At 47.5% G+C, this 55,910-nt stretch carries 62 protein-coding genes and 1 tRNA gene (1 of these 63 running past the window's edge); 27 read left to right on the forward strand and 36 right to left on the reverse strand.

Going from position 1 to position 55,910, the window contains the following annotated elements:
- The 6 genes from VNQ80_RS17740 to VNQ80_RS17765 all read left to right on the forward strand — a co-directional run.
- Window positions 1-1,304 (forward strand): phosphoenolpyruvate carboxylase (locus tag VNQ80_RS17740; RefSeq protein WP_325641156.1); only part of this gene is annotated, 1,304 nt, incomplete at its 5' end.
- A 76-nt stretch (window positions 1,305-1,380) separates the two neighbouring features.
- On the forward strand, window positions 1,381-1,932 hold the full coding sequence (locus tag VNQ80_RS17745) for a hypothetical protein (protein WP_325641158.1): 552 nt from the start codon (window positions 1,381-1,383) through the stop codon (window positions 1,930-1,932).
- A 16-nt stretch (window positions 1,933-1,948) separates the two neighbouring features.
- Window positions 1,949-2,980: a Gfo/Idh/MocA family oxidoreductase gene (locus VNQ80_RS17750; RefSeq protein WP_325641160.1), complete on the forward strand. Its 1,032-nt coding sequence runs from the start codon at window positions 1,949-1,951 to the stop codon at window positions 2,978-2,980.
- A 156-nt stretch (window positions 2,981-3,136) separates the two neighbouring features.
- Window positions 3,137-5,194: a polyphosphate kinase 1 gene (gene ppk1 / locus VNQ80_RS17755; RefSeq protein WP_325641162.1), complete on the forward strand. Its 2,058-nt coding sequence runs from the start codon at window positions 3,137-3,139 to the stop codon at window positions 5,192-5,194.
- A 5-nt stretch (window positions 5,195-5,199) separates the two neighbouring features.
- Entirely contained in the window at window positions 5,200-6,090 is an 891-nt protein-coding gene (locus tag VNQ80_RS17760; RefSeq protein WP_325641164.1) for an exopolyphosphatase, read from the forward strand.
- 67 nt (window positions 6,091-6,157) lie between these two features.
- Window positions 6,158-6,240, forward strand: a tRNA-Leu gene (locus tag VNQ80_RS17765).
- A 41-nt stretch (window positions 6,241-6,281) separates the two neighbouring features.
- Here the strand turns inward: VNQ80_RS17765 and VNQ80_RS17770 are convergent.
- A complete protein-coding gene (locus VNQ80_RS17770) occupies window positions 6,282-6,530 on the reverse strand; it encodes a hypothetical protein (protein ID WP_325641166.1) in 249 nt (82 codons plus the stop codon).
- Between the two features lie 85 nt (window positions 6,531-6,615).
- Between VNQ80_RS17770 and VNQ80_RS17775 the strand changes: the two genes are divergently transcribed.
- From VNQ80_RS17775 to VNQ80_RS17795, 5 genes are all read left to right on the forward strand, one after another.
- Entirely contained in the window at window positions 6,616-6,858 is a 243-nt protein-coding gene (locus VNQ80_RS17775; protein ID WP_325641168.1) for a hypothetical protein, read from the forward strand.
- Window positions 6,837-7,223 carry a type II toxin-antitoxin system VapC family toxin gene (locus tag VNQ80_RS17780; RefSeq protein WP_325641170.1) on the forward strand — a complete coding sequence of 129 codons (387 nt, stop codon included), beginning with the start codon at window positions 6,837-6,839 and terminating at the stop codon, window positions 7,221-7,223. Before VNQ80_RS17775 ends, VNQ80_RS17780 begins: the two co-directional genes overlap by 22 nt.
- Before the next feature lie 886 nt (window positions 7,224-8,109).
- Window positions 8,110-8,274, forward strand: coding sequence for a hypothetical protein (locus VNQ80_RS17785; RefSeq protein WP_325641172.1), 165 nt, complete (start codon window positions 8,110-8,112; stop codon window positions 8,272-8,274).
- A 60-nt stretch (window positions 8,275-8,334) separates the two neighbouring features.
- The gene (locus VNQ80_RS17790) at window positions 8,335-8,556 is read left to right on the forward strand and encodes a dodecin family protein (protein WP_325641174.1); all 222 of its coding nucleotides are present in this window, start codon (window positions 8,335-8,337) and stop codon (window positions 8,554-8,556) included.
- 18 nt (window positions 8,557-8,574) lie between these two features.
- Complete coding sequence (locus VNQ80_RS17795; RefSeq protein WP_325641176.1) at window positions 8,575-9,684, forward strand: L-dopachrome tautomerase-related protein; 1,110 nt, start codon at window positions 8,575-8,577, stop codon at window positions 9,682-9,684.
- A gap of 30 nt (window positions 9,685-9,714) precedes the next feature.
- Here the strand turns inward: VNQ80_RS17795 and VNQ80_RS17800 are convergent, their stop codons facing one another.
- Genes VNQ80_RS17800 through VNQ80_RS17810 form a run of 3 tightly spaced genes read right to left on the reverse strand, consistent with a single transcriptional unit; the run spans window position 9,715 to window position 12,863 of the window.
- Window positions 9,715-10,500 carry a hypothetical protein gene (locus tag VNQ80_RS17800; protein ID WP_325641178.1) on the reverse strand — a complete coding sequence of 262 codons (786 nt, stop codon included), beginning with the start codon at window positions 10,498-10,500 and terminating at the stop codon, window positions 9,715-9,717.
- A gap of 24 nt (window positions 10,501-10,524) precedes the next feature.
- Window positions 10,525-12,495, reverse strand: a complete 1,971-nt coding sequence (locus tag VNQ80_RS17805; RefSeq protein WP_325641180.1) for a M1 family metallopeptidase — start codon at window positions 12,493-12,495, stop codon at window positions 10,525-10,527.
- A 23-nt stretch (window positions 12,496-12,518) separates the two neighbouring features.
- Window positions 12,519-12,863 (reverse strand): ArsC family reductase, encoded by a 345-nt coding sequence (locus VNQ80_RS17810; RefSeq protein ID WP_325641182.1) that lies wholly within the window; start codon window positions 12,861-12,863, stop codon window positions 12,519-12,521.
- A 161-nt stretch (window positions 12,864-13,024) separates the two neighbouring features.
- Between VNQ80_RS17810 and VNQ80_RS17815 the strand changes: the two genes are divergently transcribed.
- Entirely contained in the window at window positions 13,025-14,842 is a 1,818-nt protein-coding gene (locus VNQ80_RS17815; protein WP_325641184.1) for a DNA polymerase III subunit gamma/tau, read from the forward strand.
- An 18-nt stretch (window positions 14,843-14,860) separates the two neighbouring features.
- On the opposite strand, the gene VNQ80_RS17820 is transcribed toward VNQ80_RS17815, so the two are convergent.
- The 15 genes from VNQ80_RS17820 to VNQ80_RS17885 form a co-directional block, all read right to left on the reverse strand.
- On the reverse strand, window positions 14,861-16,603 hold the full coding sequence (locus VNQ80_RS17820) for an ABC transporter ATP-binding protein (protein ID WP_325641185.1): 1,743 nt from the start codon (window positions 16,601-16,603) through the stop codon (window positions 14,861-14,863).
- Entirely contained in the window at window positions 16,600-17,343 is a 744-nt protein-coding gene (locus VNQ80_RS17825; RefSeq protein WP_325641186.1) for a TIGR00730 family Rossman fold protein, read from the reverse strand. Before VNQ80_RS17825 ends, VNQ80_RS17820 begins: the two co-directional genes overlap by 4 nt.
- Window positions 17,344-17,351: 8 nt before the next feature.
- Window positions 17,352-18,185, reverse strand: a complete 834-nt coding sequence (locus tag VNQ80_RS17830) for a restriction endonuclease (RefSeq protein ID WP_325641188.1) — start codon at window positions 18,183-18,185, stop codon at window positions 17,352-17,354.
- Between the two features lie 61 nt (window positions 18,186-18,246).
- Window positions 18,247-18,978 carry an HAD family hydrolase gene (locus VNQ80_RS17835; protein ID WP_325641191.1) on the reverse strand — a complete coding sequence of 244 codons (732 nt, stop codon included), beginning with the start codon at window positions 18,976-18,978 and terminating at the stop codon, window positions 18,247-18,249.
- 157 nt (window positions 18,979-19,135) lie between these two features.
- A complete protein-coding gene (locus tag VNQ80_RS17840; RefSeq protein WP_325641193.1) occupies window positions 19,136-20,254 on the reverse strand; it encodes an ABC transporter permease in 1,119 nt (372 codons plus the stop codon).
- Window positions 20,251-21,357, reverse strand: a complete 1,107-nt coding sequence (locus VNQ80_RS17845; RefSeq protein WP_325641195.1) for an ABC transporter permease — start codon at window positions 21,355-21,357, stop codon at window positions 20,251-20,253. Before VNQ80_RS17845 ends, VNQ80_RS17840 begins: the two co-directional genes overlap by 4 nt.
- 107 nt (window positions 21,358-21,464) lie before the next feature.
- Window positions 21,465-22,211: an ABC transporter ATP-binding protein gene (locus tag VNQ80_RS17850; RefSeq protein WP_325641197.1), complete on the reverse strand. Its 747-nt coding sequence runs from the start codon at window positions 22,209-22,211 to the stop codon at window positions 21,465-21,467.
- Window positions 22,208-23,122 (reverse strand): ABC transporter ATP-binding protein, encoded by a 915-nt coding sequence (locus VNQ80_RS17855; RefSeq protein ID WP_325641199.1) that lies wholly within the window; start codon window positions 23,120-23,122, stop codon window positions 22,208-22,210. The genes VNQ80_RS17850 and VNQ80_RS17855 overlap by 4 nt, the downstream gene beginning before the upstream one ends.
- A gap of 2 nt (window positions 23,123-23,124) precedes the next feature.
- Entirely contained in the window at window positions 23,125-24,015 is an 891-nt protein-coding gene (locus VNQ80_RS17860; RefSeq protein WP_325641201.1) for an HlyD family secretion protein, read from the reverse strand.
- A 39-nt stretch (window positions 24,016-24,054) separates the two neighbouring features.
- On the reverse strand, window positions 24,055-25,326 hold the full coding sequence (locus tag VNQ80_RS17865) for a TolC family protein (RefSeq protein ID WP_325641203.1): 1,272 nt from the start codon (window positions 25,324-25,326) through the stop codon (window positions 24,055-24,057).
- Between the two features lie 51 nt (window positions 25,327-25,377).
- A complete protein-coding gene (locus VNQ80_RS17870) occupies window positions 25,378-25,989 on the reverse strand; it encodes a TetR/AcrR family transcriptional regulator (RefSeq protein ID WP_325641205.1) in 612 nt (203 codons plus the stop codon).
- Window positions 25,990-26,103: 114 nt separating this feature from the next.
- Window positions 26,104-26,367, reverse strand: a complete 264-nt coding sequence (locus VNQ80_RS20985; protein ID WP_414693009.1) for a SemiSWEET transporter — start codon at window positions 26,365-26,367, stop codon at window positions 26,104-26,106.
- Between the two features lie 11 nt (window positions 26,368-26,378).
- Window positions 26,379-26,687: a hypothetical protein gene (locus VNQ80_RS17875; RefSeq protein WP_325641207.1), complete on the reverse strand. Its 309-nt coding sequence runs from the start codon at window positions 26,685-26,687 to the stop codon at window positions 26,379-26,381.
- A 118-nt stretch (window positions 26,688-26,805) separates the two neighbouring features.
- A complete protein-coding gene (locus VNQ80_RS17880) occupies window positions 26,806-28,236 on the reverse strand; it encodes a Gfo/Idh/MocA family oxidoreductase (RefSeq protein ID WP_325641209.1) in 1,431 nt (476 codons plus the stop codon).
- 680 nt (window positions 28,237-28,916) lie between these two features.
- Window positions 28,917-29,111: a DUF6496 domain-containing protein gene (locus VNQ80_RS17885; RefSeq protein ID WP_325641211.1), complete on the reverse strand. Its 195-nt coding sequence runs from the start codon at window positions 29,109-29,111 to the stop codon at window positions 28,917-28,919.
- Window positions 29,112-29,309: 198 nt separating this feature from the next.
- Between VNQ80_RS17885 and VNQ80_RS17890 the strand changes: the two genes are divergently transcribed.
- Window positions 29,310-29,693, forward strand: a complete 384-nt coding sequence (locus VNQ80_RS17890; RefSeq protein ID WP_325641213.1) for a YkvA family protein — start codon at window positions 29,310-29,312, stop codon at window positions 29,691-29,693.
- A 77-nt stretch (window positions 29,694-29,770) separates the two neighbouring features.
- Entirely contained in the window at window positions 29,771-30,598 is an 828-nt protein-coding gene (locus VNQ80_RS17895) for a hypothetical protein (RefSeq protein ID WP_325641215.1), read from the forward strand.
- A 204-nt stretch (window positions 30,599-30,802) separates the two neighbouring features.
- Here the strand turns inward: VNQ80_RS17895 and VNQ80_RS17900 are convergent, their stop codons facing one another.
- Both VNQ80_RS17900 and VNQ80_RS17905 read right to left on the reverse strand, forming a co-directional pair.
- Window positions 30,803-31,513, reverse strand: coding sequence for a hypothetical protein (locus VNQ80_RS17900; protein ID WP_325641217.1), 711 nt, complete (start codon window positions 31,511-31,513; stop codon window positions 30,803-30,805).
- A 159-nt stretch (window positions 31,514-31,672) separates the two neighbouring features.
- Entirely contained in the window at window positions 31,673-33,199 is a 1,527-nt protein-coding gene (locus VNQ80_RS17905) for a TlpA disulfide reductase family protein (protein ID WP_325641219.1), read from the reverse strand.
- Window positions 33,200-33,614: 415 nt separating this feature from the next.
- Here VNQ80_RS17905 and VNQ80_RS17910 point away from each other — a divergent pair, with 415 nt between their 5' ends.
- Genes VNQ80_RS17910 through VNQ80_RS17925 form a run of 4 tightly spaced genes read left to right on the forward strand, consistent with a single transcriptional unit; the run spans window position 33,615 to window position 38,180 of the window.
- Complete coding sequence (locus tag VNQ80_RS17910) at window positions 33,615-35,315, forward strand: hypothetical protein (protein ID WP_325641221.1); 1,701 nt, start codon at window positions 33,615-33,617, stop codon at window positions 35,313-35,315.
- Entirely contained in the window at window positions 35,291-36,142 is an 852-nt protein-coding gene (locus VNQ80_RS17915) for a hypothetical protein (protein WP_325641223.1), read from the forward strand. Before VNQ80_RS17910 ends, VNQ80_RS17915 begins: the two co-directional genes overlap by 25 nt.
- 2 nt (window positions 36,143-36,144) lie before the next feature.
- Window positions 36,145-36,855: a hypothetical protein gene (locus VNQ80_RS17920; RefSeq protein ID WP_325641225.1), complete on the forward strand. Its 711-nt coding sequence runs from the start codon at window positions 36,145-36,147 to the stop codon at window positions 36,853-36,855.
- Window positions 36,852-38,180 carry a hypothetical protein gene (locus tag VNQ80_RS17925; RefSeq protein WP_325641227.1) on the forward strand — a complete coding sequence of 443 codons (1,329 nt, stop codon included), beginning with the start codon at window positions 36,852-36,854 and terminating at the stop codon, window positions 38,178-38,180. Before VNQ80_RS17920 ends, VNQ80_RS17925 begins: the two co-directional genes overlap by 4 nt.
- A 279-nt stretch (window positions 38,181-38,459) precedes the next feature.
- Here VNQ80_RS17925 and VNQ80_RS17930 read toward each other — a convergent pair whose 3' ends face one another.
- The 3 genes from VNQ80_RS17930 to VNQ80_RS17940 all read right to left on the reverse strand — a co-directional run bounded on the left by VNQ80_RS17930 (window position 38,460) and on the right by VNQ80_RS17940 (window position 39,501).
- Window positions 38,460-38,780, reverse strand: coding sequence for a helix-turn-helix transcriptional regulator (locus VNQ80_RS17930; RefSeq protein WP_325641229.1), 321 nt, complete (start codon window positions 38,778-38,780; stop codon window positions 38,460-38,462).
- A gap of 88 nt (window positions 38,781-38,868) precedes the next feature.
- Window positions 38,869-39,024, reverse strand: a complete 156-nt coding sequence (locus tag VNQ80_RS17935; RefSeq protein ID WP_188507335.1) for a hypothetical protein — start codon at window positions 39,022-39,024, stop codon at window positions 38,869-38,871.
- 24 nt (window positions 39,025-39,048) lie between these two features.
- On the reverse strand, window positions 39,049-39,501 hold the full coding sequence (locus tag VNQ80_RS17940) for a DUF6934 family protein (protein ID WP_325641235.1): 453 nt from the start codon (window positions 39,499-39,501) through the stop codon (window positions 39,049-39,051).
- 309 nt (window positions 39,502-39,810) lie between these two features.
- Here VNQ80_RS17940 and VNQ80_RS17945 point away from each other — a divergent pair, with 309 nt between their 5' ends.
- A complete protein-coding gene (locus VNQ80_RS17945) occupies window positions 39,811-40,134 on the forward strand; it encodes an ImmA/IrrE family metallo-endopeptidase (RefSeq protein ID WP_325641237.1) in 324 nt (107 codons plus the stop codon).
- A 10-nt stretch (window positions 40,135-40,144) separates the two neighbouring features.
- Here the strand turns inward: VNQ80_RS17945 and VNQ80_RS17950 are convergent, their stop codons facing one another.
- On the reverse strand, window positions 40,145-40,306 hold the full coding sequence (locus tag VNQ80_RS17950; RefSeq protein ID WP_325641239.1) for a hypothetical protein: 162 nt from the start codon (window positions 40,304-40,306) through the stop codon (window positions 40,145-40,147).
- Entirely contained in the window at window positions 40,303-40,761 is a 459-nt protein-coding gene (locus VNQ80_RS17955) for a DUF6934 family protein (protein ID WP_325641241.1), read from the reverse strand. The genes VNQ80_RS17950 and VNQ80_RS17955 overlap by 4 nt, the downstream gene beginning before the upstream one ends.
- Before the next feature lie 294 nt (window positions 40,762-41,055).
- Between VNQ80_RS17955 and VNQ80_RS17960 the strand changes: the two genes are divergently transcribed.
- Window positions 41,056-41,268 carry a hypothetical protein gene (locus tag VNQ80_RS17960; protein WP_325641243.1) on the forward strand — a complete coding sequence of 71 codons (213 nt, stop codon included), beginning with the start codon at window positions 41,056-41,058 and terminating at the stop codon, window positions 41,266-41,268.
- Window positions 41,269-41,337: 69 nt separating this feature from the next.
- On the opposite strand, the gene VNQ80_RS17965 is transcribed toward VNQ80_RS17960, so the two are convergent.
- Genes VNQ80_RS17965 through VNQ80_RS17985 form a run of 5 tightly spaced genes read right to left on the reverse strand, consistent with a single transcriptional unit; the run spans window position 41,338 to window position 43,470 of the window.
- Window positions 41,338-41,640, reverse strand: coding sequence for a helix-turn-helix transcriptional regulator (locus tag VNQ80_RS17965; protein ID WP_325641245.1), 303 nt, complete (start codon window positions 41,638-41,640; stop codon window positions 41,338-41,340).
- A 37-nt stretch (window positions 41,641-41,677) separates the two neighbouring features.
- Window positions 41,678-42,316, reverse strand: coding sequence for a hypothetical protein (locus tag VNQ80_RS17970; RefSeq protein ID WP_325641247.1), 639 nt, complete (start codon window positions 42,314-42,316; stop codon window positions 41,678-41,680).
- A 21-nt stretch (window positions 42,317-42,337) separates the two neighbouring features.
- The gene (locus VNQ80_RS17975; protein ID WP_325641249.1) at window positions 42,338-42,679 is read right to left on the reverse strand and encodes a type II toxin-antitoxin system RelE/ParE family toxin; all 342 of its coding nucleotides are present in this window, start codon (window positions 42,677-42,679) and stop codon (window positions 42,338-42,340) included.
- Window positions 42,666-42,890, reverse strand: coding sequence for a hypothetical protein (locus VNQ80_RS17980; RefSeq protein ID WP_325641253.1), 225 nt, complete (start codon window positions 42,888-42,890; stop codon window positions 42,666-42,668). The genes VNQ80_RS17975 and VNQ80_RS17980 overlap by 14 nt, the downstream gene beginning before the upstream one ends.
- A gap of 40 nt (window positions 42,891-42,930) precedes the next feature.
- A complete protein-coding gene (locus VNQ80_RS17985; RefSeq protein WP_325641255.1) occupies window positions 42,931-43,470 on the reverse strand; it encodes a hypothetical protein in 540 nt (179 codons plus the stop codon).
- Window positions 43,471-44,065: 595 nt separating this feature from the next.
- On the opposite strand from VNQ80_RS17985, the gene VNQ80_RS17990 reads away from it, so the two are divergent.
- From VNQ80_RS17990 to VNQ80_RS18000, 3 genes are read left to right on the forward strand one after another with little or no spacing between them, the layout of a single operon-like run.
- Window positions 44,066-45,886 carry a carboxypeptidase-like regulatory domain-containing protein gene (locus tag VNQ80_RS17990; RefSeq protein WP_325641257.1) on the forward strand — a complete coding sequence of 607 codons (1,821 nt, stop codon included), beginning with the start codon at window positions 44,066-44,068 and terminating at the stop codon, window positions 45,884-45,886.
- Window positions 45,883-49,083, forward strand: a complete 3,201-nt coding sequence (locus VNQ80_RS17995; protein WP_325641259.1) for a SusC/RagA family TonB-linked outer membrane protein — start codon at window positions 45,883-45,885, stop codon at window positions 49,081-49,083. Before VNQ80_RS17990 ends, VNQ80_RS17995 begins: the two co-directional genes overlap by 4 nt.
- A gap of 10 nt (window positions 49,084-49,093) precedes the next feature.
- Window positions 49,094-50,473, forward strand: coding sequence for a RagB/SusD family nutrient uptake outer membrane protein (locus tag VNQ80_RS18000; protein WP_325641262.1), 1,380 nt, complete (start codon window positions 49,094-49,096; stop codon window positions 50,471-50,473).
- A 75-nt stretch (window positions 50,474-50,548) separates the two neighbouring features.
- Here VNQ80_RS18000 and VNQ80_RS18005 read toward each other — a convergent pair whose 3' ends face one another.
- From VNQ80_RS18005 to VNQ80_RS18020, 4 genes are all read right to left on the reverse strand, one after another.
- The gene (locus tag VNQ80_RS18005; RefSeq protein ID WP_325641264.1) at window positions 50,549-50,908 is read right to left on the reverse strand and encodes a hypothetical protein; all 360 of its coding nucleotides are present in this window, start codon (window positions 50,906-50,908) and stop codon (window positions 50,549-50,551) included.
- Between the two features lie 220 nt (window positions 50,909-51,128).
- Window positions 51,129-51,707, reverse strand: coding sequence for a MauE/DoxX family redox-associated membrane protein (locus VNQ80_RS18010; protein WP_325641266.1), 579 nt, complete (start codon window positions 51,705-51,707; stop codon window positions 51,129-51,131).
- Window positions 51,683-52,159 (reverse strand): hypothetical protein, encoded by a 477-nt coding sequence (locus tag VNQ80_RS18015; protein ID WP_325641268.1) that lies wholly within the window; start codon window positions 52,157-52,159, stop codon window positions 51,683-51,685. Before VNQ80_RS18015 ends, VNQ80_RS18010 begins: the two co-directional genes overlap by 25 nt.
- Window positions 52,160-52,235: 76 nt before the next feature.
- A complete protein-coding gene (locus VNQ80_RS18020) occupies window positions 52,236-53,261 on the reverse strand; it encodes a helix-turn-helix domain-containing protein (RefSeq protein WP_325641270.1) in 1,026 nt (341 codons plus the stop codon).
- 256 nt (window positions 53,262-53,517) lie between these two features.
- On the opposite strand from VNQ80_RS18020, the gene VNQ80_RS18025 reads away from it, so the two are divergent.
- The 3 genes from VNQ80_RS18025 to VNQ80_RS18035 all read left to right on the forward strand — a co-directional run bounded on the left by VNQ80_RS18025 (window position 53,518) and on the right by VNQ80_RS18035 (window position 55,112).
- Complete coding sequence (locus VNQ80_RS18025; protein ID WP_325641272.1) at window positions 53,518-54,552, forward strand: LytTR family DNA-binding domain-containing protein; 1,035 nt, start codon at window positions 53,518-53,520, stop codon at window positions 54,550-54,552.
- 82 nt (window positions 54,553-54,634) lie between these two features.
- Window positions 54,635-54,964, forward strand: a complete 330-nt coding sequence (locus tag VNQ80_RS18030; protein ID WP_325641274.1) for a DUF6970 domain-containing protein — start codon at window positions 54,635-54,637, stop codon at window positions 54,962-54,964.
- Window positions 54,945-55,112 carry a hypothetical protein gene (locus VNQ80_RS18035; RefSeq protein WP_325641276.1) on the forward strand — a complete coding sequence of 56 codons (168 nt, stop codon included), beginning with the start codon at window positions 54,945-54,947 and terminating at the stop codon, window positions 55,110-55,112. Before VNQ80_RS18030 ends, VNQ80_RS18035 begins: the two co-directional genes overlap by 20 nt.
- Here the strand turns inward: VNQ80_RS18035 and VNQ80_RS18040 are convergent.
- Window positions 55,109-55,261 carry a hypothetical protein gene (locus VNQ80_RS18040; RefSeq protein ID WP_325641278.1) on the reverse strand — a complete coding sequence of 51 codons (153 nt, stop codon included), beginning with the start codon at window positions 55,259-55,261 and terminating at the stop codon, window positions 55,109-55,111. The genes VNQ80_RS18035 and VNQ80_RS18040 overlap by 4 nt on opposite strands.
- Before the next feature lie 49 nt (window positions 55,262-55,310).
- Here VNQ80_RS18040 and VNQ80_RS18045 point away from each other — a divergent pair, with 49 nt between their 5' ends.
- A protein-coding gene (locus VNQ80_RS18045; protein WP_325641280.1) for a glycoside hydrolase family 43 protein crosses the window boundary here: on the forward strand, window positions 55,311-55,910 show its 5' portion. Its footprint extends 435 nt past the window's final position; only the first 600 of its 1,035 coding nucleotides appear in the window; its start codon is at window positions 55,311-55,313; the stop codon falls past the right edge of the window.

The following is a 55,910-nucleotide window of genomic DNA, read 5'->3' on the forward strand; positions in this document are numbered from 1 at the left end:
GGCTTATCGGCGATATCCAGCGGTCGGGTGGTGAGCGAGCCGCCCAACGGTTTATCATCAGCAATTGCCAACAGGCATCCGATATGTTGGAGTTGATGGAACTCTTTTTATGGAGTGGTTGGAAGCGCGAATCGCTGCATATCGATTTCGTCCCGTTGTTCGAAACGGTAGACGACCTAAAGCGTGCCGCTTCAGTAATGGAGACCTTATATACGCATACCCCTTATGCGGCCCACCTGAAGAGGCGGGGTAATAAGCAAACCATTATGTTGGGTTTTTCAGACAGCACGAAAGATGGTGGCTATCTCATGGCCAATTGGTCGATTTACAAAGCCAAAATTGAGCTTACGGCCATGGCGCGCAAATACGATGTCGATTTAGTGTTTTTTGACGGCCGGGGCGGCCCGCCAGCCCGGGGCGGCGGAAAGACGCAACGTTTCTACGCTTCCATGGGCAAAGAGATTGCCAATGACCATATCCAGCTTACCATACAGGGGCAGACCATCAGCAGCCAATATGGGTCATTGGAAACCGCACAATATAATATTGAGCAATTGCTGCATGCCGGGCTTACCTCGCATATCGAGCAGCGCAGTGGTGATACACTCTCTGACGAGAAGAAAAAGTTGATTGAGTATATGGCGCAGGTAAGTCACGACCAGTTCTTGGCGCTCCGTCACGACCCGCTGTTTCTCAAGTACCTTGAGCGGATGAGCCCACTTAAATTCTTGTCGCAAATCAATATCAGTAGCCGGCCGGTGAAACGCAACTCGGACAGAGAATTGCGTCTCGAGGACCTAAGAGCCATCAGTTTTGTGACTTCCTGGAGTCAATTAAAACAGAATATCCCTGGCTTTTATGGGGTAGGCACTGCGTTGGAGGAAGCCGAAAAGGCTGGTAAATGGGATCAGGTGAAAGAACTCTACGAAACATCGCGGATGTTCCAGACCATTATCGACAACTGCATGATGTCCATGTCCAAGTCTAATTTCGAATTGACGTCCTACATACAATACGATGAAGTTTTCGGGGATTTCTGGAAGAAAATGCGCGATGAATTCGAGCGTACCACAAGATACGTACTGAAACTCAGCGGCAGTAAAGTCTTGATGGAGAACTATCCAGTAGAGCGCGAATCCATCGCCATACGCGAGAAAATTGTATTGCCGCTGTTGATAATCCAACACTATGCCATACGGAAGTTACAAGCAGGCGGGCTGGACGATAAAGACAGCGAGGTGTTTTCGAAACTGATTACGCGTACCATATACGGCGTGGTCAACGCCGGAAGGAACTTGGCTTGATGGATGGATGCCTAAAATTTGTTGATGCCTATTGCAATTTTCGCTAAGTTTGTTGCATCGAAAACAATTTATACTGATGAACATAAAAAATAGCTTCTTAGTCGCTGCGTCATTATTAGTTTTGGGCTCTTGTACGAGACATGCCGGGGAGCCGGTACGCAGAGGCACCCTGTATAACAATGAAAGTCATGTAGACACCGAAGGGTATACCTTTTTTAAGCTGGTACACGAAAAAGGCTGGTTTGAGACGCAATTGGCCAAACATATGCAGTCCGGATCGGCGTCTGCAGAAGCCAAAGATTTAGCCCGGATGGTTGTTGAAACGTATGAACCGATTGTTACGGAATTGGAAGGTATTGCAGGCGATTTTTCTGTTGTGTTGTCTGATTCCGCTTTGCCAGGTTTCGCCGTGCCGCATCATTTCGATACCGATACGTTGGGTAACGTTAACAGTGCGGGCTACATTGCGCACGTTCAACACGAGCAGGCGGCTATGCTGGAACAATTCAAACGCTTAAGCCGCAATACGAACAAAGAACTCCAGCATTTCGCCGAGGAAAAAATGCCGGCTGTAAAAGCACTATTCACTGCTGCCGGCGGACAGGAGGAGCACGGGGCACATCATTGATATAATCGAACAAGTGATGCCGAAAAAAAGCATAGTCACGGGTATATTGTCGTATGGGATGTCAGGACGCGTATTCCATGCGCCTTTCATCGACCAAAAGACGCGGTTTGAACTACGTGCTGTTGTGGAACGGAACGAGAAGCGGGCACAGCAGCGTTATCCGAATATCATTAGTTACGATACTGTCAGTGATTTGTTGAATGATGATGCCATCGAGCTTGTTGTTATTAATACGCCAAACAATACGCATGTAGACTATGCCATACAGGCGTTGAATGCAGGCAAACACATTCTCGTCGAGAAACCGTTTGCACCCAGTAGCAAAGAGGCAAAGAAAATCTTCGACCTCGGAAGAAAGTTAGGCAAGCACGTGATGGTTTTTCAAAACCGGAGGTGGGATAGTGATTTCAAACTGCTCAAGCGCGTTGTAGAACGGCAATCGGTGGGCGAACCGATTGAGTTGCATGTCAGATTCGATCGTTACCGTCCGGAGAAGGGCCCAAAGATTTTTAAGGAACTGCCTATTCCCGCAAGTGGCGTATTGTATGATTTGGGGCCGCACCTCCTTGATCAGGTTATCTGTTTATTCGGGAAGCCCACGAAAAGCACGAAAATCTTAACGACCCACCGGCAGGAGTCTGAAGTAGATGACTTTGCTACACTGGTGCTTAGTTACCCCAAAGGATTAACGGTATTTATCCATGCGAGCCTGCTTGTAGCCAACCCGCTTCCGGCCTATGTGCTACACGGTACCAAAGGGTCGTTTCAAAAGGTAAGGGCCGATGTTCAGGAAGATCAGTTACAGGCCGGCATTTCGCCCAAAGATCCTGAATACGGGATAGAGCCTCCGGGCAAGGAAGGATTGATTACCGTTATGAAACCCAATGGTGACCGGGAAATTCGCTACCGAGAGGCGCTGAAGGGCGACTATAACGACCTGTTTAATGCCGTATATGCGCAGATACGTCGGGACGAGCCTTTCCCTGTAAAAGAAGAGGAAATCCGCTGGCAGCTGGAAATCCTTGAACAACAAGCTTGGAATGGTTAATGATAAAGTATTACCGGGTGGTCACCCGCCGCGGCAAGTGTAGTAAGCCTATTTCAATACGATGTTTGGTTACGGTGAATTAATACACCTTTAACATTAACAAAACGTTGCGTTGCTATTATTGGCCGAGTAACTTATCGCGGCCACATGATAGCAATGGTGAAGCATAAATATCCCCTTATAAACCGTGAAATAAGCTGGTTATATTTTAACGAGCGGGTGCTCCAAGAGGCGGCTGATAAAACGGTGCCACTCATTGAGCGACTGCGGTTTTTGGCTATTTTTTCATCCAATTTGGATGAGTTTTACCGCGTTAGGGTGGCCACGCTCAATCGCTTGGTAGATATCAACAGCAAAACCAAAACCATGCTCGGCTTCAACCCCAAGAAAGTCCTCAATGAAATAAAGGACATTGTGGTACGGCTCGAAAAGCGGTTTGACTACCTCTATGAGCAGGAAATCATCAAAGAACTCGAAGCCCAGAAAATATTTATCATTAATGAGCAACAGTTGAATGTCGGGCGTGGCACCTATGTACGTGAATATTTCCGGCGTCAAGTGCTATCTGCCCTGGTGCCCATTATGTTGGAAGAAGCAGATGCCGCAAAGCCTTTTCCGGAACTGAAGGACAGACACACGTATTTTATCGTTAAGCTAACGTTCCGGAAGAAAGTGAAGTACGCGCTCGTAGAGATTCCAAGCGCGGTTATTTCGCGTTTTCTTATACTGCCCGAAAATAATGGTTTGAAGTTTATTATCCTGTTAGACGACATTATCCGGTATTGCCTCGACGATTTGTTTTTCATTTTCGATCCGGATACAATTGCGGCCTACAGCATCCAGCTTACGCGTGACGCTGAGCTGGACATCGACCCCAATATGAGTGAGAAATTTGTTGATGCGCTGATGCACAGCCTGCAACGCCGGGACAAGGGGCGCCCAATGCGCTTGTTGTATGATAGCGACATGCCGCTTGATACCTTAAATTATTTGGTCGGCCACATGCAGTTGGACCCAGATGCGGTGATTCCCAGTGGCCGGTACCACAACTTCAGGGATTTCATCGATTTCCCCAATGTTGGCGGCGCCGAATTGGAGTACCCACCCATGCCGCAACTACGGGTCAACGAGTTAAACCTGGGGCGTAGTATATTTAGCCAAATGGCACAACGTGACTATCTGGTTAGCCTGCCGTATCAATCGTTCGATTATATCGTGCACTTTTTGCGTGAGGCCGCCATTGATCCCAAGGTGCAGGAAATCAATATCTGCCTTTATCGGTTGGCTGAGAATTCGAGTGTTATCAATGCGTTGATCAACGCAGCGCAAAATGGCAAGGTCGTCAATTGCCTGATTGAATTGAAAGCACGATTTGATGAAGAAGCCAATATCTATTGGCGTAACAAGTTGGAAGACGGAGGGGTCAATGTGAATATCGGCGTGGTGCAATACAAAGTACACGCCAAGGTGTGCCTTGTTACGCGCCGTGAAAAAAACGGATTGGTCTATTACGCAAATTTGGCAACGGGAAATTTCAACGAAAAAACCGCCAAAAGCTATTGTGATCACAGTCTGTTTACCGTGAATCCAGCGATCACCAAAGACCTGAAACGCCTTTTCAAAGGGTTGGAGAAACAGGTTTTCCGTCGTGACTACGGATCGATTATCGCATCGCCGTTAGAAACGCGTTCCCGATTATATCAGCTCATTGCCAATGAAATCGAAGTAGCTAAATCTGGACAGAAGGCCTATATGATCCTTAAAATGAATAGCCTTTCGGATGAGGAGATGATCGAGAAGCTCTATGAAGCCAATAACGCAGGCGTAACCATCCAACTCATCGTAAGGGGCATGTGTTGCCTGGTGCCGGGGCAAGTGGGTTTCAGCGAGCGGATAACGGTTCGGAGCATTGTAGACCGCTACCTGGAGCATGCGCGGGTCTGGATATTTGGTAATGGCGGCGATGAGTTGATTTACCTGTCGTCTGCCGACTTGATGACGCGCAATATCGATCGTCGGGTAGAGGTGGCCTTTCCGATTATCGATGCCCGCATCCGAAAGGAAATCCGCGACATCATCAACATCCAACTACGGGACAACACCAAAGCGCGCGAAATCAACCGATTAAACAACAACAGGTATATCGGTGCGAAGCGTAAAATTAAACATCGCGCCCAGGAAGATATTTACAATTACCTGAAATATAAATCTTAACAAACGTGAGATACGCAGCAATAGACATTGGATCCAACGCAGTGCGGCTTTTGATCGCCGATATTATCAGAAACGACGACATCGTATCGTTCAAGAAGAATACGCTGGTACGGGTACCCCTGCGACTGGGTGATGACGCTTTTATCGACCGTCGCATATCCGAGTCGAAAGCCGAGGATTTGGTGAAGACGATGGCCGCATTCCGAAACCTGATGGATGTGTACAAAGTGAGCGATTACATGGCTTGTGCCACATCTGCTATGCGTGAAGCGGCTAATGGCGACTCGCTGCTACACAAGATTAGCGATGTTGGCGTAGATCTACGGATTATCGACGGTAGCGAAGAGGCCAAGATTATCTACAACAGCCACATCGAGCAGCACCTTAATAGTAACAAAGCATACTTGTATATCGATGTAGGTGGCGGCAGTACCGAAGTGTCTGTGTTTGCTGACACCAAGTTGATTGCGTCGGCATCATTCAATATCGGCACCATCCGTATATTAGATAACCAAGACAGTGAGGAGACCTGGGACGAAATGCGAACGTGGGTAAAAGATCATACACGCGGATTTAAGGCGGTGTATGGTATCGGTACGGGTGGTAATATCAATAAACTTTCGCGGCTTGCAAACAACAATAAAGAAGATAAGCCCATTTCCTTTGCCAAACTGAAGTCGTTGTACGAATATTTGAGTTCCTTTTCGCTGAAAGACCGCATCAATGTGCTCGGACTCAACCAAGATCGCGCGGATGTGATTATCCCGGCCTGCGAAATCTTCCTGACCCTCATGAAGTACGGTCATCTACGGCAAATCATTGTTCCGCGTGTGGGCTTGGCGGATGGTATTATCCAAACGCTTATCGATAAAAACGAACATTCGGAATTGCAGTAGAAAAAACACTTTGTATGCAGGTTGCATATAAATACAATTTTATCTAAGTTTGCACCCGTTAACTCCTGCGGAAGTGGCGAAATTGGTAGACGCACCATCTTGAGGGGGTGGCGCCCTACGGGCGTGGCAGTTCGAATCTGCTCTTCCGCACAACCAACATGGATCCCTCTCGCCTTAGGCGAGGGGGTTTTTCATTTTATGGGGGTGCCAAGTTCGTTTGAGTGTGTCCATGAAATGAGAAAATGTAGGCGTGGATTTCCAACGCGAGATTCCTCCGACCGCCTACGTGATAACCAACGTTTGCGGTATACGCCGTCGCCCTCGCGGTTTCCAGCTTCATTCGTGTTGCCTTCCACCGTGATGAAATAGCTGCCTATGCCCCACTCGTCTACAAAGCCCACGTTGCCGATACGTTGCAGGCCTGCGAAGCCAACGTACACACAAACGCATAGAATAGGTTCTTCATTAATCGGATTGCTTTTGTAGAATTCAATTCGTAATTTTGTATAACTAAAAACGAAGATTATGCCTATACAATATCTTTCAGACGCATCCGGAAAACAAACGGCCGTGGTGATTCCTTTGAATGACTGGAATAGGCTTAAATCTAAGTTCCGCGGAATCGAGAAGGTAATCAGTGCCAAAATGCCCGCTTCCAAGCGCACCAAACCATCAGATTTCAGGGGTTCCATTTCTAAAGAAACTGCCAACGATATCAATCGCTATATTGATGAATCCAAGAAGGAATGGGAGAACGATACCTTTTAGATTCAAATACCATCATCGATTATATCGGCGAACTGATACCTGAAAAAGCTGCGATTGTCCTTGATCGTTTTTTCGATGAAGAATTACATGTATCGGTTATCTCGCGTATTGAGGTATTGGGTTACAACGGCAAAGCCTCCGATATGCGCAAACTGGGTGGCTTCTTGGCGATGGCTATTATCCTTTATGTTGATCAGGATATTGCCGATAAAACCATTGCCATCAGAAAGGCCCACAAAATCAAACTTCCTGACGCCATCATTGCCGCCACAGCACTGGTTTTTGATTTTACGTTAATCAGCCGGAATCTTTCCGATTTCAAAAGGATTACCGGATTGCGCGTGGTGAATCCTTATGAATTATAACGCAAGAGTCGTTATCCTAATTAATTAAACAGCTTTTTTTAAGACTTTGGGGTCAGCTCCGAAATAGGACAAGCTTTGGCTCGGGCAACCGCCCGCGGCCTACTCATTAAAACTGAACCTCCGGGAGTGACGTATGTTATTAAGAAAAGATAAGTGAAGTGTATATCCGTTGTTATCAGGTAATGAAACCTATTTTTGGGAGAACAGTCCTTCAGAGCATTTGAATTTGCAACCCACCTTAAAAATAACCCGGCTAAGTCAAAAATATGTTGTGGAACAAACAGTGTATTCAACTGCAAGGGCATTATGGTTGGTTCCCGCTTGTTTATTATTGTCCGGAGATTCTAGTAATTATGAAAAGACCTGCAGTCTAGCATGCTCCGTTACACACTTCCCCCAAGGGGTCAGCATCCGCCGTTATGGCATGCCCGTACGCAGCGTAAAGGCAGGTGGGTGCGCACTAACTATAAGCTATCAGATTTGAAACCGATTAATTTGTAAATAAGTCAGAATATTCCAGATTCTCTTCTAAATATAATTTCATCTCTCTCATTAGAAAGCTAGAGGGATCATTCACACCACAAAATTTCAATAGAAAGTCTTCTATTGAAATTTTCGTATATTGCTCTGTTTTCATCAATCTTTTGAAAGAATCCGTACCAAACTGTTTAAGGTAGTAATTGGTTACTACCGCTGTAAAAACTGCATGTGGAACCACTTGGTCATCGTAATAATAGAAACTTTCTAAGTCATTTAGAAGATATCTGTTTTTTTGAAGATATGGATAAATTATCTTGATATTTTCTTTTATGGATAACCCTAAACTTCCTCCACATAGAACTGGGATCCTGTAGGCGTTGTAACGTACAATGTGCGCGGCAACAAGATGATGATTAGTGTAGCGAGGGAATTGATAGGGCTTGGTGATTGCCAACCTGTCAATCTCGAGTTTAAGTGGTCGGACAACATGCAGCAAGAAGATCCGTTGGATTGGTATGTAAACGGGGACGTGGCCCCCGGAGGTAGGTTTAATTTTATCGCTATCGAATAACCACAAAACAAAACACTTCCCGGGCTGTTTACCTATCACGAACATTTAAATAAATCCATTATGGCTATTGTAAAAGTAATCGAAGTAATCGCCTCTTCCAACACCAGTTTTGATGATGCCATCCGCAATGCGGTGAGAGAAGTGTCGGCTACCGTTTCCAATATCGACTCGGTCTACGTGAAAGATTTTAAGGTGCATGTTAAAGACGGAGAAGTCACCTCCTACGGGGCAATCTGCAAAGTGGCGTTCCGTGTAGAGCGGGGCGGTAATGCCGCCAACTAAACGGTTCCCTTTTTGCGAATGGCTGCACAACCATATTCGATATCACAATCTATTCTCTTATTGGCGTTGTTTTCGGCCTGCGCCGAGCGGGGTGACACGGCCGGTACGCGTGAACTGGTTACGGTTGCCGAATTTGACAAAAGTATGGCCATCGGGCTGAGTGTGAATACCGAAAATCGCGTCTTCGTTTCGTTTCCCAACGCCGACGGTATTGGCGACATTTCATTAGCGGTGTTGGTGGGCGAAGAATTATCCGCGTACCCTGATAACGAATGGAATACCGATGGTCCGTATGAAGCACATTTCCTACGTATTCAAGATCTATTCGTTGATGCCGACGACAAGTTGTGGGTATTGGATTCCAAGCCCGGGTCAGCCCGCAGTATATTCGGTGATGGTGAAGCGGTTTCAGGTCAATTCAAGTTGGTAAAAATAAATACCCAGTCTGATGAAGTTGAAAGGGTGTATTTATTTGACGATTTGGATAAGTCCACATCCGCGCTGAACGATGTGCGAATCGATGTGGAAAAGAACTTAGCATACCTGTCGGATCCAGGGCAGGCAGCTATCGTTGTACTGGATCTGGCATCAGGCAAAACACGGACGGTTTTGCAAAACACCCCATATACCACCGCAGCCGATCGTACGCTTTGTTTCGATGAGGTAGAAATGCGCAATCGGGACGGAAAGCCATTTTCGTCCCACGTCAATGGCATTGCATTGACGCACGATTTTAAGTATTTCTATTTCAAGCCCATCAGCCATGATAACCTGTTCAGGATAGAAACCCGATATCTTGCGGATACAACGCTTTCCGCGGCGGAACTGTCGGACGCCGTGGAAGACATGGGGTTGGTTGGCGTTACACACGGTTTAATAGCCGACAAAAAAGGCAACATCTACCTCACCACTTCCGAGAGTTATTCCATCTCATACCTGAGTCCAGATGGCGGGTTACATCAACTGGTGCAAGACCGGCGGTTGCTATGGCCGGACTCTTTTGGCATCGGTTCGGATGGATACCTATACGTTACCTGTGCGCAATTGCAACGCTTGCCGCAATGGAACAACGGCGAGGACAAAACGGAGTATCCGTATCGTGCGTTTAAGGTTAAGCTGCCTGAATAGCCCGAAAACGATGACTGATTTCCAAGTTTCCTATTGGTCGTTACTGCTATCCGCACCGCGCGCAGGAACTTTGATTTCTGCCCGCTCTTCGGGGGTCAACGCTTTGAACGCCGCATAGGTATCCATAATATAGAGCCGGAGATCGGATTCGTCAGCAGTGGACAGGAATTCGGCCGAAGGCCGGTATTTCGTCATATATAACTCAAGGTCTTCCCCTTCGAGCGGGGTAACGGCAGTGATGGCCCTCCGGGTGAAGCGGGCATCGATCTGCCTGCGCTCCCTTTCGGCAAGTAATAGCTGATAACGTTGCCGTGCCTGCCGCCCAGCACTGCCAAACCACCTTGAAGGCGAGATGCGTAGCCCGCCGCGGTGCTGCGATACGTCGGTGAACTTTCCTTCTTCCTGTGCCCTTTTTATCTCGGCTTCCAACCGACTGTCCGTCATGGCCTGTATCTGCACCTCGTCGAGCTGAATCGTACTGCCATCGGGCGTAAGGTATACCCGTTTGATACCGAATTCGATAACGACCAACGTATCCGTGCGATAGCCAGGATATTCAAATTGGAGGCGTTGGTTTTTCGTGGTTGCTATGCTGAACGAGCCATCTTCGCCGCTTTCGGTCGACACACCTGTATTCAGGTTTTTTATTTCTACATGGTACAACGGTTCACCACTGCCCAATTCGAGCACCAATCCATTAAGGACGGTATCTTGCGCCCAAGCCGGCACCGTAAATAGGCCGAGGAAAAAAATAACATGCAGTGCCTGCATGATGGGCCTTACTCCGGGTACCAATATCAATCTATTGCACTGCATATTATCATTAACGAATATTAGGCGTTATTGTTCGGGAATCTCCCAGCGGTTATTGTCCGGATTATAGTCCGGATAGACTTTGTCGGGGTCAAGTTCTACCGCAACGATTTTTTCGTCCGTAGGGGCTTCGAATGTCCATTGGGTATTCCGCTCCCATATTTCTACAGGCAGCTTCACGCGATGGACTTTGCCGCTTTCCGTTGTGATATCGATTACCACGGGCATGGGCATCTTTTCAAAGTTTTCTATGGTAATCATTCCATTGATATTCGGGTCACTGGCATCCGGAATCACCATGACAATACCCTGATCGAACCGCCAATTATGTTTGAACCAACCCCGCCAGAACCAATTGAGGTTCTCGCCAGCCACGTTTTCGATCGTACGGAAGAAGTCATCCGGTGTCGGATGTTTATACGCCCAGCGATGCAGGTAGGCTTTGAAAGCGCGGTCGAAGCGTTCAGGGCCGAGGATTTCGTTGCGCAATAGCGTGAGCCCGAAGCCAGGTTTGAAGTATGCAAGAACGCCGATGTTGCTCTCCTGCATGTTCTGTGGGGTACTCATTACAGGCTCCAAATCCGGCCGGGTCAGAAGCTGTGCCAATCGGTTCGCGTCGCCCATGGCGCGATAATATTCTCCATTATTGAAGGCTTCCGTAGACAAGTCATTGATGAACGTGTTGAACCCTTCATCCATCCAAGCATGGAGCCGCTCGTTGCTGCCGACTATCATCGGGAACCAAATGTGGCCAAACTCGTGGTCGGTAACCCCCCAGAGCCCGCGGGCTTTGGATTTATAGCTGCAGAAAACGATGGCTGGATATTCCATCCCACCAATCTCCGCAGCCACGTTAATCGCTACGGGGTAAGGGTATTCCATCAGCAAGTCGGAATAGAATTCGATGGATGCCTTGGTGTATTCGGTAGAACGTTCCCACGCGTTGCCGCCGTTGCTTTCGACGGGATAAGCCGAAAGGGCCAATGAGCTGTTGCCGCTGGGAAGGTTTATTTTCGCGCCGTCTACAATAAAGGCGGGCGATGAAGCCCAAGCGACGTCATGCGCGTTCTGTAATTTGAATTTCCAGGTGAGTTCTTTCTTGCCTTGCGGCCGTGAGCTGGGCTGGGTCACCTCTTCGGCCGATCGGATGATAACCGTTTCGTCACTTTTTTTGGCTTGTTCTAACCGCTTCACTTGGTCGGCTGTATACACATCTTTCGGGTTGAGCAGTTCGCCTCCCATTACAACGATGTGATTGGCCGGTGCGGTGATTTCCACTTCGTAGTCGCCAAATTCCAAATAGAATTCACCCGGCCCGGTGTAGGGTTGTACATTCCAACCCAAGATATCGTCATAAACGGCCACGCGAGGAAACCATTGTGCAATGGCGAAAATCTTGCCATTCTCGGTTTCCAGCACACTGGTGCGGTCGGCTCCGTGGGTGGGAACGATGTAGGAATAATCGACCGTTATCGTGGTTTGCCCACCATTGGGTTGCAAGGGTTCTGGCAAAAATACCTGCATGCGGGTGTCTGTAATTAGGTGCTCGGCGGCCGTTCCATTACCAAGCTTCACAGATTGGATGTCATACCCGCCGTCGAAATCTGAACGCGCATCGCCGTAGCGGCTCTCGGTAAGTGGCACGATAAGGTGACCACGGCCCTCCTGCGAAAACATATTCTGATCCAACTGCAGCCAAATGAAGTCCAACTCATCCGGGCTGTTGTTCGTGTATTCGAGGGTTACCGTCGCGGTAATCTCATGGGTCTGGTCATCCAGCCGGGCACTGATTTTATAATCAACAGCATTCTGCCAATATTTGGGTCCCGGCATCCCACTCGCCGAACGGTATTCCGTGCCGTTGTTGGTATAAAAAAAAGGGTTGAAGGCTTCGGTGTAATCGTAGTTGTTGTTGGTGGTTTGTGCCCAACCTGTTTGAGGCGAAAGCCCGACCGCCATCACCACGGCGACCATGGCTGCTATTCGTAATTTATTCATCTCGTAATGTAATTGGTCTGTTGTTACTTCAACTTGGCTTCATATGTTGCAGCATCGAAGCCTAAAACGATTCCTGCTGGGCTTTCGATGACGGGCCGCTTGATGACACTGGTCTTTTCTTGCATCAACGCATTTGCCGATGCGGCATCCACAACGGTGCTTTGTACTTCGGGCGAAAGCTGCCGCCATGTGGTACCCCGCTTGTTGACCAAAGGCTCCCACCCGATTTGTGCTTCCCAAGCTTCAAGTTTGTCTAAAGAAACACCTTCTTTCTTGAAATCATGGAACGTATAGGAGATGTTGTTTTCGTCAAGCCAGGTCAAGGCCTTCTTCACTGTATTGCAGTTTTTTATTCCGTAAATGTGCATGATATCCTTTTTTGCTACGAGCAAACATAGCGATAAATACGGTATAACGGTAGTAACTGTCGTGTTAATTTCTGTTAATACAATCGTTATGGCGGGGTCTTACTATTCAGAAAGCTAAAGTCCGGTCGCTAGTTTCAACCAAAATTTCTATCTTCGTACCGATGGATAATTTTATCGTTTCGGCCCGGAAATACCGCCCTGCCACGTTTGATACGGTAGTTGGCCAGCAGCATATTACGGTTACCCTCAAGAATGCGATTAAAAACAAGCAGTTGGCGCAGGCATTTCTGTTTTGTGGCCCGCGAGGGGTGGGCAAAACGACCTGTGCCCGTATTTTGGCCAAGACCATCAACTGCGAGCATTTAGGGGACGACCTGGAGGCCTGTGGGCAGTGCGATAGCTGCAAGTCTTTCCAAAACGGCAATTCCTTCAGTATCCATGAGCTGGATGCGGCATCCAACAATTCGGTCGACGATATCCGTAGCCTGATCGACCAGGTACGTATTCCGCCCCAAACGGGTCGGTATAAAATCTACATCATCGATGAGGTGCATATGCTGTCTCAGCAGGCTTTCAATGCATTTTTGAAGACGCTTGAAGAACCACCTTCCTATGCGATATTCATCTTAGCCACCACGGAAAAGCATAAGATTTTACCCACCATCCTCTCCCGGTGCCAGATTTTTGATTTTAACCGCATCAAGGTGGTCGATATGGCCAACCACCTCGCATCGATAGCGGATAACGAGGGCGTAACGTATGATCGAGACGGACTGCATGTTATTGCCCAGAAAGCGGATGGTGGATTGCGCGATGCATTGTCGATGTTCGATCAGATCGTAAGCTTTTCAAACAAAGAAGTGACCTATCAGGCCGTTATCGACAACCTCAACATCCTGGATTACGAGTACTTCTTTAGGCTTACCGATGCGATTATCCAAGAAGACTCCGCGTCCGCATTGCTTATTTTTGATGAGATATTGGCCCGTGGTTTCGATGGTAGCCATTTTATCGGGGGGCTTGGCTCGCATTTCCGTGATTTACTGGTATCCAAAGAACCCGCTACGTTAAAGCTGCTGGATACGAGCGATACCATCCGTCAGCGTTACTTGCAACAGTCACAACAGGTATCGCCGGGGCTGTTGCTATCTGCGCTCAATATCGCCAACCATTGCGAAGTCAACTACCGCACCAGCAAGAACCAACGTCTGCAAGTAGAGCTGGCACTGTTAAAGATGTGCCACGTTGCTGCGGCAATACAACTGGCCAAAAGCGGTTCCCCACAATCACTCGCAGACGCGGCTGAAAAAAAAAAGCCTACGCTGACGCAGCCGTCAGTTGATGGTCGTCAGCCGATAGTCGATAGTCGTCAGTCATCAGTCAATAGTCATCAGCCGGAACAGGAAACCAAAAAAGCAGATGCTGCCCAACGCCCCGTGGCTGCCGATCACCGGCCGCCGAATGCCGATGCACAGCCCGCCGTGCCCAAAACCCGCTCGTGGGGTAACGTGAAGCTCAGTAATGTTATTCCCGACCTTAACAATATTTTAACAGATAAATCGGTAGATGAAGAAATTACGGACGAGCCTGAGCTGCTTAGTGGGACGGAACGTCAGCCCTTCGATCATGACCTGCTGCTCCAACATTGGCATGCACTAGCGGATAAGCTGAAAGCTGAAAACAAGATCAATCTGTTTACGCTGATGACCGCCAATGCGCCCGAGCTGCAGCCGGACTTCAAGATCGGCGTGGTGATTGAAAATCCCATTCAACAAGATCTGTTAAGTTCTTCTAAAATCGATATCCTGAACGAATTGCGGACCAATCTGCGTAATTTTGCGATAGACCTTGTGCCCATACAGATGAAGAAGGATGCGGTTCGGAAACCTTATACCGCACAAGAAAAATACCAAGCGATGGTTGCCAAGAATCCTACGCTCGATGTGCTTCGGAAAACGTTCAACTTAGGATTGGAGTAAGGGTAGCCGCCATCACAATTACCGCCGCTCCCCAATTTGTTGCCGCCACATGGCATAGTATAGCCCCCGGGCATCCACCAATTCATCATGGGTCCCTGTCTCGGCAATCTTTCCTTTTTCCAATACGATAATCCGGTCGGCGTGCATGATTGTCGACAAACGGTGCGCAATCAACACGGTAATCTGTTCCCGTTCGCCAGAAAGTGCCCTTACCGTTTCGGTGATGGCCTCTTCCGTGAGGGAATCTAGCGCACTGGTAGCTTCATCGAAAATAAGCAATCGGGGATTCCGTATCAACGCCCGGGCTATGGAGATACGCTGTTTTTCACCACCCGATAATTTGAGGCCACCTTCACCCAATACCGTATGGATTCCTTTTTCACTGCGCGCCAGCAACGGTGTGCAGCTGGCTTTATGTAAGGCTGTCAACACCTCGTCGTCCGTCGCATCGGGTTTCACGAACAGCAGGTTGTCTTTGATGGTACCGGCAAACAATTGGGTGTCTTGTGTCACAAAGCCGATTTGCCGCCGCATTTCATTGAACCGTACTGCTTCTGCAGGAATATCGTTGAAGAGGATACGCCCCGACACGGGGCGATACAGCCCTACGAGTAGTTTAACCAGGGTGGATTTGCCCGATCCCGATGGCCCCACAAATGCAATGGTTTCGCCATTGCTCACGGTGAATGAAATGTCGTCAATGGCATTTTGCGAGGCCGTTTTATGCCTGAATACCACGTGGTCAAAAACCACCGCTTCCAGGGGGCCGATAGGAACCGGATTTTCGGGCCGCCGCTCAATCGGTTTCCGCATCAGTCCATCAAACAGTTGGATGGAAGCCTCTGCCTCCCGGTATTGTACGATAATGTTGCCGATATCCTGCAAAGGCATAAAAATGGAAGTCGAGATAAATTGCATGGTGATGAGTTCACCGGGGGTCAGCACATCTCGGAAAATAAGCCAGAGCAAGGTGAAGAGGATGGACTGGCGGAGCAGGTTAAGCGTGGTGCCCTGTAAGAAAGATAGGAAACGGACCCGCCGCGTTTTGGTCATCTCAAGGTCGAAGATGGTTTGCGTATGGCCGCGCATCCGCCGGATTTCGGGAAATGTAAGTCCAAGGCTTTTCACCAGTTCGATGTTGCGCAGCGACTCGGTGATGATGCCCGACATGCGGGTAGTTTCGCGATTGATGCTCCGTTGCGTGGTTTTGATCTTGCGACTCAGCATACCCGTGATGGTGCCGATGACCACAAAGCCGATTAAGAAAATAGGGATGAGTGCCCAATGTTTGGTGATGGCGTACCAAATCAGGAAGCCGAAACCGACCAACGAAGAAAATAGGATGTTGATAGACGAGTTGATGAAGCGTTCGGTGTCGGTACGTACTTTTTGTAGTACAGCGAGGGTTTCGCCACTGCGCTGCTCTTCAAACTCCTGAAATGACAAGCGTAAGGTCTGCCGCAGTCCATCGTTGAATATCTGCATGCCAAACCGCTGCACGGCGAGCCGCATCACATAATCCTGAAACGAGCGGGCCAGGCGTGCCAATAAAGCAATACCAATGGCGATGAATAGCCAGAAAAGTACCCCCCGCACCAGTTCTTCCCGAGTGCGCCCCTGCATGTTATTGGCATAATCGTCTATGATTTTTCCGAAGATAATGGGGTCAATCATCGACAACAGCTGCGCTGCCGCCGCCAAGAGCAGTGCGAAATAGATATACCTGCGTTGCGGTTGGAGGTATTTCCAGAGAATTTTCATGCGCGTTTCAGCTTCCGCTCGCCCAGTACCCATGCGGCTTTCCGCGGCGGATTCAGCTTGATGCTGGGCGATCCTTCGGCATGCTTCCGGATGTGGGCAACGACCTCTTCCACCGAATCCGAGAACAGCAGAAGGTCCATGTCTTCGGGGCTGATGGTTTTTTCGTCCATCATGCGCTGCACGTGTGCAATGATTTCCTTGTGGAAACCGACACCCATTACTACGATGGGAAACCGTTTGATTTTGCCGGTTTGGATGAGGGTGAGGGTTTCGAAAAACTCATCCAATGTGCCAAATCCGCCCGGCAATACGATGAATGCGAACGAATACTTGCGTAATAGCTCTTTGCGCACAAAGAAGTATTCCATGGTAACGAACCGGTCGAGGTAGGGGTTATGTGCCTGCTCATGGGGCAGCTCGATGTTGCAACCTACCGAAAGCGCGCCGCTTTCTTTAGCACCACGGTTTGCCGCCTCCATAATGCCAGGACCACCACCGGTCATGATGGCGAACCCGAGTTTGCCGATTTGGGCAGATACCTGTCGGGCCAGTTCGTAATACGGATGGTCTTCCTTAAAACGTGCCGATCCGAACACGGTGACACAGGGGCCGATGAAGTGTAGCCCACGGAAGCCTTTGAGGAATTGCATCACCACCCCGCCAACGTATTTAAGTTCTTTCCAGCGCGCACGTGCACCCTCCAAAAATTTGTGTTCTTCCTTTATAAAAGCATTGCCCATTATTTCATTTATTTTTGATGGTTAACCAATTCGGTGGCTTCCTGTATGATCCGCCTTTTCTTGCGGGGGGCACAGTCCAAGCTGTCCAATTGCGCCGTATCGTCCACGATATCTTTGACTAATATGCACCCTTGCTTCAGAAGTATGTCTTTTTCAGCCTTGTTGACGGTGGTCAGGCAGGTGATGGGATACAATCCGGCATTGTCTACGCGGCGTTTTATGCTGCTTTCTTCCGGGTAATTCCAGGCTAGGAGATTCAGGTTGTAATAGGCCGAGAAGTCGATGGAGTCTGTGGTCATGTACGCATTCGTGACCAGCCAGCCAGCTGTGAATGGCATGTCTTTGCCGAAGAATGAGAATGTGCGGCCGTTAAAATCGTTCACCCGCGACAGGAAGTACATCGGCGTGGTTACGGTAATTTTAGCATCGTCCGTATTCCGGAACTTACATTCCACCAGAAGCATTTCATCGCCTTTCTGAGCCACCACATCGATTTCGTGGGTCACCGAATTGCCGGCAAGCAGTTGGCCGGTAAGGGTTTGGTAATGCGCGTGGTTGAAAAGCTTGGCCACCCATTGTTCGAAATAATAACCGGCCGGCCCCAGGTCTTTCAGGGCACGTTTGAGGCTATAGCGGGCGGCAAAAGAATCGGCTTCCCGTTTCAATAGGCGGAATGCCAATTTGTATAGGTCGCGGGTGCTGATTCCGTCATAGACCATGGGTTTCATCGTTTCCCACACTTCATCAACGACATCGGGCGATGCGCCCGATTTGGAGAGGGAGCCTTTCAGGCGGCGTAAATCAAATTCGACCAGTTCTCCGGAATATTTCTTTACTTGCATTTAATTGACCGAGGGTAATTGACCTTTGGGCAACTAATATGCAAATTTTTTAGGGAAAGCACTACCGAATAGGGAGTAAAAACGCCGGTTCCCATTTTTCGAGCAATCGCGGTAGCTGGTTGAAGTCGCCGATTTCGGCATCGGAAATCTCCAGCTCGTCAATTCCCCATTCTTCCCAACTTTCCCCATTGAGCCAAACCGTTTGGCAGCCGATTTCTTTGGACGGCAGGATATCCCGATTGTACGAGTCGCCCACCGCTACACATTCCTCGGCTGCGTAGCCCAAACGTTGCACACCTTGTTCGTAGATCGCCGTGTTGAAATGCGATTTCGGATCGGTGGTCTCCACAACGTCAGAAAAATATTTCCGGATACCGAAGTCAGTCAATACCGCATTGAGGTTACCATAGAAGTTTGATACCAGTACGATGGGGAAAGCGCTCGAAAGACTTTCCAGGATTGTTTTGGCTTTTCGTAGCGTCCGGTGGGCCAGTTGGTCGCACTCCTCGGCGATGGCGGAGATCAGCGTATAGTCCAGCTGGTAGCCGGCATCTGTCAGGAAATCGAATTGTTGGGTAATCTTATGCCTAAGCACGTCTAAGAACGTATCGTCAGGCCTGATGATATCGCCACCTGTCAATGCGGCTTCTGAATAGGTGTAAGCCTTGTTGAATACCGATTTGTCTAATGGGATATTGTGTTTCCGGAATTTATGCCAAAGAATGGCCCCCCAGTGCTGTCCATTGGTATCGATGGTTCCTTCGTAATTTAATAAAATACCCCGCGCTTGCATAACTGTTAACTTAACGTAATAGACGATTTGACTATTGTGTGAAATTAGTCAAATGTATAGTTTTATTTTGATGATTCACCCATCCTACCCAATAGACGAAAATAATGACGAATAAATTACAATCGCCGAAAAAAATAAATCGTACCGCGTCTGCATGTCAATTGGTCTTGCGGTAATTCCATATTGCCCAGCTGTTCAGTGTCACGGCAAAACCGAATATAGCACCGAGGTGAGGGAGAATGGCTGCCCAACTGCTTCCTTTAAGGATAATCATGCGCATCACTTCAACGAGGTAACTCACCGGATTCAAGGCCGATATGGTCTGCGCCCAGCCAGGCATACTTTCTATTGAGGTGAACAATCCACCCATGAGGATGAAAACCATCATGAAGAAAAACATGATAAACATGGCTTGCTGCTGGGTGTCGGTGTATGTAGAAATCAAAAGGCCGAAACCAAGTACAGCCAACAGGTATACCCAAACAAACCCATACATGGCCAGGATGTTCCCTTGTGGGAATATGCCATAGATTACCCACGAGACCAGCAGGCCGAGGGTAAAAACGATGTTTCCCAATATCCAGAAAGGGATAAGCTTGCCGAGGATGAAGTGATGTTTTTTGATCGGTGTTACGTTGATTTGTTCAATAGTGCCCGCTTCTTTTTCCTTCACGATATTCAGTGCCGATAGAAAGCCTCCGACCATGGTAAGCAAAATGGCCAGAATGCCGGGTACCATAAAAAACTGGTAGTTGAGCATAGGGTTGAATCGATTGGTAGGCACTACCTCAATGGTGGGTGCGGCGCTGAAGCGCGTGGGCTCGGTATAGGCAATCCGGATGTCCTGGTTATAGTCGCCGATGATGTCGGCTAGGTACGCCCCGCCTAAGCCCGCTTTCGTACCGTTGATGGCGTTGATAGCGACAAAGAGCGGTTGCGCCCCTTCACGGATCAGGTTGCGTTCAAACCCGAGCGGTATTTCCAGCACGAGGTCGGCCCGATCCTGTTCGATGAGCCGGTATGCCGCTTTGAGCGACGTGTGGTACCCCTGCAACCTGAAGTAGCCGGAGGCGGTAATTTTCGAAATCAGCTGCCTCGAATACGGCGAATGATCGTGGTCTACCACGGAGAGATTGATGTTTTTGATTTCGTAGTCTGCTGCCAACGGCAGGATAATCAGCTGCATAACCGGCATCACCAGAATAAGCATCAGGATGGCGCGGTTCCGGAAAATCTGCCGGAATTCTTTTTGCAACAGGAATTTGATTGTTCTCATTCCAACCGTATTTTAAAACTCTTTAAACTCACCACGAAGAGAAACACGGTGATGCCACATAAAATGAGTGTTTCTTTCCATACCCCTTCGATGCCCACACCTTTAATCATGATGGATTTAACGATACTATAAAACCATTTGGCCGGTACGATGTTGGAGATCCACTGCAGGAATACCGGCATATTCGCTATCGGAAACATAAATCCGCTGAACATGACCGTAGGTAGCAACATCCCCATCAGCGAGACCAACATGGCTACCTGCTGTGTCTTCGTTTTGATGGAGATGAAGATACCCAAAGTAAGGCAGGTGATAATGAATAACGCGCTTTCGGCAAACAACAACAGCCAACTGCCCTCCACGGGAATCCGTAAGACAAACACGCTCATCAGTACGATGGACAGCACATTGATGAGCGAGAGGAATAAATAAGGAACAGCTTTCGACAGGATAACCCATACAGGTTTGAACGGAGACACCAACAGTACCTCCATCGTTCCCGTTTCTTTTTCCCTTACGATGGATATAGCTGTCATCATTACGGAGACCAGCATCAATACCAAGGCAATAACTCCCGGCACAAAGTTGGGGGCACCTTTGAGCTGGGGGTTGTAAAGCATCCGGGTTTGAGGGATAATCTGATAGGACAGGGCTGCCTGTTGGTTCAGTTCCGCTTGGTAATCGCGGATGATGGAAGATACATAGTTGGTGAGGGTGGTTGCGCTGTTCGGATCGGAAGCGTCGGCGATCACCTGTAGCTGTGCTTGGTTTTGGCGGGCGAGGTCGTCTTCAAAATTAGCCGGGAAGATTAACCCCAATTTGATGTCGCCTGCTCGGAATGCCGTTTCCATGCGGTCTCGATCCATCACATCTTCCTGGATTTCGAAGTAGTTGCTTGCGGCTATTCGGTTGATGATGCTTCGCGAAGCGTTGTCTTTTGCATGGTCCACTACCACGATACGTGCATTTTTCACTTCGTTCGTCAGTGCAAACCCGAATATGAGAATTTGGGCAATCGGCATACCGATCAAAATCAGCAAGGTACGGCGATCACGCAATACGTGGAAGAATTCCTTTTTTACAAATGTCGCAAACTGTTTCATCTGTTTATTTTTTGTTTTCCATTTGTCAGATGGAGCCTTTGATGATTAATCCGCCAACTGGCGGAGCCCTGTGTGCTTAATGATTATTTTAATCATGTCGGGTTCATTTAATCTCCCCTTTTAGCTCCCCGTGCCAGTTGGTAGAACACCCCATCCATGGAGGGTTCTTTCAGTTGCGTTTTCAAATGCGCGGGCGTGCCAAGTGCTTCGATACGGCCGTCTACCATGATGGAGATGCGATTGCAATATTCGGCTTCGTCCATATAGTGGGTGGTTACGAATATGGTGATGCCGCGGCTTGCCGCCTCGTAGATCATGGCCCAGAATTGCCTGCGGGTTACGGGATCCACGCCGCCGGTAGGTTCATCGAGGAACACGATATCGGGTTCATGCAGTATCGAGACCGAGAACGCGAGTTTCTGCTTCCAGCCCAACGGCAGGTCGCCCACTAGCTTTTTGGCTTCCGATTGCAGTCCGAGCCGTTCAATGAGTGCATCGGTTTTGGAACGGAGCTGGCGGTTATTCAACCCGTATATCCCACCGAAGAAGCGGATGTTTTCCAACACCGTGAGGTCTTCATACAAGGAGAATTTCTGGCTCATGTAGCCGATGTGCTGTTTGATTTGCTCAGTTTGGTGATATACGTCGAATCCGGCCACCGTGGCTTTGCCCGATGACGGCTTGGACAGGCCACACAGCATCCGCATCGCCGTAGTTTTGCCCGCGCCGTTGGCACCCAGGAAACCGAATATCTCCCCTTTGTAAACCTCAAACGTAATTTCGTTGGTTGCGACGAAATCGCCAAACCGTTTGGTCAATTTCTCGGTTTTGATTACCGATTCCGTGGCTGTCATGTGGTTAACATTTTAATGAAACAATCTTCAATGGTGGGTGTAATCGGCTTCACATCGATATCGTTGAACCCCGATTTTGCCAGGAGGTCCCTTAGCTCGCCCGGTAGGTCCCGGTTATCGCCTTCATCCGAATCGACGTGGATGTATTCACCGAATAGATAGCCTGTAAAAGAGGGCTCATGGGTGGCCAATACCTGCGTAACTCGTGGCATATCCGTGGCTTTGACCGCGTATAGCGTACCCGGGTAGGCGTTTACGATGCCTTTGGGCGAGTCGATAGCCAATATGTTGCCATGCTGGATGAGTGCGATGCGATCGCACAACGCCGCTTCGTCCATATAAGGTGTGGATACCAGCGCCGTAATCCCCTGTTTTTTCAGCCGCCCCAGCATCTCCCAGAATTCCTTGCGCGATACCGGGTCCACGCCGGTGGTCGGTTCGTCGAGGAAGAGCACGGTGGGTTTGTGGATGAGTGCGCAACACAGGGCAAGTTTTTGCTTCATGCCTCCTGATAGTTTGCCTGCCCGGCGTTTTTTGAAGGGTTCCAACTGCACGTAAATTTCTTCGATGAGGTGGTAGTTTTCCGCTATCGACGTATTGAATACCGTTGCAAAAAATTGGATGTTCTCCTCTACGGTCAAATCCTGGTACAGGGAAAAACGTCCCGGCATGTAGCCTACTTGGTTGCGGATGTGGCGGTAATCGCTGATGACGTCGTGGCCAGCCACGGTAGCCGTGCCGCTGTCGGGCAGCAATAGCGTGGTCAATATGCGGAAAATGCTGCTCTTGCCCGCCCCATCTGGCCCGATTAGACCGAACAACTCACCAGCCTCTACCGAAAAAGAGACGTCCGTTACCGCCTTTACGGTGCCTTTATTATACGTCTTCGTGATGTTGTTTAATGTAACCATTTTTAAAACCTCACCTCCCCATACATCCCGATTTTCAGCAGCCCGTCATTCTTCACCTTTATCTTGATGGCATAGACGAGGTTCTCGCGTTCGTCTTTGGTCTGGATGGTCTTGGGCGTAAACTCCGCTTTGTCACTTATCCAAGCTATGGTTCCCGGGTATTCGCGGTACGCCCCATCCGCATCGTCCACCAATACCGTGACCTGTTGGTTGAGGCCGATTTGTGCGAATTGAGGACCTGTAATGTATGCCCTTAGGATAATGGTTGATAGGTCTGCGATTTTGTACACCGGTTTCCCCACAGCGGTTGTTTCATTTACTTCGGCATATTTCACAAGCACGGTGCCGTCCATCGGGTTAACGATGCGGCTTTTGGCGAGTTGGTCTTCCAACTGCGCGATTTGTATTTCCAATGGAGAAGCTTCCCGCGTGATGCTTGATGCGCTGATACCCAGGTTGGATTGCTGTGCAGCGATTTGCTTTTTGATGATGGCCACCTGTGCATTGGCATCGTCCAGTTGTTTGGGGGTTGCCGCATCGGCCTCCACCATGCTGGCAATCCGGTGCTGCTCGCGCATCGCTTGGCTCAGTTGTTCCCGCAGGGCTGCCAATTGCGTCGCAATGTTGGGCTTTTTGCTCAACACCGCATCGATCTGCGCTTCAAGTTGACGTTTCTTCAGGTACAGTTGGGTGCTATCAATATAGCCCACGGTTTGTCCGGCGTGGAGTAGCTGGCCCTCTTCCACGTTTAGCGCACGGATTACCCCATTAGCCTCCGCAGATATGATGGTTTCTACGGCTTCGAACGTACCCGAAGCATCGTACGTCTGCTGTTTGTCCGCACATGATGCCGATAGCAAGGCGGCCAGTATTAGAATTTTTGCGTTGTCCATGTTGTTGATTTTGCGGGTGATGCTTTTTTCCTATGGTTATCAATTGCCGGTGGTATACCGGATGTCGTATTGTGCTTTCAATAGCTGGAGTTCGTGGTGTACCTTGGCTAGCCGCGCCTTACTCACCGCATGGGTTTCCCTTACGTAGTCGGCCGTGTTAATAACGCCATTTTCGAGCTGGGCAAGTGCAGCATCCCGCACGGATGTACGCAGCGCGATAATGTCGTCGTCCGTGCGCAGCAGTTGTTCGTATTTGGCAGCTTCCGTTTGCTGTTGCTGGAGTGAAAGATTCGTGTTAAATAGGAATGTTTCCTGCTGTACATCGATGGCTGATCCCTGCACGTCCAGTTGCGCCCTTTCGTTTTTCAGCGTGTAGAAGCCGCTTATCGGGATGGATAGCCGTACGCCGCCATAATAGTAGGCTTCTAAATCGTTGCTCAACATGTTCAATGCGGGTCGGCCCACACCAGCTTGTAGAAACAGGCCCAGCTTGGGGCGGTTTTTTGCGCGCAGCAGTTTGCGCGCTATATCGATGCTATTTTTCTGCTGTGCATACCAGCCCAATTCCGGCCGGGCGATTGCCGAAGCCGCACTGGGGTGTGCTGGTTTCTCCAGTACGGTGTGTTCATCCAGCGGCCGACCTATGAATAAGCCGAGCATATGCAGGTAGGCCTCGCGGGCGGCGTGCAGTTCGGTGGCCTGCTGCTGTGTGTTGAGCCATTCAGCCTCAAGGAGACTTCCCTCGCTCTTCAAAACGGCACCATTTGCGATCGCCGCATTTGTTTTTTTCAGTCCGGCTTGGATGTCTTGCTGCAGCAGGTCGTTCTGGGCCAATTGTGCATCCAAAAGCAGGATGCCGAAGTACAATTGGTTTACCCGTTCCTTGATTTTGTGCAGTTCCACGTCCAGCGCCTGCTGCTTCACATCGGCGTCAGCGTCGATGGCTTGCTTATTCAATCGTGTTAAACCACCGTCATATAGGTTTTGGTTTACCTCGCCATAAAATTTGTATTGGTCCTTGTTCAACGTGGGAGCATCCATTCCCGGTAGCTGTATCGGGATTTCTGTTACCGCCGATTGGTAGGTAGCCTGCCCATTGATGTTGATTTGGGGTAGGGAATGCTTGCTGTTCTGATCAATGGCGTACGATGCACTTCTCGCGATGAGGTCGCGCTGTTTTACCATGGGGTAGTTTTGCGTGGCCAATACGTGGCTTTCTTGGAGGGTAAGTACCGAGATTTGCGCTTGGGTCTTTCCAATTGAGATTCCCAGCGAGCCGATGAGCATCAATGTTACATACAGGTTAATCATCTTGTTTATTATTTTGAATTAATCATTTGATTAATATATGTCCAAAAAAAATCACGGTGCCTCCAGCATCGCAACGAACCATGTCTTGATCAGCTTTTTGCGTGCTGTCATCAGCGTAACGGCCTGTTCTGGTTTGATACCAGTGATTAGCTGGATAAGCGGCTTGCCGATAAATGGAAAGATAACAAGGCCGAGCATATTGAGGATGAAATGGAGCGGGTCAACATCCGGGCGCCTTTCGGCGAGTTGCTTGAATAATACCGAATCGGTGAGATTCGTTTTCGTCTTCACCAAACTGGCAAACTTATCCGGATTGTTTCTGATTTCACCCAAAACGAACAGCGGGATGTCTGGATTGGCCAGTAGGGTATCGATGTAATGCTCAGCAACCTGTTCGACTTTTTCCTCGACGGACGTATTTGCATCCATGATAATCGGTGCTATTTTGCCAAACAGGATCTGCATCTTTTCCATGATGACGATCTCAAACAGTTTTTCCTTGCTACGGAAATAGTAATTGAGTAAGGCCAGGTTGATACCCGCTTCTTCTGCAATATCGCGCGTACGTGTAGCGGCATACCCTTTTTGGGTAAAGACCTTCCGGGCGGCTTCTTTGATTTTCTCCTCGGTGCTGAGGTCTGCTTTCTGCTTCGTTTTTCCCATTTTATGCTTTCGCTACGCGGCAAATATAACAGGGTATTTTGGTTTAACCAAATATTTTAATCATTTGATTAAATTTATGATGCTGTCTGTTTCTTTGCGGGGCTGAGGTTCGCCCTATTTTCTTTTTTTGAAGGCGAGCCAACAGATGAGGAGCGTTATATTAACAAGTACAGAGAACGCGTTTGAAACGATGATGGGAATTTCCTTTTGCAAAAATCCGTAATACACCCATAAGCTTACGCCAGTTATCAGTACACAGATCGTGGTAACGGATAGATCGGTTGTTTCTCTCGTTCTTATTACCTTTATGAGCTGGGGCAACATAGCAATGGATGTGAAAATCCCGGCTGCAATTCCAATTATATTTTCATAAGTCATTTATTTACCTGTTAAATGACGGTTGCTTCCCAATGCCTTATCAGCAAGTTTTTCTGTTTGAATTTCGCTTCAAGATGCACTTTCAGCTGTTGCCAATAAGCCCGATCTATCGCATCGACCAAAACCTCAAAAATTGCCAATACATCCTTTTCCGCCTTTTCTTCCGTTTCTTTCCAAAAACCTTCAACGGGCGTTTGCTTATAAATGGTTACCCCACCAAACTTTTCACTGAAGGTGGATTTGAGTTGCTGGAAATAGCTTGGGGGGAAGCGACTACCGTCGATGTCGGTTAAGGGAATAAAAATTTGCACAAGCTTCATGGCATTTATCCAGATGCTTGCATTAACAGGTAGGATGTGGAATTGTTTCGATACCGCGATTATATCGGCGCAGATGGTCCAGGCTACTCGCCTGGACCCATTGCGGAAGACGGTAGGCTTAAAACGCCCGATATTCGCCAGTCAGGTATTGATTGGCTTTCTCCTCCTTGAATTGGGCTGTTTGAGCATCCCAATGCAAGGTTTCACCGGGGAAGCGCCCCGCAATCGTGCCCAAAAGAATGGTCTCGGTAAGCCGTGATGCATATGCAAAAGGTGCCGAGCATTCCCCTTTTCCCAAACAAGCATCCACAAATTGGTGGTAATGCTTCGGACCTTCGGTGTCGTAATTGCGGATGGGCTCGCCCAGGCCATGTGCTTCGCTTACCTTGGCGATTTCGGATGAAATATCGACGTACTTGCCCCTGACGATTTTCCGGGGCAACTGCATGAAGTGGGGCAATAACAAACGGCCCTTTTTGCCCACAAACATGGCTCCCTGATCTGGCAATTCGTACTCACCCGCTATCTTGGGGTCCAGTGAAACTTTCCCCGCGCTCTCCGCCTCCCGGTTGGTTTTCTTTCTATCCGCTTTGGCATCCATGCCCGGTAGCTCAAGGTCTTTGTGCATTGCCGGGGCACCCGGGCCGTCATACCAGATCCATTTTAACGATCTGGTGGTATATTCGGTGCCTGGAAACTCATAGGTTACCTTATTGTGCTCGGGAAAACCGAACCCGTTTGGAGGCCTGCACTCGTTGGTGATGGTACGCGGCACATCCAACTGCAGGGCATTGTAGGGCGTATCAAAGATATGTACCCCCATGTCGCCCAGGGTGCCGCAGCCATAGTCCATCAATTTCCGCCAGACCCCCGGGTGATATACCCCTTCCTTATAAGGTGGCTTAGGCGATGTTCCCGCCCATAGGTTCCAGTGCAGTTCTTTTGGGATTGGATCCTCTCCCTCCGGTGGCGGGCCGTCGTAGCCATGGTTTTTTGGTGACCAGGCGTGTACGGTATGCACCTTCCCGATGATGCCGGATTGGATTAAAAGTGTAGCCAGCTTGTAATCATAAAAAGAATGCACTTGGATACCCATCTGGGTAACCAATCCTTTTTCGGTGGCCAGTTTATTCATTGCCCGCGATTCAGACACATAGTGGCTTAGTGGTTTCTGGCAATAGACAGGCTTATTGAGCTGCATGGCCAGCATGGAAGCTGGGGCGTGGGTATGATCCGGTGTGGATACGATAACTGCGTCGATTTCATTGCCCAGTTCCTCCAGCATAACACGGTAGTCAAAAAACACGCGGGCCCGCGGGTGGAGTTTGTGTGCGGTGGATAAATTCAGGGCATCCACATCGCAGAGCGCCACCACATCAACACTCGGATGAGATGAGATGGCTTTCAGGTCTTCGGCGCCCATGTTCCCCACGCCGATATGGGCAGTCCGTAAGCGGCTTCCCCTCGGGAAAGCTTTCAGCAGCGCGGGAGCCAGCATGACCCCCAGCGCACCTAATGTACTGGTTTTTAAGAATTCGCGTTTATTCATGACTTCGTGTTGATTCGTTAAATCGTAGCCCAAAATAAAACTATTGTCTGTTTATTCCAAGTCTATTTTGAAGAATATATACCCACAGCCATTATTTGAATGCCAATTTTACGGCGTCCTTATTCAATCTCCTTTTAATAAGCCGGTTATATGCACATCCAATAGTCGCCCACATTGGCGATTCGTTGTTTATTTGTCAGCCGGTATTTAAAACGTGTGGTCAATCTGAAAGAAACGGTAGGATGGAGGGCGGCCAACATGTCGGGGTTAAAATATAGTAGCCTTTTATGATTTCGGAACACGTATTATAATGTGTTGTAAAACAATTATATATGTAATATTTGTTAAGTGTGTATTAATGACACTAAGTAGACAAATAATCGCGTTATAAAACATACCTTTGCATGGTAATATTAATTAAACATCAACTTCATTTTATATTTTCAACATGATTGAAGAAACTTTAGAACAAAAGACACAGCAAAAACAACCTACCATTTCAAATACCGTATTATCGGCTAAAAGGAAGGCTGTTTTTACCCCGGCTCGTTTTTCCGTAAGGGGATTGAGAAAACATCAGGGAATACAAGTTGGCCGCAATCCCCGGGTTATCGGATAACGCAAGCCCGTTTGTGGTATAGAGGGGCTGGCACCGCGGCAATTCAACGTGACAGCCCCTATTAGCTTTTTTTCGCTGTCTCCTTTTTCTTTTTGGGGACTTTCGCTCCTTCCTTCCGTGCCTCAGATAGCCCGATGGCAATGGCCTGTTTCTTGGAAGTTACTTTCTTCCCACTACCGCTTTTAAGCGTTCCTTCTTTCTTTTCATGCAAAGCCTGCTCAACTTTCTCACTGGCTTTTTTTGAATACTTTGCCATAATTCCGTGTATTAATTTGTCTGTATATTTTTGACTAACAAACCCGGTATCAAATGGTTCTTTACATTTCGTCGTCGATGGTGTAGAACTGGGCTTGGGTAAGGGGCATTTCGTAATTGAAGGCCTGAAACGGCGGCAGGCATGGCACTTGGAATCGGACGATAATAGCTCAAAATTAGTTAACTTTGTAACTTAGGCATGAATGATAGACGTATGAAGAAGAGCTATTTCAATAAAGCAATCCTTTTATTCGGGCTATTCCGTAAGCATCGCATCAATGGTGATGACCTCGCTACCGCGGAAAGCAAATCGGTATACTTGGATGAAAAAGTCGATGAATTCCGGCTTTTGATTTCAATGGGCAAGGATGTGTTTGCGGGACGTTATCGCATGAATAAGTGGAACCTATCGATCATCACCGCTACGATTGCCTACGTAATTTCTCCGCTTGATGCAATGCCTGATATGATTCCTTTGATGGGATGGATGGATGATGCAACAATCGTGGCATATGCAGCTTCCAAACTCACAGACGAAATCAATAAATATAAGGCTTTTACCCAGGCTAGCGTACCGGCTTAACGGCCACTCAAAATAATCCGAGAATAATTCCGGTCACAGCTCGTCGCCCATAAATAGTTGTTGCCTATTTGACCGCAATGGGCACAAGTATACCGTATGATGGGTATGCGATTTATTTATTATCTTTAGCCGAAACCGTGACGCGTATGCCTGAAATAAAGATCATAAAAGAAGAAGTGCAAGCAAATAGCGAGGATACGTATTACCTAAGATATATTGCTAGGTGGCGATTTGCGCTCGTATTCCTACTCTTGGTTTTCGGTTTAATCGGCATATTGTGGTTTCTCCGACAACACGGTGTTTTTCCGGCATCCGAATGGGTGGGATTCGGCTTGGTGATGTTGTCGTTAGGGTTTTCTTTCTATTTTTCGCGCCGGATAGCGATCGCGCACGTTGCCATTTCATTAGACGAAGAAGGCGCGCATCAAGCTTGGCTACGACAATTCGCATTCGCTTCCAATCCTGATATCACCATACGCTGGACAGATATCGTGGACTACAAGTTTGAACTGGAACCGAGAAATCATCGATTTAGGGCTACATTAAGGGACGGAACGGTATGGCGGTTTAACCGAGACCTATATTCAATTAAGAAGGATGATTTTTCCGCTTTTAGTGTCGCTTTTAATAAGAAAGTGGAGCAGTATAATCTGGCAAATGCAGATAAGGGTGCCGGGATTCGGCGAGCGAAGACATTTCCGGAAACCCATGCGGCATATGTATTAGCCAAATTGATTAGCGTATTGATATTAGCCTTTCCCATTGTACTGGTGATACTTGCTTTGAATGACTCGCCCGCCACAGCGCTGGTCGGTATTTTTGGAGCATTGGCTTTTGTTCCCGCGTTTCTATTTGCCTATATGGTTCATTTAAACCGTAAAGAAAGAGATCATAACGTCCATTGAAACCTCACGGTCTTGATGCCTCGCCCGAATTACACTTGGCTCCGCTGCGTTGGTCAGTGCTGCTTTTTTTCCGGATTATTTCGCACAACGAGGTAATATAGTGTTTGATGCTTTTCGCCATCCAATTTGAACCGCCCATCCGCCACCGGTATCCGGGAAGAAGTTGGTCGTCCGTCGTGATCGAGTACAATGACTTCAACCGGTTCATCCAGGCCCGATGAATGCCAGGGCCGGATCATCCGCATAGCACAAACCGGTATAAGGGTTGATGTGGTTAAGCATGTTTACGGTCAGATCAATGCTCAATTGTTGCAGATCGGGCGCGAAATTAACCAAACTGGACGTCGATCCATTCAAGTGGGACCAAGGATAGGTTAGGTTCTTAATCTCGGTATAAGCAAGTAACCGCGCGCTATCTTGCGGTAATACCCGATGCCCGTAGATGTGCGACCAGCCATAATAAATACCCTGCTCGCGCAGGGCGGATTGAAAATAATCAAACCGATCGAACTTGTCCGGGTCTAGTTCGGTGGAAGAATCGTCATGGTAGGCAAACCAGGTAAATTTATGGAACCGTATCGCATTCATCCCGTATTTGGCGACAAAGTTGACAAAACTGTCCGCACGCAACTTATCGATAAAGGGAAGCTGACTACAGATATTTGTTCCCCAAAATTTGACCTTCCTTCCATTTTCAAACCGTAGTTCATTGTCGTTCATCTGCACAAATCCGTGCCGGCCCGCGGGTGCATCAAGCCAAGATTGCATGCCGATGACACCCGGATCAGTGCTTTTGCCTGATGTGAATGGAAACCATCGTGGCTGACCCGTGCCTGGCTGCTGTAACATGACCTGCGCACTCGTTAAACTGATTGCATGGAGAAGGATAATAAGAAGTAGTTGTCCACGTTGCATGATTCTGATATTGAGATAACCGGCTCATTCCGTTGTGCCGTCTTGTAAGGAATACGTCTAGGAAACGGCTATGGGTAGGGAGCAACTAAAAAAATGCAGGTCGCACCCGTCGTTCTTGCCTCTTGCTGCGCCATGAGCATGTAGCGTTCCCGTAGGTATTCATTTAGCAAGCGCCTTGTCGATTTCATTGTCTCCCAGTCTTGCGGCCAATTGGCTTGGGCGCTCCGGATTGTTATTGGCAATGGTGCCATCGCGGTTTATGAGCATGTAGTTCGGTATAGCCCGTACGTTATAGGCTTGGCAAACGGGATGCTTGGTCCAGCCCTCTGCAATGAGGTTTACCCCATGCATGTTGTGTTTTTTTAGCGCAGCTTTCCACTTCGTCTCCCCCACATCCACACAGATGTTGATGAATACCACGTCTTTATCTTTATAATACTCATGTAGCTGTGGCACATAATTTTGGATATCGTAAATGCAAGGGCCGCAATACACTCCCCAGAAATCGATGTATACCACCTTGCCTTCAAAATCGGCTAAGGATACCTCCTCACCGATTTCGTTTTTTAACGTAAATGGAGGCGCTACCTGACCCGGGTAGATTTGTTGCATGCTCGCATAGAGCTGTTCCGTGGCCGATTTAAAAAAGGGTGTTTTGCATTCCTTGAGAAACAAATGATAGGCGTCTTTTAAGTGGCTAAATGAGGTCTGTCGGAGATACCTCATTAACTCCTGCGCCAACAACCAATCCTGCATAAGATCAGATCCTTGAGAGGCACGCACTTGATGATACGCTGTCATTGGGAAGTTTTTCTGCGCTATGCTGCCATCTGCAGTTCTGGTACCCAGGTATGGATTTGCTTTACGTATTATGGCTTCATAAAAATCACGGTAATCAGGCACATGGATGAACTGGTTTTCATCATACCATGGATAAGGTTGATCCAATTTGAAAACGGAATAGTCGGCTACGGTACGCATCATTCCACGAAGCCGGTAGGTGGGGTATAGTTTTTGGTCGATCAACAAATTGGTCAAGTTGTAGTACTGTGCCAGCAGGATCCGGTCCACAACGGCTTTATCGTCAGCTGCATAAGCGAGTACGGTTTGCAATATGGCATTATACAGATTGTTTATCCGCTCATATTTCTCCGCCGGGGTGTAGCTATCTTCATTCTCGTGTAGCTCACGCCGCAGGTCGATCTGGGGGACCCGGTGTTTTGTATGGATCGCCCATTGTAACTGAAGCTGCAGATTTCGGACCGTATCTATGCTATGTATACTAAACGAATCCCACAGGGCATTCTGATCCCAGTTCAATGTCAGGGTGTCATTTTCGCAAACGGATAAGATAATGGTTCGGCTTCCGGGCAGGTACAAGTAGATATCCTGCGTATTGCTCACCTCAAACCGTTCGTTGAATGAGCCATCGGGTTTTACCGGAACTGCTTTCGTTACATTGCCAAGGTAGGTGGTCATCCCGAACTCAAAGAAGTCCTCGCCAAAATGCTGTGCCGTTCCCTGCAATACAAAATGACCAGGTTCACCGAAATTTATAATTAATGAATCCTGTTGCAATTTTTTCGATTCAATTTGGTCTTGAGCCAAGCCAACCAAAGGGATGAGGACAGCCCATGACCAAAGGCATGTTCCGCAGACTAGATTTATTATTGATTTTTTCATCATATTGTTATTTAAGATGCTTTGTCAGACTGTGTATTCCGTTGCGATCTTCTACAAAGCAACGGTATTTGTGCGAAAAATAAAATGTTGGATTTGAATTGGGTTGCCCTGCTTTGCTTTTCGCCATCCAATTCGAACGGTATATTGAAGTGGATCCGTTAGCGGCTTCGTTTGCATTTGTATATTCCGATTTGCAAATTTCGGAACGATGTTTTACCTTGCACACCATAACGACCTTTATAAAACTAAGAGGCCGGCCGATATATGCATAAGACGTATAATTACCTTTTCCTTGTCTTTGGGTTCTTGCTACCTGTTGTTTTAGGCATACAGGGCTTGGCAACAATTTTTACTAAGGTGGAGCGAATGGGAGCAGCACTCAAAGATAGCTTGTATTCCGCAATACCCTAGCCAACTTATGAAAACTGCCTTTATAACCTCCTTTAAGTGTATACTGATAATTGTTTGTGCTCATATCGCCATTTCATGTAGCGAAAAGGGGGATATTTATGTTGAGGCAGGAGCGGGTATTTACGAGTATAACGTACTCCGCAATGAAATAACGGCGGAACAGGCTTCGTTTGCCTTTAAAGTGGAAGGCGGCGTTTACCGGACGGCGGGCATAATCCATGACTTCGATGTCCAACGATTGGCAGCTCGGATTGCAGCCCGGGATACGGTGGCTGATATACGTTTCGATAACGAGACCTTCTCGGTCACAATTTACCGAGAACCGGGCGAGCAAGAAGTACATTATGCTTTTTTTGTTGATGCCGGTGATGGTCAATTGGTGTTTAGCGACATCCGTAGCCTAACATTCAGGTCGTTTCGGGCAGTTGCTATTGGTATCGGAGAAGACGGCATACTCACCAGCCTTTATCAGGAAGGCAATGATTCAGACGATGGGACTAACGTGGATTTTCAGATTGAGCTAAAAGAACCGATACATTCTCCCGAAGCCCTGCAACTCACAATCGGCCAAGCAACTGTGCCCATTAAGCACGTAACGCTTGATCGCAGTCGGGGTGCTATTTATGTGAAAATACCTGATGATATCCGGGCCGGTGATTACGAAATGGTACTGCGATACCACGATGAAATACGGTACAAGCGGCAAATAACGATTCCTGCAGGACGTATGCGAAAAGCGGCACAACATCCTAAACGGTTGCGGGTTGCCCATGCCTTTTTTGTTTACCAGGAAAAACTTCATACCGGTGCGTTTATTTCACCTGGCTTTGCAGATAATTCGGTAGAATACGCGTCTTGGGATCCCAGGACAGATCGGTGGAACATTCATGAAGTCACCGATTTGAAAGAGGATTCGTGGTCCTACAACCGGGCTTATCCGGGAGGTTTCCCGGACAACATGGGATATGCCATACGCGATAAAATATACTTTAGCCCAGCTGTACAACCGGCTTACGATGCGGCGGATAACCGGTACTATCAACAAGTTTTCATGGCTATTTTAGACCCCAAACGTTATCGTTGGGAACATGTTAACCTGTTTGAAATAGCTGATGATCGAGGTGAAGGCAGTTACAGGACGCATAACCTGCAACCATGGAATAACGAATTGTACTTTGTTTTAGGCCGTGCTAATTTTTACGATTTAACCGGGCCGCTGACCCTGCATAAATTTAATCCTTCGAGCCAGGAGCACCAACAGATTGGTACATTGGAACTGCCTGCCGGAACCTTAAACGTCACCTTGGTTGCCAGCTCTGCGCAGATGTATCTGCTTGCGTATTCGTCGACTGGATTGGGTTTATGGAATCAATACCGGCTCAGTTTGTATACGCTGCACCCCGAATCAGGAACACTTAACCTCGTGTCTGAACGTATGACAAAAGAACAAGGTGGCTACGCAATTGTATATGATGGACGAATCTGCATTTTCGGTGGAGGGATTGAAAGTGTACATGGAGAAACCTATGATTTAGCCCAACAAACTTGGGCGTATACAAATCCCACCTACGCCAGCTTTGGATATCCAATGAACAGCTCCGGGGGATTCCTTGGCGTAATAAACGGAAAGATTTACAATGCATACGGTTATGATCGTGGGCAAAACGATGGAGTAATATTGGAATGGGACATCGACTATCGAAAATAATCGCATTTGGCGTTGCCGCTTGTGCTTGGCTGGCTTGTGAGCGCAGTGTGGAGTTAAACGCCGTTAATTTTGGCAGAGCTTCCCTGGAGGTGGTTTGGAATCGAGAGGCGCATTCGCATTTTTCGTATAAAGACAGTGCGAAGGTTCGTCTTTATGACAATGAAGCGGATTTTTTACAGGCGGGGGGGCACTTTGTTGCGGAAAGGTCGCTTTCCGACCGGTCTCCACAAGGTGGGGGTACAATCACTCCCGTAGACCGTGGTCTCTTTGAAAACTTAGCACCGTCCACTTATTGGGTAAAGGTGTTTAATGCATATGATTACGAACGGATGATAGAGCATAACCTTGACGCCGGTTTCAAAACCGCTCTTGAACTGCAGGAACATACGCATAACTCGGTTTATGTAGAGACTAAGACCGTTTACCTACAGACATACCACATTCATTCCATTACGTTCCACACCCTGCCTATGGCAGAAGAATTTCTTTCGCCCAACCAGAATTTCCAGTTGGATATCGATAAGTGGTATGAATATACTTCCTCAGAATATCCGGATATTAAATTTTATAGTGGCTCATCGCGGATAGGCGATTTGCCGGTGACTATCAATGGATTGGACATTCCCATTTTTGAGTTTACTAGCTCATGGCCTCGTTTTTATATTAATGTCGGACGGCCAAACGCCGAAGGTATTTATGGCCAATACGAAATCCGCTTGTTTGACCTCCTCAATCAAAACACGAGTCTCACGGGCGACTTGCACTATTGGGATGAACAGGGCCGGAAAATATTCACCTTGCACGGGACATTCACCTTTCAAGACTAACCATGATGATACGTAAAATTACATTAGTGGTTTGTTTTATCAGTCTGGTTTTTGAATTAAAGGCTCAATTCGTTAATCGCTTGGAAATTGTACCCACGTATACACATACCCTTTACGATATGAGTATGACGTTGCATGACCGCGGCATTACCGTTTCACAAAAAAGCCGATCGCAAGCCGGTACAGCTTCCCTTAACTTACGTTACCGTCTCAATCAACAGTACCACGTGGGCTATACATTCGGTTATTACTTCTTTGGAAACTCACAGTTCACGAATACCTACGGAGCTGTTACGCATTCAATGGACCAGGAATTGGCTGGCTTTTCCAACAGCGTGGGTTTATATCTTTACCCCATCAGGCAGCAAAATAAGTTTCGACCGTATATCTACGCGGGGCTTGTTCATCAGGATGTGCGCCTTACCCGTGGTGAGGTCGATTACCGATTTGAAGTGCCTAGTGGCAGTCAAGAAGAGTTGCCCACTACCGTGGCTTGGTCGCACCCTGCATACAGCGGGCCCATTGGTGGCTTCGGTGGCGAACTATTGATCGGGTTTAATTATTTAGAGGATGAGCGGTTCGGTTATGTCTTTTCGATTGGCACAGGCGCTATTTACCAACATCATAACGCCTATATACCGAAGCTGATTTATGTTCCCCGCGCACAGATCGGGATAGTATTCAGAACGTTTAAAGCCAAGATGCCCCTATGAAATATGTCGTACTGATCGCATTGCTCGTTATATCCTCGCTTACAGCGATGAGTCAACGATTCCGTCCGGTTCTATCCACGTTTTCTGAGGGTTCCATTCAGGCCTTGGCCAACTCGCCTGGAGACAGCGTTCTTTACTTTTCGGATGGCCGGCATGTCTATCGAAATGTAAACGATACGCTGTACACCCGATTATCCAATATTGAAGGCACTATCCAAGCGTTGGGTATCAATAAAACTGGTGGATTGCTCGGTGTGGCTGCCGGAGATCGGGTATACCTATACAATCTATCTAACGAACAGATACAGGACTCCATTTCCGTTTCAGGGGAAGGCCGTACCGTGAGGAAGCTTTGTTTCAGCCCACGTGGCGACCAGATGGCCGTTGCATTAAGTGACTTTTCCGCGCAGCTTATCGATTTGGCAGACCTGCGTCGATTACATACGTTCAGTGGCCATACTAAAGAGATAACGGCTATGACATTCGATGACAGCGGCAACAACCTCATCACCGCGGGCGGTGATCGTATCATTCGGATTTGGAACGTAACCAGCGGCGAATTGACAAGGCAGCTTCGTGGCCATAGAAATTGGATACGAGCCCTGGCCGTCAGCCCGGATGGCGTAAACCTGGCTTCTGCCGGCGATGACAGGCGGATTTACTTTTGGTGCCTCACTGATAGTACACAGGCCCGATATCGCTTTCGAACGCCGAAAAACCATACCAATTGGATATCGGACATCCAATACCTTCCTGATGGTAAGTTGATGTCGCTAGGGCATGATAATCGCCTATTGGTTTGGTATCCGTTTGGTAATACTTTTGGGATGGTCCAACGTGTAAATCGCTCGGTAGGCAATGTAGTGGAGCGCCAGCCGGTCGCCTTTGCGATAGGTGCCCGTCACGATGTATATGTTGCCACGCTCGGGAACGGGCTTCGTGTAGATCCTTACTTTCAGCTGAACTACAGGAAGGCACACCCCGTAAAAGTGGAAACGTTCAATGGCTATACTCCAGGTTCAAATGGGCTATTCACTTTCGATTCTACTGCTCAAGTCTTACTGAATGTCGGGCGGATTAATGAAATACGCCACATCGTCGTTGAAAATCTCTCAACGGGTACAAAAGACACGCTTCAGCAAAGTGATTTTAATAAACCCATTGTCATCAATCTTCCCGCTAAACAGAATACCATCTATGTGCATCTGATAGATCAGGATCCCAATGTACCTATAGAACGCCATCACTTTAGCGTGTATCGTGTGATGGAATACCGACGTTTCCTCGATGACTACTTTTTGAAAAGAAAGTTTATATTGCTATAGCGCGGGTTCTTGCGGATCTTTGGGGTAGAGCTTGCGTTGATATTTTTGCGGCTTTACTTCCTTATCCGTTAGGCACCGCCGGGCTACTGTGATTTGGGTGAATGACTATGACCGCAGGGGCGGGGCTTGCCGAACCTTAAAAATCATACTTAGGGTTTTGCAGCCTACTTCTAAATACAGCATCAGCTCTTTATGCCGTTACGTACAACGGTCGTTGGGAGAAGAAAGTGTGTCAGATAAGGCTGCGTATCAAAGTGCAGGGACTCTCCATGGGAATAGTTACTTGCCGCAAACAGCTACGGAAATAATATCCTCGCCCAATGCGCATTCAATATAAGCGATCGTTTTGGTTGAAAAACTATAGGTTCCGCTGAGCCACTTGCTGATTTCCGACTGCTGTTTATCCATCACCTTTGCTAAATCAGCTGGTTTCATGTTCCTTTTGGAAAGTATATCTGCAATTCTGTTGGCAATGGCCACATTACGCTTAGTCAATTTGTCAATTGCGGGATCTGCGTGCTCTTCAAGCCAATTGGTGATTAGGTTATCTCCCTTAATAATGTCAGCATTACCAGCGCGCATTTTTCCTTCCTTTTTCATGCTAATCAACTATACCTCTTCCGTTATTGTTCTCAAAAAGTATGAGAAGCGGGGTGTTCTTCCAGAAATTTGGCTTTTTAAACCTCCTTTACTTCCAGAAAGAATCAGGTATAGGGTGTTTGGCTAAAAATGCTTTTGCGCGTTCATCCTTTTTTTTAAAGAAGGCCGAATTGGAGTATTGGGCAACGGACCCGGTCTGTTGGATATCTTTGTTGACTTTTTGCTTGTTTTTATCTTTTTCCATATTAACCCCTTCGCTTAAACAAAGTTACTGATTTTTTCGAATAATGAATGCTTCAAAATTTATGCCTTTTTCAAATGTCTGCCAACTGCCATTAACGTATCCCTGGACAATATAGGAACCCTGCTTTATTTCTTTCCAATAGGAAAGGATATTCATTTGATACAAGCGCGTTCTGGATGCAGTGCTGCCTTCTGCAAATATGACAGCATGCGGATATACGACTAAAAAATCAACAACCGTTTCAGCAACCGTGGCCAACACCTTCTGTCTGTCATCGTTGTTTGTATTGATCTGATCGTCAACATACTGCCGTTCTTTATCCCAATCTCCAAAACCGAGATTGAAAACTTTATAAGGATGTTCCTGAATTAGACTATATCTTACAACTTTTTTGATAACACCTTTCGGTCCATTGCTATAGAATTCATAGTAATGTTCCTCAGGAACTTTTGAAAAGGAATATTTTTCATCTGCCATGATTCTGGTTTATAGTAGGGAATTCTGGTCAATCATTACCTGAGCACTCCTGATCTTGAAGATTTTGCTTCCGGCTTCAGCACTCCAACATCAGTCTTATCCATAGGTTATTGGTTTTACTATTACATTGTTTGCTAATTAACGTAGCAAAAATAATATTGCTATACAAATAATTTTTAACCTAAACCCACCAACCTTCCGGTTTCCCGTAATGCCCTTCCTTTCCCCTTCGCTAACTTCGTGCAGCCAACAGAGGACTACCCATGAAAAATCCGCTTCAAGAGCGCTGGTTTCGACTTCCGGCAATTAATGCCATCCGATAATCCTACCGAGCAATTGTGCGATCAAGTAGCTGCCGAATTCTTGGTGCCGGAAGCGTTGTTGCGCATGCATTGGACCAACGCCGCCGATATCCGTAGGCTGGCCACCAAATTTAAGGTCAGTAGAGTAGTGATTGCCCGCAGAGCATTGGATTTAGGCTTAATCAGCAGACCGGCTTTTTTTCAGCTATATGATACTTACATGGCTGAGTTCGCTGCCAAAAAGCACGGGCAAGAACCCGGGTTCCACTTTTATTATACCGCCCGTAAACGGGTAAGCCCTACGTTTGCTGCCTATGTCACATGGCCGTGATAAGCAGTACCTATCCCTTGCTATCCGGCAATTTTGGCAAAGCAACCTTTGAAAGCATTTTGTTGGCGGCTTCCAGCTTTTCAGGGAACAGAACCTGGCCCTGAAATTTATTTAAACGCTTATCTATTTTGACAATAGGCGTTTTGGCCTTATTTATACGTTCTATTCTCATATCACAAAGTTACGATTTTTTCTAGTTGCCAAAAAAGCTTCATAGTCTTCTCCAGAGACAAATTCCTCCCACTTTTCGTTTTTAAGTCCATAAACATAGAAGTCTTCCGCTATTTCAGTGAGATTATTGGTTAGCCCCATTAGATACAACCGTGTGCGCACTCCGGTGCTACCTGTAGCATAAATCCAAGAGTCAGGATACCTTCCCGTGAAAGGATACACGGTCGAGGCAACAGTAGCTAATACTTTTTCGCTATCGCCATTATTCGTTACGATTTTGTCGTTTATACCACCTACATTTTCATCATAATCGCCAAAAGCTATATTAAAAACGTTTGTCAGACTTGTTTCGGAATATTCCACAATCTTTTTTATTTCACCTTTGGGTCCTATGCTCGTAAACTCGAAGTGCATCAACTGGCTTTCAGCTACGTAATCATATTTAGGATATTTCATGGAACCATGGATTTGCTAACAAAAATAGCAAAAATAAAAGTGCGTTTCAAATCTTTTTTAATCGAACCCTCCAACCTTCCGGTTTCCCGTAATGTCCTTCCTTTCCTGTTCGCTACCTTCGTACAGCCAACAGAGGAATAACCATGAAAAATCCGCTTTGTAAGTTTGACCATACATTTGCAAAATCGAAAGCAATGTTGTGATTTGCAGCTTCACGACCGTTATAAACTAAAAAGGCCCAAGCTGAGATGACAGAGGCACGTTCCGCTTTAGCAAGTAATTAGCTATTTTTGTATGATGGCTGTAACTATTCCCGTAAATAATGATATCCTCACATGGGCTATTGCCCGTGCCGGTTATGAATTGCCCGAATTTGCAGAGAAGTACCACGAGGCTGGGTGCCGGTATCTTAAGAAGAGCCAGATTAAGACGACAACGAAGAAGCCGTTAAAAATGGGTATGGGACTTGTAAGGTATGAAGCCGTAATTAAAATATCGTATTTATAAAAGTACCATAAAGCTAAAATAGATATCAATAAATTAATTAAAGAGGAGTGCTATTTTGGATAAGGATTACTATTCTGTTAAGCTTGTTACTAAAACACACTCAATATAAGTGATCGTTTTTGTTGAAAAACTATGGGTTCCACTTAGCCATTTGCTGATTTCGGACCGCTGCTTACCCATTATCCTCGCCAAATCCGCGGGTTTCATGTTTTTGTGAGAAAGAATATCAGCAATCCTATTGGCGCTAGCCAAATTGCGCTTCACCAATTTATCAATAGCGGGATCACCGTGTTCTTTCAGCCAGTTGGAGATTAAGTTGTTCTCCTTCGTAACGCCAGCATTCTTGGCGTGCATCTTTCCTTCCTTTTTCATGCTAATCTTATTAATTGCTACGCACTGCGTAGCATATTCAATGCCCCTTCAAATCCTCCTTATACAAAATCCACTTTTCCTCTGTTTTTGGTGCTTTACGCATAGGGAGTAGTTTTGGGCGCTTGCGACGACCGGATAAAACGGCTAATCCTTCAATAAGTAACTTAGCGCAGAAACCTCCTGACCACAACGTGCCAACGTGCACAAACAGGTCATAGCCTGTTACCCCATCCCTGAAATAGCCTTCGATTAGCAACTTATCAAGTAACACCACCATACGCGCTAAGTCGTTTGGCTCAATGGTGATATTATCATTTGGAATGCTGTAGGGTTCCAGTTTAACCCATTGTGGTTTTCCGTCAATCGTTAGTTGCCGCTCACCGCGATATGTGGTTTTTGTTTTGTATTCGGTTTTTCGTGCCTCGATTTTAATGTCGTTCTCCAGAAGCGACACCTCGAACACAAAATCTTTAGGTACGCGACGAAGCACCCGTGCATAGCGGTTGATGTGATTGAAATCGTAGGCATCTGTAGTAGTGAGATCTTCGTACTTCACTATATCCGCTACATCACGTCCAATCAAGAAAGCGAATTCTTCCTGTGTGTACCCGTTGGCTTCGCGGTGGATGCGTACTTGGGTGTTGAGTTCATAATCGAGTGACGGGTATACGAGCATACCAAAGTAATTCTGTGCGTTCTATATATCTAGCGATTTTATAATCTTGATAACATCTTCCTTTTTGATGGACGCTTCCTCAGATTTGTCGAAGATGGTAATGAGATAAATATCGGTACCATCTTCCGACTCTTTCACCAAGTAGGTGATTACCCTAAACCCACCGCTTTTTCCAGTTCCTTTCGATGCGTCGGCTACTCGCACCTTGTAGATGTTGGCACCATAGCTGTTCCCAATCTGCGGGTTTTCGAGCAAATCACCTTCTAAGGCAGCAAGGCTTTCGCCAAGTGTCTTGTATTTTTTCAGCAGCCGTTTTGCTTTTTTGTAAAAATAGGGGGTCAGGTGTAATTTATTGTTCTTCACGTAACAGGTCAGCCATGGTGTAGGATTTGGTTTTTCCCGCACGTATCTGCTTTACCTCGCTTAAACCTTGTTCTATTTCCTTCAACAACACTTCCTTCTTGGCGTCTGGCAACTCCCGTTTCACGGAAATAATCTCACCGCCAAGTTCCTTCACAAACTCGGTGATGCGGGATTTGGCGTTTTGCGGAACTTTGATGGTTAATAAAGCCATAGTGCAAAGTTATTGAATATTATCTTAATAACCAATGGATTTACGCATTCGGATCATACTCCGGGTTTCGTTGGAAACGGATAAGTTTATTGGTAGCGTCAGGTTCGAGTTTGACGAGCTTGCCTGCGTTGTATAGGTCTTCCAATTGTGCCGAAAAGTAGTTATCCTCTTTGTAATCTTCCGGCTGAAAAAAGGAGTTATAATATTCAGTGATTTCCCGGCGAAGGCGTGGCTCATTAAAATAGCCCTCTTCTAGCAAAGAGTTTAAGGCGGCCCTGACGCTCATCCCTTTCAAAATTGGGATTTTGGTTTTGTCTTGTAGAGTGTCGTCGGAAAGGAGTTTGTTAGGAAGGATATCATCCATTGATAACCCGAGTTCTTTGAGGGCTTTTTTTAAAGTCGCCGTGGTATACTTAAGGGACGTGGACTCTCGTTCTATACCTCCAACGATAGAGTCGCCGCCGAAAGGACTAATTCTCTTGCTTAGTAATTTTCCAGAAATCCCTAATTCTAATCGTCTCAATCGAATTACGTCAATGACATACTGTGCTAGCGGTGTGATTCGACCTTTATCTCCCATTGCCGCTAAATGCGGCAAATAGAATATTATTAATTGGGAAGTAAAATTTGCATTTTAATAAATATGTATGTATACTTGCAACGTTACCAGATTATTGAATAGAAAACATGACAATAAAATATGGTGAAATAGAGGCCGATATGTGTTTCGGTCCAGTAAAAAAAGAGCATTAACAAAAGAGTCTCGTCCATAAACTCTAACATTTAATCACAAGCGAGGCGGTAGGTTATTGCCCATGGTGGTATTTTGCGTACATTTGGTGCGTCAAAGTAGCGCTGTGGGCTCTACTGAAACCGTCTTGTGAGGGGTTAGAGCCTTGTGGAGCGGTAGTAGGTAGGGTTCACAGCGCTACTCGCGTTTAAGCCTAGCCGATAACCGGGGACTCGTTTTCACTAACCATATGAAGACGAGTTTTTTATTTTTACAACCAGCTAGTTTTCCTCCTCAAATAGGAGAGGGGCTAGGCATTTTATCCAAAGCGTGGGAGGTCTCCACGAAGAATCTTCACAAAAGTATAATAAGAAAGCCTGTATGATTTGAGCAAAAGAAGTCGAGTTAATTAACGCAATTTCTTTCACTTGAAATCAACCAATAAATGAAGCAAAAATTACGCTTATGGGGCTCGTATGGCCTTAAGCGAACACAACCGGAATACCTTTTATGCCTACAATCCTTACTTAAGGTGCGATACATCCTTACGGGATACGTAGCTCCTATGCTAAGGAAACGTAACCACCCCATAGTACACTACCCGTACTTTACCCGTACACTGCCAGTACTTGAAACACGCTCGTCCTTTCTTCGTACGTTCTTCTCCCTTTGTTCTAACTTCTCCCGTGCCGTATGCGGCGTGGATGCGAGCCGTATGCGGAAAAACCTAACATACCGCCCGTATACGGCAGGCGTACGGCCTGCGAGATGGGAGAACACGGGCAGGGGAAAGGCAGGAGAAGGTGGGGCTGTTCTTCGAAGCAATCAGCCGGACCCATGCTCCAGCCCACCTTCAGTTATCCCTCATCCGTGTGATATCCGTATGATACCCGTATATATCTCGGTAAAAAGGCCAAAAGACGGCACTTTACCGAAGGGTATACGGCAAACCTACGGGAGAAATGCACATTCGGGTAGGCAAAGGGCAGGGCAGGGACCGGCTTGGGACCACGCTGGAGACCGCTTCGGGTCGGCTTCGGAGATAAGTTTACGCTCCATGCTGCCTTGTACTGCGCTTAGACTGGCGGCGCCAAACGGAGTCCAGTCGGAGCGCAAAATAAATCCAGCCGAAGACCAAACCGAGCACCCAAGCCATCCCGAAGGCGATCCGGTAAGAAGATGGAGCGCGAGGCGTCCATTAACTACCCCGGATCGGCTCGAACATAGTAGGGCATTGATTCGACAGCTGTTCGCTTGTGCTTCGGCATTTTCCCGAAGCGTTGCCGAAGGTTTGTCGAAGGCCAGTCGAACACTTGTCGAAGCGCTGTCGAAGGATTGTCGAACAAGTCTCGAACAGCAGTCGAACAACTGTCGAAGAAATATCGAAGAATCATGTGTTTGTACCCATGCGATGGCCCCAGCCCGTAGCGGGCTGGGCCTCGCTTTGGGGGTTGTTGTTTTGGTATTGGCTTGCCATGTGAAACACGGGATTGCCCAGGAGACCTTTTCATTGGAAGGTAAGGTGATCTCCGCTGCCAGTGGAGCTGCGATAGAAGGAGCAGCTATTCGAATCAGCAATACCGATAATTTAGTGTTCACTGGAAAAGGTGGGATATTTGAGATCTCATCTACTCAAGCCGATGGACTACTGTTGGTAAGTTACAGGGGTTATGAGACCCAAAAGGTTCCAATCCACACAGGCCGCTTAAAAAGTAATAAAGTCAGAATGGTGAAGGATTTGACACGAGTTACCCCCTTGGTGGTCGGTGATAGCGTGACCGACTATTTATGGGATATCCCCCTTACGGTAGTAAACCATCCAAAAGGTCGGAGTACGATTACCCTTCGCGAATACCAGAACAAGTTGTTGGTGCTGGATTTTTGGGCAACGTGGTGTAAACCGTGTATTAAGACTGTAGACAAATGGGATGTGATTCAGAAACAGATCCCCCAAAGTCTCGCGGTATTAACAGTCCACATGGACCTTGCCGAAAGAGCATTGCCGTTTATTGAGAAACGAGGCTGGTCGCTACCAGCGTTGGTTGGTGACAATTACAATATCGTCAATAGGCATTTCTTTGATCGTTATCAAGTTGGTGGCATCGTCATGATTTACAAGGGGGTGGTTTATGCGATACCATCAGACAAAGGCTACGATACGGACAAGTTGAAAAGACTGCTCAATGGAGAGCAGGTAGAATATCATTCGGACTCGCGGTTTATTCATACCGTGCAGTCCAGCTTTAAGGAAGGAGGTTCTCGATGAAAAGCCTTCTAATCGCACTTTTTGTGTTTACCCAGGTTGCTAGCTCCTATGGGCAGGCTATTATAAGCGGCAAGGTAGTATCTGCACATGACAACGTTCCGCTGACCAATGCTTCAATGCAGCTGATAGTGGCGGGGCGTAATCTTAGTGTCGGTAGGGATGGAACTTTCGCTTTCCCAATAAACGGTTCAGACACTTTGGTGCTTACACACGTGGGATATGCTACGCAACGTATCCCGATCGACGAGCATACCACGTACCTCAATATTCAAATGATAAGACAGGACAACCTGTTGGATGAGGTAGAGGTAAGTACGGGGTATTATCGCGTGCCATTAGATCGAGCGACAGGCTCGTTTATACATGTTGATGAAAAGTCAATCGGCCGAAGTGTCGGCAGCAATATCCTGTCGCGTCTGGAGGGTATGGCAAATGGCCTTCAATTCAACTACCATGGCATCTCCGGTGAGTCAAATGCTGCTCCCACGTTGCGGATCCGTGGTGTTTCGACTATAGAATCCGATGAAACACCGCTTATCGTACTTGACAATTTTCCCTATGAAGGCGATATAAACAGTATAAATCCGGAAAATATCGAGAGTATAACCATTCTACGTGACGCAGCGGCGGCCAGCATTTGGGGAGCCAAAGCCGGAAACGGGGTAATTGTCATTACAAGCAAGCAAGGACGTTATGGTCAGCCAGCACGGATATCGCTGACCTCGGCTTTCACCGTTGGCGAAAAGCCTGATCTATTTTACAGCAAGCGGTGGCTTCCGGCGGAAACAGTGATGAGCATTGAAAAAGAACGTTTCGAACTTGGGGATTATGTACAGGATCCGGAAGTGCCGTTGCCGCCTTATGTGGAACTGCTGATGGATAGGCAGGAAGGACGGGTAACAGAAAATGATTTTGAAAGGGTTGAATTGGAAATGATGGGGAGCGACGTAAGGCGTGATGCGCTCAACTACCTATACAGGCCATCGTTTCATCAACAATATTCGCTCGGTTTACGTGGCGGCGGCAATCGGTACCGCTATTATGTGTCCGGAGGGCTGGATAACAATGCTGCATCCTTAAAGCGGAACGACTACCGGCGCCTCAGCCTGAATATGCTGAATACGTTCATGCCAATGCCGGCTATAGAAATGACGTTGGGGATTTGGTATGCACAACAGCAATCGGCCAACAACGGTCTCACGTTGACAGCACTGAATCCGACTACGGGAGAGTCTGTTGCTCCATATGTCCGGTTGGCAGATGAATCCGGTGCCGCTCTGGCCATCCCATTTGAGCGGAGTATACGGTACCAGCAGGCTGCTACCGCCTCCGGGCTGCTGGATTGGCAGTACCGGCCGTTGGACGAGCTGCGGTTGTCTGACAAGACAACCACCCAAACGGAATACCGGGTTAATACCGACATGAAATTTAATGTCACGCCCGGTTTGAGCGTGTTGGCCTCTTATCAATATCTACAGGGTAAAGGCGGCGGCCGGAACTATTTCCATGAGGATACGTATTACGTGAGAAACTTAGTGAATCGTTTCACGCAGAAAAACGGCTCGACGATCATTCCACATAATGCGATTTTAGATGGGGGACGGAATACAGATAGAACAAGCCATTCTGCGCGCCTTCAGGTAAATATGGACAGAGATTTCGAAGAATATCACCAGGTCGCTGCATTGGCGGGTGCCGAGATCAGGCATCTGGTGGTAAAGGGAACCCCTGGCTTCCGCATCTATAATTATAACGATGAATTGCTCACTGGAACTACGACCTATAATTTTAATCAGTCTTATCCGGTATTGCCTTCAGGCAACGCCCGGTTGCCCGCCCCTCAACTGGGCCTGAGCGAGCGTACGGATAGATACTTGTCGTATTTTGGAAATATAGGGTACAATTACATGTCCAAATACGGGTTGTCGACCAGTCTGAGATGGGACGCTTCCAACCTATTTGGCGTAAAAACCAACCAACGGGGTGTGCCGCTTTGGTCAGTTGGCATATCATGGGGATTAAGCAGTGAACCGTTCTATAAATCGAGAGCTATCCCTTATGTCCGTCTGCGGGCTACATATGGTAGCAGCGGAAACGTGAACAACGCGGTCAGTACCTATCCCACAATTGTTTACACGGCACCAATAAACGGCTTCCCGGTCGCTACATTAACTAGTGTCGGTAATCCTGCACTACGTTGGGAGAAAGTGAAGACATTCAACGTAGGATTAGACATTCGGAGCAAGGACAATGACCTAACCGCAAGTTTGGAGTACTATGTAAAGAATGCAGCGGATTTGATCGGAAAAGACTATATGTCTCCCAGCACCGGTATACACGAAGACGTTACCTTTTTTTATATCGAAAACTTGGTCAATTATGCAAACATGAATGCGCAGGGCGCAGACTTACAGGTTAATATGGTGAAAAGGAAAGGAGAGTGGGCGTGGTCCAACCGTCTGTTGGTGAGTTACGTCAGGAACAGGATTACCCACATTAATACGGCCGAAGTGGACAATATAGGGTATTATTTGGCCGACAGCCCCCCTCCAGCCATCGGGCAATCAAGGGATGTGGTATACGCCTTGCCCTGGAACGGCCTTCGTGGAGACGATGGTATGCCATTGATTCATTATCAGGGAGAGGTAAGCAAAGATTACCGAGCTTACTACGCAAACTACGATCCCAGCGACCTTATCGTTTCGGGGGTAAAAGTTGCGCCATTCTTTGGGAGTTATCGGCCTGCAATCGGCTGGAAAGGTTTGGAAATTTCGGCGTTGTTTTCTTTTAAAGCTGGATATGTGTTCCGGAGGCTCTCGCAAACCCCGAATGCAGAGTATGACAATGGCTACCACATGGATTATTTCAAGCGATGGCAAAAGCCGGGTGACGAAAAACTTACGGATGTTCCTGCGAAATCAATAACAACCGATGTGTATCGGAATGCTGCATACAGCGCCTCGGAAGCATTAATTACAAAAGGCGACCATCTGCGCTTGCAAGATGTCAGGGTCGGTTATGCATTTCGGGATAACGCACTGCAGTTTCTAAGGCTGCAAAGTTTGAATGTATACTTTTATGCGCGTAATCTTGGCGTGCTTTGGCAAGCTAGCGACAGCGGAATCGATCCTGAGTATCCCAACGCGCGGTACCCTGCATCTCGAACAGTTGCATTCGGAGTTCAGACAACATTTTAATTTGAAAGATATGATAAACCATAGGTTAATTACCTGCGCTCTGGCGTTGGTGTGGCTATGTTTGGCATGTGGAGAAAAGTTTCTTGACGTCAAACCCAATAAAAGCCAGACGACACCCAATACAGTGGCGGATTTTCAGGCAATACTGGACTATAGTTATGTGATGAACGAGGGGTCTTCGCATGAACTCGGCATTATCGGTGCTGATGAATATTATTTGTTAGCCACGAGGCATGAAATACTCCGTGAGCCTTATCAGAAAAATGCTTACTTGTGGGCTGAAAATGTGTATGAGGGTTTTAATATACCGGATTGGGATAAAGCTTGGAAACGCATCCTGTACGCAAATGTAGTAGTTGAAGGTGTTTCGCAGCTTTCCATAACAGACGAAGAGCAGTCTGATCGGGATGCTGTTTTGGGTAGCGGACTATTTTTTAGGGCATTTAATATGTATCAACTTGCCCAATTGTTCTGCCCGGTATATGAAGAGACGGCTGCCGACATGCGTACTGGGCTTCCGTTGCGACTCGAATCGGATATCAATGTCCGCTCGGTAAGATCTACGTTACGAGACACATACATGCAGATAGCTGTTGATCTGGAGCGAGCAGCCGATTTGTTGCCTGTAACCCCCTTGATCAAATACCGCCCGTCAAGACCGGCAGCTTACGCACTGCTGGCCCGGCTTTTTCTGCAAACCGGAGAATATGAAAAGTCCGGCCGATACGCAGATGCTTGCCTACAATTGCGGAACGATTTGCTCGATTTTAATAGTTTGGAAATGACTGCGAGTTACCCATTTACCAGGGATTATGAAGCCAACCCGGAGATCATATTTTTCTGCCATATGGACAATATTGCCATAACGTCAACGTCAAATCTGAACATGGACACAGTCTTATTGGGGTTATACGGTGAAGGGGATTTGAGAAAAGAAGCCTATTTTTCGACGAATTCATCTGACGGGCGAATCCTTTTCAAGGGCTCTTATTTCGGTCAGCGGCTTTTCTTCACTGGGTTGGCGACTGACGAGGTATACCTCATCAGAGCGGAGAGCTTGGCCAGACAAGGGCAGGTAGGACCGGCTATGGAGGTGCTCAATCGGCTATTGGAGATGCGGATGGCTGGACAGAGCTTTTCCCCGCTAATGGCTGACAATGCAGAGGAGGCATTGGGCTTTATTATTAACGAACGGAGAAAAGAATTGGTGTTCCGCGGAACCCGTTGGGAGGATTTACGGAGACTAAACAAGGAGCCAAGGTTTGCCCAAGGTTTGAGGCGAGTGTTGTATGGGAACGTTTACGAGTTGTTGCCCGGAGGCTTAAAGTATACTTGGCCGATTCCTGATAATGAGATCATGCTTACCGGAATGAAACAGAACCCCCGTTGATACAAAATAAGGAGCACGGCACTCGTGGCCGGCTCCTTATTTTACAATTGGCATGAACCGCTGTATTAACGCCACCTATTCCGGATCTTCTTCTGACCAAGTATAGGAGCCCGGCGTTACTTCCGGATCATCAATTGCATCCTGCACTGTGGTAGGCATTGTAGTTGCGTCTTCGCTGAAAGTAAGCTGAATCGCGCAGACAACATCCTTCCGATTGAGCCGGTCACAGTCCCCTTCCGGTTCTTCATTCAACCGATTGGGGTTGATCTCTTGGTGCTCTGGTAAGCTACCGTCTTCACCTGAGGTAATCGTCAGTGCGTACCATCCACTTTCTGGATCGTCTACTAACTTAAACGCCGAAAACCCTACAAACGTGGCCGCCAAGGCCAACATGAAAAAGTACTGTTTAATGAAATTTGTGGCTTTATTTGCCATATTATGGGCTTTTCTTTCGCTTTTGGAAAAAAAGCACCCCAAAAAAAGGTTTTGTTTGTAATTGCAATTTGCTTTGCGCGGTTTGCTGTTTGCAAGGGGCGAATAAGCATATTGCGTGTCTATCTAAGTCCGGTCACTGACGTGGAGATTCCGGTCACGTGCCTCCGCGCTTGCCCAAGGCTAGCGCGTATTAAGTACTGCGTACAGGCAGGGTGAAGTTTTATAAGGCCCTGCGCCTGAATAAGGCGAACTTCCGTGGAAAACTAATCTGTCGTTTATACGCGTTGCTATTGGATTGCTTCACGCCACTGTGATGATCCACCGCGCGGGTTCGCAATGACGATTGGGAGTTGCCATGCATTGGGGATGCGGATGTGTGCACAGGCCACGTAAGCCACACGCCAAGTACCGCCAGCAGGAAGAAAGCAAAATTGAACCAAAGATGGTTATCCCACGAGAGGCCACTGATCACCGACCCGCATCCGCAGGGACGTTTCTCATACCACCCCAGCACACCGAAACCGATAAACAGCGTAAACGCCAGCATTAGCACGGCCGAGAGCCACATCCCTTGATGGGTGCGTTTCCGGCTCCTCGGCCAGGCAAGCAGTACAGCTGCGCCCAGCTCTGCCAGCGGTAGTAACCAGAACAGGATGTCTGTGCTCCACTCAGGGATGGGTTGCCGCCGCAGGGTGCTGTGGAACCCCGCAAGATCCCACAGCTTCTCTACGGCTACCGGAACCCACAGTGCCAGGAACGCCAACCTGATAATGCCTAGTATGATGGATTTCTTTTCCATAACCCTTGTTTTTTCTTAATCGTACGCATCCGTTCTGCAACTAGCCGCTGCACATCCACTACCCGGCTGAGGTGGTGGTGCTGTTCGGCGGTAACGGTGTAAAACCAAAACAGGCTGTCCAGCCATTCCATCAACTCCGGATCGGTTACCACCGGGCATTGCGCAAAGCCAACCGCTTTGATGCCGAAGCGCCATTCCACGTGGCCGCTTATAACCGACAGGTAGGCCACCCGCTTGTCTTTGGGGTCGTTGTGGTACATCCGGATGATGAACGGTGAGGCATACGTGTCGGCATAAATCACATTGCCGAAGCCATGCAGCCAATCCAATGCTGCTTGGTGGGTGTGCCCGCGAAAGAGTTGGTGCCAGAAGGTCTGGATCATCGCCGGTGTAGTGGCGGGAGTGGGCGGTGCAGCCCAGATTTCTTTTCGTATGTGTTGTTGTATTTCCATCTCATTATGCTTTTGTTATGAAAGCAAATGTATGTTGAAAATCAAAGTGTTAAGTTGTTCGCAAACGACAAATGAATTAGTGTTGTGCGTCGATTTTGGATAACTCGGTGGCTGCCCGGTGGGTATTGGGCGATACACCGTAGTGTTTGGTAAAAGCCTTGCTGAAACCGGCGGTATGGGTATAGCCGAAAATATCGGCGATTTCGTAAATACGTCGATCGGGGTGGTCAGTCAGGTAAACACCCGCAGCTTCCATATGCTGCTGTTTGATATAGGCACTCGGCGAGCATTGCATACTATTTTGGAAAAGACGCTCCAACTTCTTAGGGGTGATATGGAATTGATCGGCTATTTCTTTCGGTTCGGGCGCTCGATGGGTTTCGGAAATGATGGATGAAATGTGGGGTATTATTCTTTTTAGTTTTTCTTCATCATAATGGAGCTGCCCTTTGCCATGGAGCGCACCCTTAATCGCAGAGCAAACACCAGGTAAATGAAACAGCAAATGTTGGTTGAAATCTTTGCGTCGATTAATTCCTGAAGGGCTGATGAACCGGATGAGCCGCCGCATTAACAGGGAATCGGCGTGGATGGGTGGACTGATGATATCTTCGGTGATCGGCGTAGCATCAGGCAGGTTGGCTAGTTCGTTGAAGTCTTCGCCAATTATCGCTAGCTGGGCCGCATGCAGGATAACCAATAGCAGTCTGTTGGTGCCCGAAGGAAAATGAACGGGGTATTCCTTGCCGCAGAGCCGAGCGAAATACGCAGTACCGGGCGGCGGCATCTCCGATGTTTCGCCGGAAGGATAATCATAGCGGAGCAGTCCTTCGAGCGTAACGGCGAAGATGTAAGCGGGGTTCTCATATGGCCGCAACACAGCAGTGAACGGCTCGGCCCCGTTGCCTTCCAGCAGAATGAGCGCGAGTAGTGCATTGGCGTAGTATTGCCGAATGAATTTAAACGTGGGAAGCGCAGGCGCACGGTAACTCACCGTATGTGCCAAGGGGATGGGGTAGGCACAAAGCGGGGGGTGTTCGCCGGGCCGGTGATGGCTTTCGGCAACTTCAAAGAGAAAGGTGATATGGAAATGCTGCTGCATGCCGATTTAAAAGTACGGTATGCGGGGCACGGTAGGAATCCCATTTGAGACATAATGAAGCGAATGCGGCTAAAATAGCCGTTAAACGAAAGCGGGTGCAAACGAACGAAAATGAGTGTAGGTTTATCACGGGTTTAGTGAAAATGAATTGGGCTGAACGCAACCGTTTTGATAATTTTCTCTTTTAGGCTAAATTTTTTTTAAATTCGTAATTAGAACATTTTTAACCAATTATTATGAGGAAAGGAAACCTATTATGGAAGAACAGATACATGAAAACAAGGATTTCTTTAATTACCGAAAGGAGCATTGGGCCACCCGGTTGTATTACTCAACGTTTTTAGGAATATTGATTGCAGCCAATGGCTTCAAAATCAAGGCCAATGTAATTGAAACGCTATGGCATTGGGATTTCGTATACGATCTCATCGCGTGCACGGGATTGGTCTACCTGACCGTTTACTTCATATACTGGGTGTGCCTCATTCTCGATAAAGCGCTCCCTTGGGAAAAGAATCCGAACAATCGGTTTATCGCCCAGCTCATCCTGGGTGTTGTGTTGGGTCATCAGTTCATGGAGCTGCTGAACAATTTATATATGGCCTATGGTGGACAGAATTTACTGCACACGCAGAAAAGCCGGACAGAGATACCCATATCATTGTTGGTTTCCATGGTGGTCAATTGCTATTACTTTGGAGTTTACTTTGCCGAGAAGCATTTCGTAAAGAAGGCTAAAAAACAGGATGCCGCACCAGACCATCCGTTGGATACTGCTGAAAACCTTGAAAATGCGGATGGCGTGGACTCAGATGAGCCATCTGGAGAGTACGTTACGATTGATTCTGCCATCAATCAAGCTGACGCCGGCGATACGATAAAAGGGCCACAAAAAGAACGGCTACCGTTGATTACCTATTCAGACGGTGAACGGATACTCCTGAAACACCTCGATATTGCAGCTGTTGGTCTGGAAAATGGGAACCTTGCTATTTACACGTTTAGCGACAAGTGCTACTACGATACCATGCCGCTAAAGAGTTTTTTTGAATTATTGGATCCAAATGATTGCTTCCATACCAGTCGGCAGACCATCGTACATCGCGATGCGGTGAGAAGCATAATACCGAGCAAAACCAAGAAAGGTGGATTGGACGTGTCGCTTACAATCGAGACAGACATCCATGTTGAGGTGTCGGCGCGTAATGTGGCGCGTTTTAAAGAATGGCTAGCCGCAGGTAACCCACCGCCGGCGCGGAAGCCGTCCATTCCGGTTCCGATGCTCTTCTAAGAGCTCGTTTTACTTGGAATGGCGAGATGGGCTGCGTAGCGAAACAGGACGGCATTTCGTCTTATCAGAAAATAATCAAACGATGAAAAGAATAGCCATCATATCTGCGTTGCTAGCGGTTACGGTATCGTCGTGTTCTAAGAAGGAGAATTTGGGGGATGAAATTCCGATCTGTGTGCGTACGATGATAAGCGAACTGGAAACGGATAGTAACGTCCGCGATGGCACAACTGTGACTGTATATCTTTTCCAAAACCGTCATGTTTATGTGCATAACATCGGCAACGTTGCTTTTGTGTACGATAAAAAATGCAATATGATCGGTTTACTTGGCGGGTTTGCCGGGAATATGGAAGTAAACGGCGAAGACTTCAGCAATGCCAGGTTAATCCGTGAAATTTGGAGACGCTAATGAATTAAAAAAGTACCCTGTTAAACTTCGTTTCAAAGGATATATCGGCAAACGTGAAGTAGTCAGGTCAGATTACGTGGTTACCTTCGACTGTTGCCACATTGCCCTGGTGGCTGGCGAGCGGGAGCTGGTGGTAGGTATTAATTAGTATGGTATAATCCGGTATTCATGCCGCAGGCGGTCGATCAAACTATCCGGTGGGGTAGGTAATGCGGCGGTAAAATCGATGTCTACCAGTACATTTTCCACGTAATTAGGTGCCAGGCATTCCAATCGAAGTACACGGAATCGCAACAAAGACTTATTTTATATATTTGTCGTTTGTAACTCCAGATACCCGTAATCCATGAACAAAGCGATTTATCTACTATTAGTTTGCTTGTTGGCGAATGGTCCGATTCAAGCCCAGCAAAAGACGTTCACCAATCCGCTGCGCAAAGGTGCCGATCCGTTTGTGATGAAGCATGATGGGCGTTATTATACCATTTTTAATGGTGGGGGAGGGTTAACGGTTACGGAATCCCGTTTCTTGACCAAATTTGAAAAAACAGCGGTGGTATGGACGCCACCTCAAAACGCGTGGAATAGCTTCAATATCTGGGCACCCGAAATCCATGTGCTCGATGGCAAGTGGTACATTTATTATGCCGCTTCGGTACACAAGGGAGCGCCCTATTATGCACAGCGGGCTGGTGTGCTGGAAGCCGATAACCCGTTTGGCCCATACGTAGATAAAGGGATGTTTTACACGGGGGATGATCCCGAAACGAAGAAGGATAACTGCTGGGCCATTGACATGACCTTGTTGCAGCATCGGGGAAAGAATTATGCGGTGTGGTCCGGCTGGGCGGCATTGCACGACCACCACGACGTGGATCAGTATCTATACATTGCGGAACTGATTGATCCATACACACTGGGTAAACGCGTATTGCTTTCGAAACCC

Source organism: Parapedobacter sp. (genome assembly GCF_035556095.1).
GTDB lineage: Bacteria > Bacteroidota > Bacteroidia > Sphingobacteriales > Sphingobacteriaceae > Parapedobacter.

Coding starts and splice junctions, on each gene's coding strand:
- VNQ80_RS17910 (WP_325641221.1), top strand. CDS start 33,615: ATGAAAACTGCCTTTATAACCTCCTTTAAGTGTATACTGATAATTGTT.
- VNQ80_RS17995 (WP_325641259.1), top strand. CDS start 45,883: ATGAAAAGCCTTCTAATCGCACTTTTTGTGTTTACCCAGGTTGCTAGC.
- VNQ80_RS18020 (WP_325641270.1), bottom strand. CDS start 53,261: ATGCAGCAGCATTTCCATATCACCTTTCTCTTTGAAGTTGCCGAAAGC.
- VNQ80_RS17800 (WP_325641178.1), bottom strand. CDS start 10,500: ATGCAGTGCAATAGATTGATATTGGTACCCGGAGTAAGGCCCATCATG.
- VNQ80_RS17780 (WP_325641170.1), top strand. CDS start 6,837: ATGGGAGAACGATACCTTTTAGATTCAAATACCATCATCGATTATATC.
- VNQ80_RS18030 (WP_325641274.1), top strand. CDS start 54,635: ATGAAAAGAATAGCCATCATATCTGCGTTGCTAGCGGTTACGGTATCG.
- VNQ80_RS17990 (WP_325641257.1), top strand. CDS start 44,066: ATGAAGCAAAAATTACGCTTATGGGGCTCGTATGGCCTTAAGCGAACA.
- VNQ80_RS17900 (WP_325641217.1), bottom strand. CDS start 31,513: ATGCAACGTGGACAACTACTTCTTATTATCCTTCTCCATGCAATCAGT.
- VNQ80_RS17920 (WP_325641225.1), top strand. CDS start 36,145: ATGATGATACGTAAAATTACATTAGTGGTTTGTTTTATCAGTCTGGTT.
- VNQ80_RS18025 (WP_325641272.1), top strand. CDS start 53,518: ATGGAAGAACAGATACATGAAAACAAGGATTTCTTTAATTACCGAAAG.
- VNQ80_RS17980 (WP_325641253.1), bottom strand. CDS start 42,890: ATGGCTTTATTAACCATCAAAGTTCCGCAAAACGCCAAATCCCGCATC.
- VNQ80_RS17925 (WP_325641227.1), top strand. CDS start 36,852: ATGAAATATGTCGTACTGATCGCATTGCTCGTTATATCCTCGCTTACA.
- ppk1 (WP_325641162.1), top strand. CDS start 3,137: ATGGTGAAGCATAAATATCCCCTTATAAACCGTGAAATAAGCTGGTTA.
- VNQ80_RS17750 (WP_325641160.1), top strand. CDS start 1,949: ATGCCGAAAAAAAGCATAGTCACGGGTATATTGTCGTATGGGATGTCA.
- VNQ80_RS17805 (WP_325641180.1), bottom strand. CDS start 12,495: ATGAATAAATTACGAATAGCAGCCATGGTCGCCGTGGTGATGGCGGTC.
- VNQ80_RS17875 (WP_325641207.1), bottom strand. CDS start 26,687: ATGAAGCTTGTGCAAATTTTTATTCCCTTAACCGACATCGACGGTAGT.
- VNQ80_RS17830 (WP_325641188.1), bottom strand. CDS start 18,185: ATGCAAGTAAAGAAATATTCCGGAGAACTGGTCGAATTTGATTTACGC.
- VNQ80_RS17845 (WP_325641195.1), bottom strand. CDS start 21,357: ATGAAACAGTTTGCGACATTTGTAAAAAAGGAATTCTTCCACGTATTG.
- VNQ80_RS17775 (WP_325641168.1), top strand. CDS start 6,616: ATGCCTATACAATATCTTTCAGACGCATCCGGAAAACAAACGGCCGTG.
- VNQ80_RS17960 (WP_325641243.1), top strand. CDS start 41,056: ATGATGGCTGTAACTATTCCCGTAAATAATGATATCCTCACATGGGCT.
- VNQ80_RS18005 (WP_325641264.1), bottom strand. CDS start 50,908: ATGGCAAATAAAGCCACAAATTTCATTAAACAGTACTTTTTCATGTTG.
- VNQ80_RS18010 (WP_325641266.1), bottom strand. CDS start 51,707: ATGGAAAAGAAATCCATCATACTAGGCATTATCAGGTTGGCGTTCCTG.
- VNQ80_RS17815 (WP_325641184.1), top strand. CDS start 13,025: ATGGATAATTTTATCGTTTCGGCCCGGAAATACCGCCCTGCCACGTTT.
- VNQ80_RS17870 (WP_325641205.1), bottom strand. CDS start 25,989: ATGGGAAAAACGAAGCAGAAAGCAGACCTCAGCACCGAGGAGAAAATC.
- VNQ80_RS17790 (WP_325641174.1), top strand. CDS start 8,335: ATGGCTATTGTAAAAGTAATCGAAGTAATCGCCTCTTCCAACACCAGT.
- VNQ80_RS17860 (WP_325641201.1), bottom strand. CDS start 24,015: ATGGACAACGCAAAAATTCTAATACTGGCCGCCTTGCTATCGGCATCA.
- VNQ80_RS17745 (WP_325641158.1), top strand. CDS start 1,381: ATGAACATAAAAAATAGCTTCTTAGTCGCTGCGTCATTATTAGTTTTG.
- VNQ80_RS17945 (WP_325641237.1), top strand. CDS start 39,811: ATGCCATCCGATAATCCTACCGAGCAATTGTGCGATCAAGTAGCTGCC.
- VNQ80_RS17795 (WP_325641176.1), top strand. CDS start 8,575: ATGGCTGCACAACCATATTCGATATCACAATCTATTCTCTTATTGGCG.
- VNQ80_RS17885 (WP_325641211.1), bottom strand. CDS start 29,111: ATGGCAAAGTATTCAAAAAAAGCCAGTGAGAAAGTTGAGCAGGCTTTG.
- VNQ80_RS17895 (WP_325641215.1), top strand. CDS start 29,771: ATGGGCACAAGTATACCGTATGATGGGTATGCGATTTATTTATTATCT.
- VNQ80_RS17930 (WP_325641229.1), bottom strand. CDS start 38,780: ATGAAAAAGGAAGGAAAAATGCGCGCTGGTAATGCTGACATTATTAAG.
- VNQ80_RS18015 (WP_325641268.1), bottom strand. CDS start 52,159: ATGGAAATACAACAACACATACGAAAAGAAATCTGGGCTGCACCGCCC.
- VNQ80_RS18000 (WP_325641262.1), top strand. CDS start 49,094: ATGATAAACCATAGGTTAATTACCTGCGCTCTGGCGTTGGTGTGGCTA.
- VNQ80_RS17935 (WP_188507335.1), bottom strand. CDS start 39,024: ATGGAAAAAGATAAAAACAAGCAAAAAGTCAACAAAGATATCCAACAG.
- VNQ80_RS17985 (WP_325641255.1), bottom strand. CDS start 43,470: ATGGGAGATAAAGGTCGAATCACACCGCTAGCACAGTATGTCATTGAC.
- VNQ80_RS17970 (WP_325641247.1), bottom strand. CDS start 42,316: ATGCTCGTATACCCGTCACTCGATTATGAACTCAACACCCAAGTACGC.
- VNQ80_RS17950 (WP_325641239.1), bottom strand. CDS start 40,306: ATGAGAATAGAACGTATAAATAAGGCCAAAACGCCTATTGTCAAAATA.
- VNQ80_RS17865 (WP_325641203.1), bottom strand. CDS start 25,326: ATGATTAACCTGTATGTAACATTGATGCTCATCGGCTCGCTGGGAATC.
- VNQ80_RS17965 (WP_325641245.1), bottom strand. CDS start 41,640: ATGAAAAAGGAAGGAAAGATGCACGCCAAGAATGCTGGCGTTACGAAG.
- VNQ80_RS17835 (WP_325641191.1), bottom strand. CDS start 18,978: ATGCAAGCGCGGGGTATTTTATTAAATTACGAAGGAACCATCGATACC.
- VNQ80_RS17820 (WP_325641185.1), bottom strand. CDS start 16,603: ATGAAAATTCTCTGGAAATACCTCCAACCGCAACGCAGGTATATCTAT.
- VNQ80_RS17855 (WP_325641199.1), bottom strand. CDS start 23,122: ATGGTTACATTAAACAACATCACGAAGACGTATAATAAAGGCACCGTA.
- VNQ80_RS17840 (WP_325641193.1), bottom strand. CDS start 20,254: ATGAGAACAATCAAATTCCTGTTGCAAAAAGAATTCCGGCAGATTTTC.
- VNQ80_RS17940 (WP_325641235.1), bottom strand. CDS start 39,501: ATGGCAGATGAAAAATATTCCTTTTCAAAAGTTCCTGAGGAACATTAC.
- VNQ80_RS17955 (WP_325641241.1), bottom strand. CDS start 40,761: ATGAAATATCCTAAATATGATTACGTAGCTGAAAGCCAGTTGATGCAC.
- VNQ80_RS17810 (WP_325641182.1), bottom strand. CDS start 12,863: ATGCACATTTACGGAATAAAAAACTGCAATACAGTGAAGAAGGCCTTG.
- VNQ80_RS20985 (WP_414693009.1), bottom strand. CDS start 26,367: ATGACTTATGAAAATATAATTGGAATTGCAGCCGGGATTTTCACATCC.
- VNQ80_RS17890 (WP_325641213.1), top strand. CDS start 29,310: ATGAATGATAGACGTATGAAGAAGAGCTATTTCAATAAAGCAATCCTT.
- VNQ80_RS17850 (WP_325641197.1), bottom strand. CDS start 22,211: ATGACAGCCACGGAATCGGTAATCAAAACCGAGAAATTGACCAAACGG.
- VNQ80_RS17785 (WP_325641172.1), top strand. CDS start 8,110: ATGATGATTAGTGTAGCGAGGGAATTGATAGGGCTTGGTGATTGCCAA.
- VNQ80_RS17880 (WP_325641209.1), bottom strand. CDS start 28,236: ATGAATAAACGCGAATTCTTAAAAACCAGTACATTAGGTGCGCTGGGG.
- VNQ80_RS17825 (WP_325641186.1), bottom strand. CDS start 17,343: ATGGGCAATGCTTTTATAAAGGAAGAACACAAATTTTTGGAGGGTGCA.
- VNQ80_RS17905 (WP_325641219.1), bottom strand. CDS start 33,199: ATGATGAAAAAATCAATAATAAATCTAGTCTGCGGAACATGCCTTTGG.
- VNQ80_RS17915 (WP_325641223.1), top strand. CDS start 35,291: ATGGGACATCGACTATCGAAAATAATCGCATTTGGCGTTGCCGCTTGT.